The following is a 57,671-nucleotide window of genomic DNA, read 5'->3' as shown; positions in this document are numbered from 1 at the left end:
GTCTTTCGCATCCAGCACCACTTCTTCCGGGCGCAGGACGCTGATCAGTTTGAAGATCAGGCTCAGGCCGATCCCAACAATGGTCGCCAGCGCCATTCCTTTCAGTTCAGCCGCGCCAATATGCACTTTCGCGCCGCTGACGCCGATGATCAAAATCACCGAGGTCAGGATCAGGTTCTGCGCTTTGTTGTAATCGACTTTTGATTCAATCAATACGCGAATACCGGATGCGCCGATCACGCCGTACAACAGCAGCGATACGCCGCCCATTACCGGCAGAGGGATTATCTGAATCGCAGCGGCCAGTTTACCCACGCAGGAGAGCAGAATGGCAAAAATCGCCGCGCCGCCGATAACCCAGGTGCTGTACACGCGGGTGATCGCCATAACACCGATGTTTTCACCGTAGGTGGTGTTCGGCGTAGAACCGAAGAACCCGGAAATCATCGTTGATAACCCGTTGGCAAACATCGAACGATGCAGGCCAGGGTCACGAACCAGATCCTTTTTAACGATGTTCGCCGTCACGACCAGGTGGCCTACGTGTTCGGCAATCACCACCAGCGCCGCTGGCAGGATTGTCAGAATGGCAAACCATTCAAAGCGCGGCGTATAGAACGTCGGCAGCGCGAACCAGTGCGCTTCGGCAATTGGCGCGGTATCCACCACTCCCATTGCAAATGACAGCGCATAGCCTGCCAGCACGCCGATCAGGATCGGGATAATGGCCAGGAAACCCCGGAACAGCACGGAGCCAAAGACCGTCACCGCCAGGGTCACAAGGGAGATGGTAATGGTTTTGGTATCCGGGGATTGCCCTTCAGCAGGCAGCAACCCGGCCATACCCGCAGCCACGCCCGCCAGTTCCAGACCGATAACGGCAACGATTGCGCCCATCGCCGCAGGCGGGAACATCACGTCCAGCCAGCCGGTTCCGGCTTTCTTCACGATAAAAGAGACCAGGCAGAACAGCACGCCGCACATGATAAAACCACCCAGCGCCACTTCATACCCCAGCGGCAACAGCAGCAGAACCGGCGAAATAAAGGCAAAGCTCGACCCTAAATATGCAGGGATTTTACCTTTACAAATAAAGAGATACAGCAACGTACCGATGCCGTTAAACAGCAGAACGGTAGCCGGGTTAATATGAAACAGGACTGGCACCAGCACGGTTGCGCCAAACATGGCGAACAAATGCTGCAAACTAAGCGGGATTGTCTGTAAAAGCGGCGGTCTTTCACTTACCCCGATAGCACGGCGCGTCATAGTGTTTTCCTCTGAGTGTTGTATGTTATGGGTGTTTTATTCAAAAAAAAGCCGACTCTTAAAGTCGGCTCTTTATTATTCATTCACTTACTTCGTACCAAAGATCTTATCGCCGGCATCGCCGAGGCCCGGAATAATGTATCCGTGCTCGTTAAGTCCCTTATCAATCGATGCGGTGTACAGCTCAACATCCGGGTGCGCTTTCTCCAGCGCCGCAATGCCTTCCGGCGCAGCAACCAGCACCAGCACTTTAATGCTGTGGCAGCCTGCATTTTTCAGCAGATCGATCGTCGCAATCATTGAACCACCGGTTGCCAGCATCGGGTCAACCACCAGCGCCATACGCTCATCGATGTTGGATACCAGTTTCTGGAAGTACGGAACGGGCTCCAGCGTTTCTTCGTTACGGTAGATACCCACCACGCTGATACGCGCGCTCGGCACATGCTCCAGGACGCCTTCCATCATGCCCAGACCGGCACGCAGGATAGGAACCACGGTGATTTTTTTACCTTTGATTTGTTCGATTTCAACCGGGCCATTCCAGCCGTCGATGGTTACCGTTTCGGTTTCCAGGTCTGCGGTCGCTTCATAGGTCAGCAGGCTGCCTACTTCCGAGGCGAGTTCACGAAAGCGTTTGGTGCTAATGTCGTTTTCACGCATCAGACCCAGCTTGTGTTTGACGAGTGGGTGTTTGACTTCCACGATCTTCATACTCTTCTCCTTTCCTCAGACGAGTGGCAACCACAAAAAAAATCGCCGGATTATACCGCTTTTCCTCTCTGGCGCAACACAACGTATGCTTGACATGGATCAACCAAAGTGACATACGTCTGGAGAATGAGTATAAAACACGCCCCGCACAGATGGCGGGGCTGAATAACAACATATTGAATCTTAAATATTTTCTCCGTTGTTTTTAATCACATTTTGATACCAGGCAAAAGATTTCTTCGGATGGCGCGCTAACGTCCCGCTGCCGTCATTATTTTTATCGACATAGATAAAGCCATAACGTTTTTTCATCTCGCCCGTCCCCGCCGACACCAAATCAATGCAGCCCCACGGGGTGTAGCCCATCAAATCAACGCCATCTTCCACAACGGCTTTTTTCATTTCACGAATGTGCGCTGCGAGATAGTCGATACGGTACCGATCGTCAACGGAACCATCTGCCTGCTGAATATCTATCGCCCCAAAGCCGTTCTCGACAATAAACAACGGTAGCTGGTAGTGATCCCAGAACCAGTTGAGCGAGTAGCGTAACCCCACAGGATCGATCTGCCAGCCCCAGTCCGACTTCTGCACATACGGATTGGAGACCAGACTTTTCGTTTCGTCGTAATCGAGCTGTGGGTTATCTGCGGTCGCTTTCGTGGCAAAAGACATGTAATAGCTGAAACCGATATAGTCCACACAGCCCTGTAACAGCGCCGCGCGATCTTCATCGGTGATATCCAGCGCAAAGCCCCGACGCGCAAAGTAGTTGAGGATATGCTGCGGATATTTCCCGCGCACATGCACATCCGTAAACCAGTAGCGACGGTGCATCGCGTTCATCGCCATCATCATATCGTCCGGCGCGCAGGTCAGCGGATAGATCGGACACATGGCGATCATGCAGCCAACCTGCAATGCCGGGTTGATCTCCCGCGCCGCTTTCACCGCCAGCGCGCTGGCGACCAGCTCATAGTGCGCCGCCTGATACATCACCGGTTCACGATCTTCGCCCGGCAGGTATTTCAGCCCCGAGTTGGTGAACGGCGCGAAATCTTCGTGATAATTGGCCTGGTTGTTGATCTCATTGAAGGTCATCCAGTATTTCACTTTGTGCTGATAGCGGGTAAATACCACTTTCGCGAAGCGCACGAAGAAATCGATCAGCTTACGGTTACGCCAGCCGCCATATTCCGTGACCAGATGGTAAGGCATTTCAAAATGCGACAGCGTAATCACCGGCTCAATACCGTACTTCAGGCATTCATCAAACAAGGCGTCATAAAACTGCAAACCCGCTTCATTCGGCTGTAATTCATCCCCTTGCGGGAAAATGCGCGTCCAGGCGATAGAGGTGCGAAAACATTTAAAGCCCATCTCAGCAAAGAGCTTAATATCGTCTTTGTAGCGGTGATAGAAATCGATAGCCTCATGGTTAGGGTAATTTTTCCCGGCGATCACACCGTCGGTAATTTCCCGCGGAACGCCATGCGCACCGGCGGTCATCACATCCGCCACGCTAATCCCCTTTCCGCCTTCCTGCCAGCCGCCTTCTAACTGGTGAGCGGCAACGGCGCCGCCCCACATGAAATTCGCTTTAAATCCAGACATACGTTTCCCTCATTGTAATTGCAATGTTAACGCCGCTACGCTGACAACCCGAAGCAAAACAGAAACCGGTTTCAGTACGATACTGTGCATAACTGGCGCAGGTTTCAAGCACGGCAATGAACCCGGTTTCATTTTCGTGGAGCAGTTCAAACAAATGGGTACACAACGGTAAAACGCTGAAAAATTCGGCAGATAAAAACGGATGCAGAGCAGGCTCGCAAACGTTTGCTTTCCCTGTTAGAATTGCGCCGAATTTAATTTTCACCGCAAGTAACGCGTGGGGACCTAAGCAGTGACCGACAAAACCTCTCTTAGCTATAAAGATGCCGGTGTTGATATTGACGCTGGTAATGCTCTGGTTGATCGAATCAAAGGCGTAGTGAAGAAAACTCGCCGCCCGGAAGTCATGGGTGGTTTGGGTGGCTTCGGCGCGCTGTGCGCATTGCCGCAAAAATATCGTGAGCCTGTACTGGTTTCCGGCACTGACGGCGTAGGGACAAAACTGCGTCTGGCGATGGATCTGAAACGCCACGACACCATCGGGATCGACCTGGTGGCGATGTGCGTCAACGATCTGGTCGTTCAGGGCGCGGAGCCGCTGTTCTTCCTGGATTACTACGCGACCGGCAAGCTGGACGTCGATACTGCCGCCAGCGTGATCAACGGTATTGCCGAAGGTTGTCTGCAATCAGGCTGCGCGCTGGTCGGCGGCGAAACCGCTGAAATGCCAGGGATGTATCATGGCGAAGATTACGATGTCGCCGGTTTCTGCGTCGGCGTGGTGGAAAAATCAGAAATTATCGACGGTTCCAAAGTGGCCGATGGCGATGTGCTGATTGCCCTTGGCTCCAGCGGCCCGCACTCCAACGGCTATTCTCTGGTACGCAAGATCGTTGAAGTCAGCGGCTGCGACCCGGAAAACACCGAGCTGGAAGGCAAACCGTTAGCCGATCACCTGCTGGCGCCAACCCGCATTTATGTGAAGTCCATTCTGGAACTGATTGAAAAAGTCGATGTGCACGCCATCGCCCACCTGACCGGCGGCGGTTTCTGGGAAAATATTCCTCGCGTATTGCCGGATAACACCCAGGCGGTGATTGACGAATCTTCCTGGCAATGGCCAGCCGTCTTCAACTGGCTGCAAACCGCAGGCAACGTCAGCCAGCATGAAATGTATCGCACCTTCAACTGCGGCGTCGGGATGGTGATCGCCCTGCCGGAAGCGGAAGTGGATAACGCCCTCGCCCTGCTGAAAGCAAAAGGTGAAAACGCCTGGAAAATCGGTATCATTAAAGCCTCTGATTCCGAACAGCGCGTGGTTATTCAATGATGAATCTTGTGGTGCTTATTTCCGGCAACGGAAGCAATTTGCAGGCGATTATCGATGCCTGCAAAGAGAAAAGAATCAAAGGCACCCTTCGGGCAGTATTCAGCAACAAGGCCGACGCGTTCGGCCTTGAACGCGCGCGTGAGGCCGGAATTCCGGCACATGCGTTAACGGCCGATCAATTCGCCAGCCGTGAAGCGTTTGACCGCGAACTGATGCGTGAAATAGACGCTTACGCCCCCGATCTCGTGGTGCTGGCGGGCTATATGCGCATCCTGAGCCCCGCGTTCGTCGCCCACTATGAGGGGCGTCTACTCAATATTCACCCTTCCCTGCTGCCAAAATACCCGGGGTTGCATACGCACCGTCAGGCGCTGGAAAACGGCGATGAAGAACACGGAACCTCTGTCCATTTTGTTACCGATGAACTCGACGGCGGCCCGGTTATCCTGCAAGCGAAGATTCCGGTCTTTGAAGGCGACAGCGAAGATGAAATTACGGCCCGCGTTCAGACGCAGGAACACGCTATCTATCCGCTGGTCATCAGTTGGTTTGTGGATGGCCGTCTGGAAATGCGTGATAACGCCGCCTGGCTGGATGGCAATCGCCTGCCGCCGCAAGGCTATGCCGCCGAGTAATAACATTCCTTCGCAGGACGGCGCCATCAGGCAATCCAACGTTTCAATGCCGGGTGGCGCGTCAACGCTTTATCCGGCCTACGCCTCAGGAATTCCCCTCATCTCTTTGCTTATCTGACGGTTTATTGTCATATTTTTCTGGCACAGTTGGACATCTGAGCGCAATGCTCGCCATAATAATCAGGCAGTGTCCCGTGAATAAAACGGAGTGTGAGTTGTAATGGGTCAGGAAAAACTATACATCGAGAAAGAGCTAAGTTGGTTAGCGTTCAACGAACGCGTGCTCCAGGAAGCTGCGGATAAATCAAATCCGCTTATTGAACGCATGCGCTTCCTGGGCATCTATTCCAATAACCTTGACGAGTTCTATAAAGTTCGTTTCGCCGAACTGAAACGTCGCATCATAATCAGCGAAGAACAGGGTTCTAATTCTCATTCTCGCCATCTGCTAGGTAAGATCCAGTCCCGGGTACTAAAAGCCGACCAGGAATTCGACAGCCTGTACAACGAATTGCTGCTGGAAATGGCGCGTAATCAGATCTTCTTAATCAACGAACGCCAACTGTCGGCCAACCAGCAAAGCTGGCTGCGGCATTATTTTAAACATTACTTACGCCAACACATCACGCCAATTCTGATCAATCGCGAAACGGATTTAGTTCAGTTTCTGAAAGATGATTACACCTATCTGGCCGTAGAGATTATTCGCGGCGATGCTATCCGCTACGCGCTGCTGGAAATTCCATCCGACAAAGTGCCGCGTTTTGTGAATCTGCCGCCGGAAGCGCCGCGTCGCCGTAAGCCGATGATCCTGCTGGATAACATTTTGCGCTACTGCCTGGACGACATCTTCAAAGGCTTCTTTGACTACGACGCGCTGAATGCCTACTCAATGAAGATGACCCGTGATGCCGAATACGATTTGGTGCACGAGATGGAATCAAGCCTGATGGAGCTGATGTCCTCCAGCCTGAAACAACGCCTGACCGCCGAGCCGGTGCGTTTTGTTTATCAGCGCGATATGCCAAACGCGCTGGTGGAAGTGCTGCGTGAAAAGCTGACCATCTCCCGCTACGACTCCATCGTACCCGGCGGCCGGTATCACAACTTCAAAGACTTCATTAGCTTCCCCAACGTGGGCAAAGCCAATCTGGTGAACAAGCCGCTGCCGCGACTGCGCCATCTCTGGTTTGATAAAGAGAAGTTCCGCAACGGGTTCGACGCCATTCGCGAGCGCGACGTTCTGCTCTATTATCCGTACCACACTTTCGAACATGTGCTGGAATTGCTGCGCCAGGCCTCCTTTGACCCCAGCGTGCTGGCGATCAAAATCAACATCTACCGTGTGGCGAAGGATTCACGCATCATCGACTCGATGATTCACGCCGCCCATAACGGCAAGAAAGTCACCGTGGTGGTGGAATTGCAGGCGCGATTCGATGAAGAGGCGAATATCCACTGGGCGAAGCGGCTGACCGAAGCAGGCGTACATGTGATCTTCTCGGCGCCAGGCCTAAAAATTCACGCCAAACTGTTCCTCATCTCGCGTAAAGAAGGCGATGAGGTGGTGCGTTATGCGCACATCGGCACAGGGAACTTCAACGAAAAAACGGCACGCCTGTACACCGACTATTCCTTACTGACCGCCGATGCGCGTATCACGAACGAAGTCCGTCGCGTGTTCAACTTTATCGAGAACCCTTACCGCCCGGTGACGTTCGACTATTTGCTGGTCTCTCCGCAGAACTCACGACGCCTGCTGTACGAGATGATCGATAAAGAAATCGCCAACGCCCAGCAAGGTCTCCCCTCCGGCATTACGCTGAAGCTGAATAACCTGGTGGACAAGGGGCTGGTCGACCGTCTGTACGCCGCATCCAGCTCGGGTGTGCCGGTCAATCTGCTGGTTCGTGGGATGTGTTCGCTGATTCCAAATCTGGAAGGCATTAGCGACAATATCCGCGTGATCAGTATCGTGGATCGTTATCTCGAACATGACCGGGTTTATATTTTTACCAACGGCGGCGACAAGCAGGTGTATCTTTCCTCCGCTGACTGGATGACGAGAAATATCGATTACCGTATCGAAGTTGCTGCGCCGCTGCTCGACCCGTGTCTTAAGCAACGCGTGCTGGATATTATTGACATCCTGTTTAGCGACACGGTAAAAGCCCGCTACATAGATAAAGAACTGAGTAATCGCTACGTGCCGCGCGGAAATCGTCGCAAGGTGCAGTCGCAACTGGCGATTTACGACTACATCAAATCACTCGAGCAACCTGACTAACGCTATGCCAATACATGACAAGACACCCCGGCCGCAGGAGTTCGCGGCGGTCGACCTCGGTTCGAACAGTTTTCATATGGTCATTGCCCGCGTGGTGGATGGCGCCATGCAGATCATCGGTCGGCTGAAACAGCGCGTACATCTGGCGGATGGTCTCGGCGAAGACAATATGTTAAGTGAAGAAGCGATAGAACGCGGGTTAAGCTGCTTATCGTTATTCGCCGAACGCCTACAGGGATTTTCCCCGTCAAGCGTGTGTATCGTAGGCACCCATACCCTGCGCCAGGCGCTGAACGCCACCGATTTTCTGAAGCGCGCGGAGAAGGTCATCCCCTACCCGATCGAAATCATTTCCGGTAACGAAGAAGCCCGCCTGATTTTTATGGGCGTGGAGCATACGCAGCCGGAAAAAGGCCGCAAGCTGGTGATCGATATCGGCGGGGGTTCGACGGAGTTAGTCATCGGCGAAAACTTCGAGCCAAAACTGGTCGAAAGCCGTCGCATGGGGTGCGTCAGTTTCGCACAAATCTATTTTCCTGGCGGCGCCATCAGCCCGGAAAATTTCCAGCGCGCCCGAATGGCCGCTGCGCAAAAACTGGAGACGTTAACCTGGCAGTTCCGCATTCAGGGCTGGAACGTCGCGCTGGGCGCGTCTGGCACCATCAAAGCCGCCCATGAAGTGCTGCTGGAAATGGGTGAGAAGGACGGCTTCATTACGCCAGAACGGCTGGATAAACTGATGGCTGAAGTGCTCAGGCACCGCTCCTTTGAAGCGCTGAGCCTGCCGGGTCTGTCTGAAGAGCGAAAAGCGGTCTTTGTACCGGGTCTGGCCATTCTGTGCGGCGTTTTTGATGCGCTGGCAATCCGCGAACTCCGCCTTTCCGACGGGGCGCTGCGCGAAGGCGTGCTGTACGAAATGGAAGGCCGCTTCCGTCATCAGGATGTGCGCAGCCGTACGGCCAAAAGCCTGGCGAATCAGTATAACATCGACAGCGATCAGGCCCGGCGCGTGCTGGAAACAACCATGCAGATGTATGAACAGTGGCAGACGCAACAGCCAAAGCTGGCGCATCCACAGCTGGAAGCGTTACTGAAGTGGGCTGCAATGCTGCATGAGGTGGGGCTGAACATCAACCACAGCGGCCTGCACCGCCACTCTGCCTATATTCTGCAAAACAGCGATTTGCCGGGTTTTAACCAGGAACAGCAACTGATGATGGCGACATTAGTCCGTTATCATCGTAAAGCCGTTAAGCTGGATGACTTGCCCCGCTTTACGCTGTTCAAGAAAAAACAATTCCTGCCGTTGATTCAGCTATTGCGCCTGGGCGTTCTGCTGAATAATCAGCGCCAGGCCACCACAACGCCGCCAACGCTACGGCTTAAAACTGACGACAATCACTGGACGTTGCGCTTCCCGCATGACTGGTTTAGCCAAAACGCGCTCGTCCTGCTCGATCTGGAAAAAGAGCAGCAATACTGGGAAGCGGTCACGGGCTGGCGTCTCAAAATCGAAGAAGAGAGTTCGCCCACTATCGCGGCGTAATTTCGCCTCAGGCACCAGACAATGGTGCCTGTACCTCTTCCAGAGTCGCCGCCAGCGGCCTGGGTTCGCCAAGCAAATAGCCCTGAAGGTAATCGATCCCCAACGCGCTCACCGCGCTACGAATTTCTTCGCTTTCCACATATTCCGCCACCACTTGCATATTCTTCATTCGCGCCAGATGGCAAATGGACGCCACAATCTGGTAATCGAGACTGTTAGAGACGATATTGCGAATAAAGCTGCCATCGATCTTGAGAATATTCGCGCTCACATTTTTCAGCCGCGCATAACTGGCATAACCGGTTCCAAAATCATCAATCGCTATCTGGCAACCTAACTGTTGCAACTGTGACAACGTTGCCTGACCCTGTTCGGCATTGGTGAACGCATTGCTTTCGGTCACTTCAAAGATCAGTTGCCACGCTTCAACTTCGTACTGGCTCAGCAGGTTACTGACATCAATCGGAAACTGGGCGCGGCATACCGACGTTGGTGACAGATTGATGGCAAAACGGTGGGCTGGCAGCTTATCCCGGTTTTCCGCCATAAAGCGCAGGGTATTTTCAATCACCCACAGATCGATGCTGGACGACAGGCCAAATTCGTGAGCAACGGGCAGAAAACCATCGGGATTGATCATGCCGCCATTATCGTCTTTCAGTCGCAGCAGTATTTCATGGTAAACATCGCCGCGAATGCCTGAAATCGGCTGCGCCATCAGGCAAAAATGATCGTGCTCCAGCGCATACTGCAAGCGGTTCATCATCGCCACTTTATCTTTCAGGTCCCGCTGCAAATGCATTGCGCCACGCCGCTGCATATTCTCCGGTTTGTTGGTCATCAGAGAAAGATCGGCGATGGTACTTAATTCGCCTAATAACAGATAGATATGGCTGACCGGAGAGCGCACATAGCAGTAGCTGACCCCAACCTGCGGCTGGAGCGGCATATCATCCCACATGAAACGGAATTGCTTGATATGGTTGTCCAGCGCTTCAATGCGCTGTTGATGCGACTCCATATTCAGACGCAGAATCAAATCATGCCCCGACAGCTGATACACGCATTCACCGGGCGCCAGCAAGGTGTTTATCCAGTGGGAGAGCTTTTGCTTGTACTGAATCCGCAGCATAACGCCATAGTTCTTCCCCAGTAATTCCAGGCCGGGCACGCGTAAAAAACAGAGTGCTGACCAGGGCGAATTTTTCAGCACGCGATTTAGCGCCCGCAGGTTAGGCAGATGCACGACGGGATCAAGATACGCGAGCCGACGCGCCCGACCGCTGACGATTCTCTGGCGCGTCGCCAGCACCGCCATATAGCTCACAATAAAAGAGAAAACCAGGTAGCTTGAAGACGTAATAGTGAGTTGTGTGTCATACCCGGAATAATAAGGCATGTAGCTCTGGTAATAATGAATTGCGGTAATGAGAACAGCCGACCATATCAGCGAAATAAATCGATAACCGTAGCGCATCGCTCCCCATAGCATTACCGGCAATAATAATGACAAGGTATAGTTAGTGCTAAATATTGAACTATTTTCATTCAATGGCATGCAAAGCATTGTCATGAGCAATGTCAGCACGAGCAACCAGATAACAACCTCTTTCTTTGTGACTTTCTTATCAAACTGTTGTTTCAGCTGCGCATAATATCCACGCAGATATAGCGGATTGCGGACAGTGCGAATAATAAAATAACACAGCGGAACGCCGATAAGATTTCCCACCAGCAAAGCCTGATAGTTAATCAATGTATTGATATTAAAAGGCATTACGCCCATCATGCTTGATTTGCTCGCATACATTCCCAGGAAGGCGGCAAATTGAAAGAGCACCAGAAATAACGTCGCCGGGCAAAACACCTGCCAGAACATCCGCTGAAACATCAGATGAGCATCGCCATGAGACACCTGATTACGCCGGGGAGTAAACACGCGATACCCGCCCCAGCAGAGCACGACCGGGATAATGAAATGTCCGATAATGGAGAGCGTCTCATACAATCCCACTATCGGATAGCGGTTCCAGAAGATTGCGACCGCAATGCCTGGTAATGCCGCCCAGTCAAAAAATGACATCAGGCTAATGGTGAATGCCAGGGGAAGATAAAAAAGCGTGACATTGCCGGAACCCGTATTGGTATGCGCGTAGGTATTGGCAATGCTTAATATGGGCAACAGCAAAGAGGGTAAAATGAGAGGTAGCACCCACCATTTATCTCTGATTTTGATATAGGTCTGATTTAGTTTCATAGATGCTCAGCAAAAACCCTCGCTTCCTGCAAGGTGCTTCAGACAGGCATCCCACCTGACTTTAAAATAATAATAAAAACAACGTCACAATATGTGTCTTGATTCTAGTTATCAACGGGAAGCAACATTTGATATATATCAATCAATTTCCTTCTCATTAACTAATAATTACGTTTTTTCTGCTTCGTTATCATTAATTTATTATTAATGTAAATACTAAAATTATCTTCCATAACAATAAGAGATAAATCAACTGACGTATTTTTACATAATCGACAATTGACCATTCCTTTACAATGTGCCTTAATGTACCCATCGCCCACTATGCTGGGCATACCCTAAGGAACCTTTTGTGAGTCAGGCAACCAGTATGCGAAAACGACATCGATTTAACAGTCGAATGACCCGTATCGTACTGTTTATCAGTTTTCTCTTCTTCTTCGGACGCTTCGTCTACTCTTCTATCGGTGCCTGGCATCATCATCAGGATAAAAAAGAAGCTCAACAGTCCACTCTCTCAGTCGAGACGCCTGCTCAACGCTAAACTTTTCCTGCTCACATAGACATACTGTTTTCTGGATTGCATATGCATTCGCCGGACAGATAGCGCTGTGCCTCGGTCGGGTAATGGAATGGATTCTGGAAGATGACGTTGTAAGCGGTATCGTCGCCTGATTGTTCAGGCGGCAATCAGACGCCTGAACAACAACTGCTGTATATCCTGCCGATGTGACAAAATCGCATGTGCTGTCACTAATGCGCCGTCTACTGAATACAAAACTCGATAGCCTTCAGCGTGGTTAAACTCCCGGTACTTTGCACAGCCAATTTTCAGCAGTTCAGGGCAAATCTGGCATCCCAGCGGGAACTGGCCAACGGTACTCTCAAACTGCGTCAGTATATCTGCAATAACCGGACGCGGTTCAACATCAACATGGCGCAGAAAACCCGCTATTGTATCGATGCAGTGCTTTACCGTAAGCGTGTACTCAAAGGTCACCAGCTGTTCCATGGAAGTCCCTTAACGTTGAGTGCTCTGCGTTTAATCCGCAAGTCCATCCAGCAATTGGTCTTTTGAGAATACACGCCCTTCAGCTTTATCTTTCTCTGACAGGGTAAGCAGCTTCAGCAACGCAATAGCGTTTTCCCGCTCCTGCTGCTGGTCATAGGATTCTATAACATAAGCAGGGACACCATTTTGCGTGACCAGGATCGGTTCTGACAGATCAAGCGTTGCTGCGTTCTTTTTAACGTAGCTAATTGTCTCTACTTTCATGATACGCCCCACCGAATAGTCATTGGTCACTTTTCGGTTCAAATATAGACCACATTTAGACTAACAACAAGTATTCATCTTTTTCCTGCTGTCGAGGCTTGCTAATGTGGAGCGGCCAGCAAACGCTCTTCGACAATACCGTCACCTGTACCGTCAAAAGATGTGAGGTAGAGTGAATAGACATGAATACATAAAAACAAAAACCCTCTGCAATTACAGAGGGCTAATGATGAATCTGAATAGATATGATGAGCTATGAACTAGCTATACATCATTCCCACTCAATGGTTGCTGGCGGCTTACCGCTGATGTCATACACCACGCGGGAGATGCCGTTGACTTCGTTGATGATGCGGTTAGAGACGCGGCCGAGGAAATCATACGGCAGGTGCGCCCAGTGCGCGGTCATAAAGTCGATGGTTTCTACCGCACGCAGGGAGACAACCCAGTCGTATTTACGGCCATCGCCCATTACGCCAACGGAACGAACCGGCAGGAACACGGTGAACGCCTGGCTCACTTTGTTGTACAGATCCGCTTTGTGCAACTCTTCGATGAAGATAGCATCCGCACGACGCAGCAGGTCGCAGTACTCTTTCTTCACTTCGCCCAGTACGCGAACGCCAAGACCCGGCCCCGGGAACGGATGACGGTACAGCATGTCGTACGGCAGGCCCAGTTCCAGACCAATCTTGCGCACTTCGTCTTTGAACAGCTCTTTCAGCGGCTCAACCAGACCCATCTTCATCTCTTTCGGCAAGCCGCCCACATTGTGGTGAGATTTGATGACGTGCGCTTTACCGGTGGCGGAAGCGGCGGACTCGATAACGTCAGGATAGATAGTGCCCTGCGCCAGCCATTTCACGTCTTCGAGTCTGAACGCTTCTTCGTCAAAGACTTCAACGAATACGCGACCGATGATCTTACGTTTCGCTTCTGGATCGTTTTCGCCTTTCAGCGCGGTCAGGAAACGTTCTTCCGCCGGAACGTGAACAATGTTGAGACCAAAATGATCGCCGAACATGTCCATTACCTGCTCGGCTTCGTTCAGACGCAGCAGGCCGTTATCAACGAATACGCAGGTCAGGTTTTTACCGATGGCACGGTGCAGCAGCATCGCGGTAACGGAAGAGTCAACGCCGCCAGACAGGCCGAGGATCACTTTGTCGTCGCCAACCTGTTCACGAATGCGATTTACCGCATCGTCGATAATCTTCGCCGGAGTCCACAGCGCTTCACACTGGCAGATATCACGCACAAAGCGTTCCAGCATGCGCATACCCTGACGGGTGTGTGTGACTTCCGGGTGGAACTGCACGCCGTAAAAACGTTTTTCCTCGTTAGCCATAATGGCGAACGGGCAGGTTTCGGTGCTGGCAACGGTGACAAAATCAGACGGGATAGCGGTAACTTTATCGCCGTGGCTCATCCACACGTCCAGCAGCGGCTTGCCGTCTGCGGTCAGGGAGTCTTCAATGCCGCGAATCAGCGCGCTGTTGGTTCTCACTTCCACCTGCGCGTAACCGAATTCACGTTCATTGGATGCTTCAACATGGCCGCCCAGTTGCATCGCCATCGTCTGCATGCCGTAGCACACGCCGAATACCGGCACGCCAGCTTCAAACACATACTCCGGCGCGCGTGGGCTGTTTTCTTCAGTGGTGCTTTCCGGGCCGCCGGAAAGAATAATACCGCTTGGGTTGAATTCGCGAATTTGTGCTTCCGTAACATCCCACGCCCACAGTTCGCAGTAAACGCCGAGTTCACGCACGCGACGCGCAACCAGCTGAGTGTACTGAGAACCAAAATCCAGGATGAGAATGCGATGTTTATGAATATTTTCCGTCATTGACGCTAATTCCGAGGCAAGTGAAACAGATTAAATAAATCGCCCGACACGAGGTCGGGCGAAGAAAATCAGGAGCCCAGACGGTAGTTCGGGGACTCTTTGGTGATGGTCACGTCATGAACGTGGCTTTCCTGAATACCCGCACCGCTGATGCGTACAAACTCCGCTTTGGTACGCAGCGCGTCGATAGTACCACAGCCGGTCAGACCCATACAGGAGCGCAGGCCGCCCATCTGCTGGTGAATGATCTCTTTCAGGCGGCCTTTATACGCTACGCGGCCTTCGATACCTTCCGGCACCAGTTTGTCTGCCGCGTTATCGCTCTGGAAGTAACGGTCAGAGGAGCCTTTGGACATCGCGCCCAGAGAACCCATACCACGGTAGGATTTGTAAGAACGGCCCTGGTACAGTTCGATTTCACCCGGGGATTCTTCAGTACCCGCCAGCATGGAACCGACCATTACCGCGCTTGCGCCTGCGGCGATCGCTTTGGCGATATCGCCGGAGAAACGAATACCGCCATCGGCGATAACCGGAATGCCCAGGCCTTCGAGTGCTTCTACTGCATCAGAGACAGCAGTAATTTGTGGAACGCCTACGCCTGTGACGATACGGGTCGTACAGATAGAGCCAGGACCGATACCCACTTTCACCGCGCTGACGCCAGCGTCTGCCAGCGCGCGCGCGCCTGCGCCGGTTGCTACGTTACCGCCGATGATTTGCAGATCCGGGTATTTGGCACGGGTTTCACGAATGCGTTGCAGAACGCCTTCGGAGTGGCCGTGAGAGGAGTCGATCAGCAGTACGTCAACGCCTGCGGCAACCAGCGCGTCAACGCGCTCTTCGTTGCCCGCACCCGCGCCAACTGCCGCGCCAACGCGCAGACGACCCTGCTCATCTTTACAGGCGTTCGGTTTACGTTCCGCTTTCTGGAAATCTTTTACGGTGATCATGCCGATCAGATGGAAGCTGTCATCCACAACCAGCGCTTTCTCAACGCGTTTTTCGTGCATTTTGGCAAAAACCACTTCACGCGCTTCACCTTCGCGCACCGTGACCAGGCGCTCTTTCGGCGTCATATACACGCTGACAGGCTGGCTCAGGTCGGTGACAAAACGCACGTCACGACCGGTAATGATACCGACCAGCTCGTTATCTTCGGTGACAACCGGATAGCCAGCAAAACCGTTACGTTCGGTCAGTTCTTTCACTTCACGCAGCGTGGTGGTTGGCAGAACGGTTTGCGGGTCGGTGACCACGCCGGATTCATGTTTCTTCACGCGGCGAACTTCTTCCGCCTGACGCTCGATAGACATGTTTTTGTGGATAAAACCGATGCCGCCTTCCTGTGCCAGGGCAATTGCAAGGCGCGCTTCCGTCACGGTATCCATTGCTGCGGAGAGCATAGGGATGTTCAGACGAATGGTTTTCGTCAACTGCGTGCTGAGGTCGGCAGTATTCGGCAGAACGGTGGAGTGAGCGGGAACGAGGAGGACGTCGTCAAACGTCAGAGCTTCTTTAGCAATACGTAGCATGGGCAATATCTCTAACCTGGGGGTGGATAAATATTGCCGTGGCATTATACAGAGCGAAACCGATTGCATCCACACTTTTTTGCAAATAATGCTTGCGATCCCCTGTGGGCGGGTTACTATCGACTGAATAACTTGCTGATTTAGAATTTGATCCCGCTCACATGTTATCCTCTCAGACCTCCACAATCTTTACCGTAAGCCGCCTTAATCAGACGGTTCGTCTGCTGCTTGAGCAGGAAATGGGGCAAGTATGGATCAGCGGTGAAATCTCTAATTTCACGCAGCCCGCTTCCGGCCACTGGTACTTTACGCTAAAGGATGACACCGCCCAGGTACGCTGCGCGATGTTCCGTAACAGCAACCGCCGCGTCACTTTTCGCCCGCAGCACGGGCAACAGGTGCTGGTTCGCGCCAATATCACCCTGTATGAGCCGCGCGGCGACTATCAGATCATCATTGAAAGCATGCAGCCTGCGGGTGAAGGTCTGCTCCAGCAGAAGTATGAATTACTGAAAGCAAAATTGCAGGCTGAAGGGCTGTTCGATCAGCAGTATAAACAACCGCTCCCCTCGCCCGCTCACTGCGTCGGGGTGATCACCTCAAAAACCGGTGCCGCTTTACATGACATTCTTCATGTCCTGAAACGCCGCGATCCCTCCCTGCCGGTTATCATCTACCCGACCGCTGTTCAGGGTGATGACGCGCCGGGCCAGATTGTTCGCGCCATTGAACGGGCTAACGCCCGAAATGAATGCGACGTGCTGATCGTCGGGCGCGGCGGCGGTTCACTGGAAGATCTGTGGAGCTTTAACGATGAACGCGTGGCGCGGGCGATTTTCGCCAGCCGCATTCCGGTCGTTAGCGCCGTCGGCCATGAAACCGACGTTACCATCGCCGATTTTGTTGCCGACCTGCGCGCGCCGACGCCTTCCGCAGCCGCCGAGATAGTCAGCCGTAATCAGCAGGAGTTGCTGCGCCAGATTCAGTCCGCGCAACAACGCCTCGGGATGGCGATGGATTACTATCTGGCAAACCGCAACCGCCGTTTTACGCAGCTTTTCCATCGGTTACAGCAGCAACACCCGCAACTGCGCCTGGCACGCCAGCAGACGATGCTTGAAAGATTGCGCCAGCGGATGAACTTCGCGCTGGATAATCAACTCAAGCGCGCGGCCTCGCGCCAGCAACGTGTCCTTCAGCGTTTAAACCAGCAAAACCCGCAGCCGCGAATTTATCGCGCGCAAACGCGTATTCAGCAACTGGAGTATCGTCTGGCCGAGAACGTGCGCGCACGTCTGAGCGCCACACGCGAACGCTTTGGCAATGCGGTAACGCATCTTGAAGCCGTCAGCCCGCTCTCCACGCTGGCGCGCGGTTATAGCGTAACCACGGCGACGGACGGCAAGGTGCTGAAGCAAACCAGACAGGTGAAAGCCGGTGATGTGCTCACCACCCGGCTGTCAGACGGCTGGGTGGAAAGCGAAGTGAAAGGCGTGACGACCGCGAAGAAAACGCGCAGGAAAAAGACGGATTAAAGCGGCACAAACTCCACGCGCTTTTTAGAGATCAGCCCATGATCATTCTGGCAGAAATAATCCACCGCGCCGCAGGCTTTTAACACCTGGAGCGGCTTATGGCACTCCGGGCAGCGCGCTTCAAGTTCAATATCTTTATTGCAGCTGTCGCAATGCGCCGCACCGTTTTGCGGTTCCAGCTCTGTATGGCAATCCGGGCAGGTAATCGACACGGTAACTCCTTTGATATCTTGCGGGCTGAGCATCAAAGCCCATGACCAATAAATCCCTGAACGCCTGTTCCCGTCTCGTTCGTTGAACTGCCGGGGCGTCACTCACGCCCCGGCCAGATCGGATGTTGCATCAGGCGTTAGTGACCGGCTTCTGCTCATTTTTAGTCTGTGTATTTTCCAGCATACGACGAACCGGAACAATAAGCACGATCAGCACCGCAGCGCAAATCAGCAGGGCGACGGAGCAACGCGCAAAGAGGTCCGGCAGCATATCGAGCTGATCGGCCTTCACATGGCCGCCAATCAGGCCCGCAGCCAGGTTACCCAGCGCGCTCGCACAGAACCACAGCCCCATCATCTGACCGCGCATTCTTTCCGGCGCCAGCAGCGTCATGGTCGCCAGACCAATCGGGCTCAGGCACAGCTCGCCCAGCGTCAGCATCAGAATGCTGCCTACCAGCCAGAACGGCGATACGCCCGCCCCGCCGTTATTCAGCACGTTCTGCGCCGCCAGCATCATCAGGCCAAAGCCCGCCGCCGCACACAGAATACCGATAACAAACTTGGTGATGCTGCTCGGGCGAATGTTCATGCTCGCCAGCTTTGGCCATGCCCAGCTGAACACCGGCGCCAGCAGGATGATAAACAGGGCGTTGATCGACTGGAACCATACGGCTGGAATCTCAAAATCGCCGATCATGCGGTTAGTGTAGTCGTTGGCGAACAGGTTGAATGAGGTCGGCTTTTGCTCAAACGCAGACCAGAAGAATGCGGCTGAAACCAGCAGGATAAAGCAGACCAGCAGTCGTGCGCGTTCTTTACGGTTCAGGCCCGCAAAAACAAACAGGTAGATAAAGTAGAGCGCAACAGACGCCGCAATCACGTACACCAGCATGCTGGCTACCGCGACCGGGTTAATCACAATCACGCCCTGAGCGATCAGCGCAACGATAACCACCACGCCTACTGCCAGCGCCAGCAGCCATGCACCCACGCCGTTTCTCTTCACTACCGGGCTGTTCCAGGTGGAGTCCAGCCCCACTTCGCTGTCGTAGCGTTTCATTGCCGGAACGGCAAACACGCGGAAGATGATCAACGCCACCAGCATCCCGATGCCGCCGATACCAAAGCCCCAGTGCCAGCCGTGGCTTTTAATCAGCCAGCCGGAGATCAGCGGTGCAATGAACGACCCCATATTGATGCCCATATAGAACAGCGAGAAACCGCCGTCACGACGCGCATCGCCTTTTTTATACAGCGTCCCCACCATGACCGAGATACAGGTCTTGAACAGGCCAGAACCGAGCACGATAAACATCAGGCCGATAAAGAACAGGTTGTCGCCCATCACGGCAGAGAGCGCAATCGACAGGTGGCCGAGCGCAATCAGAATCGAGCCGTACCAGACTGCTTTCTGCTGGCCGAGCCAGTTATCCGCCAGCCAGCCGCCCGGCAACGCCGCGAGATACATCGTACCGGCAAAGATACCGACAATCGCGGAGGCGTTTTCACGCGCCAGTCCCATGCCCCCGTCATAGACGGTCGCAGCCATAAACAGGATCAGTAACGGACGGATGCCGTAAAACGAGAAACGTTCCCACATCTCGGTGAAGAACAGCGAACCGAGCGGATAAGGATGGCCGAAGAACGTTCGGCTTTCTTTTTGATTAACAGAGGATTGCATAATTCTCCCGAAAAGGTATGTCGTTGTGCTTATAAACACCGCAATGCACGCCGACCAGTTACGTATCTGGCCGATTTTTTTACACGCGGCGAAGGGTTATTTAACCATTTGATAACCTGGAGCCAGTTTTGTCTAGTACCAACCCCTGGACTTTAAGATGAAAATTCGACAATTGTCTACTTTCTTAGATTTAAAGTTGGAAGAAAACGAATAGTCATTGACATCACACAGGGAAACCATCGGCTGGAGCAAAACAAAAAAACCCGCGACAGGCGCGGGTTTTATCAACGTCAGCGACGATTATTTGCTTTTCTTAATGTGCTTAATCAGACGTTTACGCTTACGCATCTGAGTCGGGGTCAGCGTATTGCGCTTATTCGCATACGGGTTTTCCCCTTCTTTAAACTGAATACGGATAGGCGTTCCCATCACGTCCAGCGATTTGCGGAAGTAGTTCATCAGATAGCGCTTGTAAGAGTCCGGCAGGTCTTTCACCTGGTTGCCGTGAATCACCACGATTGGCGGGTTATATCCCCCGGCGTGGGCATATTTCAGCTTCACGCGGCGACCGCGAACCAGCGGCGGCTGGTGATCTTCAACCGCCATAGCCATGATGCGGGTCAGCATGGCGGTGCTGACGCGACGGGTTGAACTGTCATACGCTTCACGTACGGACTCAAACAGGTTGCCCACGCCACTACCATGCAGCGCAGAGATAAAGTGTACGCGCGCAAAGTCGATAAAGCCCAGACGGAAGTCCAGCGTCTCTTTCACCTGCTCTTTCACTTCCTGGGTCAGGCCGTCCCATTTGTTCACGACGATGACAAGTGAGCGCCCACTATTAAGGATAAAGCCCAGCAGCGACAGATCCTGATCGGAAATCCCTTCGCGCGCATCAATAACCAGCATCACCACGTTGGCATCTTCAATCGCCTGCAACGTTTTAATGACGGAGAATTTTTCTACCGCATCGGTGACTTTCCCACGCTTACGTACGCCTGCGGTATCAATCAGCACGTATTCACGCTCGTCGCGTTCCATCGGAATATAGATACTGTCGCGCGTCGTTCCCGGCATGTCATAGACCACTACGCGGTCTTCACCCAGAATACGGTTAGTCAGTGTGGACTTACCTACGTTCGGACGACCGACAATCGCCAGTTTGATTGGCAGATCCTGAGGGTTGAAGTCATCTTCCGGCTCCTCTTCCCCGTTCTCTTCCGCTGCCAGTTTCGCCCAGTATTCAGCGTCTTCATCCACCTCTTCCTGCGGGGCGACGTCGTCCATCCACGGCAGCAGAACATGCTCCAGCAGGCTGAGCACGCCACGACCGTGAGAAGCTGCAATCGGGTGAATTTCACCTAAACCCAGCGCATAGAAGTCGACAACCGCCTGATCGGGATCGAGCCCGTCAGTTTTGTTTGCCACAAGGAACGTGGGTTTTTCGCGGGAGCGCAGATGTTTGGCGATCGCTTCATCCGCTGGCATCAGGCCAGCACGCGCATCCACCATGAACAGCACAACATCAGCCTCTTCAATCGCCAGCAGCGACTGTTCCGCCATGCGGGTTTCCACACCGTCTTCGGTGCCATCAATACCGCCGGTATCAATACAGATAAACTCACGGCCTTCAATCTCCGCACGACCGTACTTACGGTCACGAGTCAGACCCGGGAAATCCGCAACCAGCGCATCTCGGGTGCGAGTTAGACGGTTAAATAACGTGGATTTTCCGACGTTAGGGCGCCCGACAAGCGCGACCACAGGTACCATGTTTAAAGCCTCATTTAAAAAATCATCAAACAACGCGCGCGATTTTTGCGCCGTTGTTAAAAACAGTAAAACGGCCCCTGCACCAGGAGCCGTTTTTCAAAGCGTGCGGCCGTGACGATTAACGCGTAATAGAGTACAGCGTACCGTCTTTCGCCTGGATCAGCAGTTTGCCATCGGCAGAGACCGGTTCGGTCAGGAAGCCGGAGCTATCCACTTTTTGCTGAGCCACAAAACGACCGTCCTCAACGTTAATCCAGTGCATATAGCCTTCGCTATCGCCTACCACCAGATTGCCATTATACAGCGCAGGCGATGTCAGCAGGCGGTGCAGCAGATCGCTTTGCGTCCACAGCGTCACGCCGCCGTCGGTGGTCAATGCCAGAATACGGTCGTTCTGATCCACCAGGTAGATACGATCGCCGTCAACGATGAAATCATTCACCGAGCCCAGCTCACGTTTCCACATAATCTGACCACTGCGCAGATCCAGCGCCGTCAGGTTACCATTATAAGCCAGCGCGTAAACGACGCCATTGACGATAACCGGCGTGGTATCGACATCGCTCAGACGGTCGATTTCAGTCGAACCGGTCGCCTGGGAAATACGCTGTTGCCAAATCATCTGGCCCTGCTGCATCAGCACGGCGCTGACGCGACCGTTATCACCACCCACAATGGCGGCGCCATACGCGGTAGCCGGAGCGGACTCACCGCGCAGCGAAAGCGACGGCATGTCGAGGTTCACGGTCCATTTGATCGCGCCGTCCGCCTCATTCAGCGCCTGCAACTGACCGTTGCTGGTATGAATAAGCACCAGGCCATCGCTGACAACCGGGCGAGATAACGCTTCACCGGCGACTTTCGTCTGCCATGCCGTCGTACCGTCAGCCGCGTTCAACGCATAAACCTGCGCTTTTTCGCTGCCAACATAGACATGGCCGCCGGAGACCGTTACGCCGCCAGACAGCAACGCAGGCGCTCTGGAGAACCAGCCGTCTTTCTCCGCCAGGTTCACGGACCAGACTTCTTTCCCGTCATCCGCGTTTACCGCCTTTACGGTGCCTTTACGGTCAGCCGCGTAGACCACGTTATCGGCATACGCCGGGTGCAGGTTGGAATAGAACTCGCCGATACCGCTACCTACAGACGTACTCCATGCGGTAGACGGCGTAAACTGGTTTTCCACCGTCGGCAACGGGGACATTTTGACAACATCTTCTTCGCCACTAAACAGTGAACAACCGCTCAATAACGTAACAGAAAGCAGTCCTGGCAGAAGTAATTTACGCAATTGCATCGGGTCCCTCTCAGATGGACAAATTATTGATTTTCATCTGCATCATTTCACTCAGCGCCGGGCTGGCATCGCTTTTCACGCCTGCTTCCCATGCGCTGCGCGCGCCTTGTTTATCGCCTTTGCTCAGCAACGCTTCGCCACGCAGATCGGCGACAATCGCAGCCCATCCTTCACCTTTTACGGTATCGAGCGTTTTCAGCGCGGTATCGGCCTGCTTGAGCTGCACCTGAACGCGGGCAAGACGCAGATTAATCACCGCTTTGAGGTTCTCATCGCTGGTGGCCGCCAGTCCTTGCTGTAGCTGGGCTGCGGCTTTCTCAAGTTCATTTTGATCAACAAACTGCTGCGCCAGTTCCATAGAAGCTAACGCGCCGTAGGTATTTTTATTCTCCGTGGCGAATTTCTCCGCAGCGGAGATGCTATCCGGTTTGCCCGCGCTCACCGCGGTCACCGCATTTTGATATGCCAGAGAAGCAGAGCGTGCGGACTCCGTCTGATGACTGGTCCAGTAGCGCCAACCGAGCAGCGCGCCAACCCCTAAAATCACCCCAACAGCCAGCGCTTTGCCATTTTCAGCAAAGAAGCGTTTGATCGCATCAACCTGGTCGTTTTCGTTCTCGTAAATTTCCACGCTGTCCTTCTCCTTAACCCAATAACGTGCGCAAATGTGCGGTCACACTATCCTGTGCGACTGCCGTTTGCTCACCAGAGCGTAAATCCTTCACTACAACGGTGCCGTCAGCCACTTCGGACTCACCCAGCACCAGTGCAACGCGGGCGCCCCATTTATCGGCACGGGCAAACTGTTTCTTAAAGTTGCCGCCGCCGTGGTTAGTCATCAGTTTTACGCCCGGATTTTCATCACGCAGGCGCTCCGCCAGTGTCATCGCCGCAGACTGCGTATCCGCGCCTGAGGCTACCAGGTATATATCGACAACAGGATCGGCATTAAATTCCAGATTAACTGCCTGAACTAACAAAACAAGTCGTTCCAGACCCATCGCAAAGCCCACCGCCGGGGTTGCGCGACCGCCAAGTTGCTCCACCAGACCGTCATAACGACCGCCGGCGCACACTGTGCCCTGAGAACCCAGACTGTTGGTTACCCATTCAAATACGGTACGGTTGTAGTAATCAAGGCCGCGAACCAGACGCTGGTTGACGGTGTAAGCGATACCCGCCGCTTCCAGCAGTTTGCACAGACCGGCAAAGTGCTCGCGGGAGTCGTCATCCAGATAGTCGCCCAGAGCAGGCGCATCGTTGAGCAGCGCCTGAACGTCCGGGTTCTTGGAATCCAGCACGCGCAGCGGGTTGGTATACATGCGGCGTTTGCAGTCTTCGTCCAGCTTCTCTTTATGCTGTTCAAGGTATGCCACCAGCGCATCACGATAGTTGGCGCGCGCGTCAAGCGAACCGATGGAGTTCAGCTCCAGATTCACATGTTCAGCAATACCCAACGCACGCCACCAGCGCGCGGTCAGCAGAATCAGCTCCGCATCAATATCCGGCCCTTGCAGACCGAAGGCTTCGACACCCAACTGATGGAACTGACGATAACGCCCTTTCTGCGGACGCTCATGGCGGAACATCGGCCCGATATACCACAAGCGCTGTTCCTGATTGTACAGGAGACCATGTTCGATACCGGCGCGTACGCAACCCGCCGTCCCTTCAGGACGCAACGTCAGGCTGTCGCCATTACGATCCTCAAAGGTGTACATCTCTTTTTCAACCACGTCAGTGACTTCACCGATAGCGCGTTTGAATAACGGGGTCTGCTCTACAATCGGCAAACGGATTTCACTGTAACCGTAGCTGCCGAGCACGTTTTTGAGTGTGCCTTCAATGCGCTGCCAGATGGCGGTTTCGCCAGGCAGATAATCGTTCATGCCGCGAATGGCTTGAATGTTTTTTGCCACGTTTATTCTCTTTCTGAATATAAAAATGAACCCTCAGCGCTTCCCAAACGATACGGGAGCCATGCGGGTTCAATCATACACGGGAAGCGCGCCGCTTCCCATCGCGTTATTATTTTTCAACCTGCTGCACGTCGATTCGACGCGCTTCGTCCATAATGCTGGCCTTCGCGCGGATACGGGCTTCAAGCTGCGTAATCATATCATCGTTGTCGAGTCTGTCTTTACGCACGCCGTCTTCATACAGGCCGCTTTTCTTGTTGCCGCCCGTTACGCCCAGCGTCGAAACCAGCGCTTCGCCCGGCCCGTTCACCACACAGCCGATGATGGAAACGTCCATTGGCGTGATGATGTCTTCAAGGCGTTGTTCCAGCGCGTTGACCGTGCCGATGACGTCGAACTCCTGACGGGAACAGGTTGGGCAAGCGATAAAGTTGATCCCACGCGCACGAATGCGCAGCGATTTCAGAATATCGAAGCCCACTTTAATTTCTTCTACCGGATCGGCCGCCAGAGAGACGCGCAGCGTATCGCCAATGCCTTCCGACAGCAGTAAACCGAGGCCAATTGCCGATTTCACCGCGCCGCTGCGCGCGCCGCCCGCTTCGGTGATCCCAAGATGCAACGGTTGTTCGATCTGTTTCGCCAACAGACGATAGGATTCTACCGCGAGGAAAACATCCGAGGCTTTCACGCTGACTTTAAACTGATCGAAGTTCAGGCGATCGAGATGATCCACATGGCGCATCGCCGATTCCAGCAGCGCCTGCGGCGTCGGCTCACCGTATTTTTCCTGTAGATCTTTTTCCAGCGATCCGGCGTTTACGCCGATACGGATAGGGATATTTTTATCGCGAGCGCAGTCGACAACGGTACGAATACGCTCTTCGTTACCGATGTTGCCTGGGTTGATTCGCAGGCAATCCACGCCATATTCCGCCACTTTCAGCGCAATGCGATAGTCGAAGTGGATATCAGCAACCAGCGGGACATTAACCTGCTGCTTGATCAGTTTAAACGCCTCTGCGGCATCCATTGTCGGCACGGAGACGCGGACGATATCCGCGCCAACACGCTCCAGCGCTTTAATTTGATTGACCGTCGCTTCCACATCCGTCGTGCGCGTATTGGTCATTGACTGTACGGCGATGGGGGCGCCATCGCCAATCGGCACATTCCCAACGTAAATACGTTTCGATTTTCTACGTTGAATTGGAGCCTGGTTATGCATGAAAAATCTCCCGCGTTGCCCGTCTGTTACTGCGCCGGTGATTGTTCGGCATTAAGGGTCAGACGCGCAACCTGGTTAGTTCTGATAAAACGGCTCAGATCGACAGGTTTTCCTTGATACTGGATCTGTACCGCAGCCGGGGCGCCAATTTTAAGCTTATAAGGCGCCTGACCGGTTAGGTTTAAATTGCCATCTTTACGCTGCATTCCGCTAAACAGTTTTTTCCCTGTCGCATCGGTGACTTCCAGCCAGCAATCGGCGGTAAAGTTCATCACCAGCGCGTTCTGATCGACCGCTGACGTAGCCACGCCCGCCTGATCGGTCGGCAATGACGCCGTATCACCCGTCGCGGCAGGCGCCGTGGTTGCGGTATCCACATTCGCCTGAGAAGGCGCAACGACCGCATTCTGCTGAGCGTCTGCGGCAGGCGCCGTGGTCGTCGCGGACGCATCCGGCGTCTGCGGCACGGCGTTTGTCGCCGTAGAGTCAACAGGCGCAGTTGGCGCTGGCGTCGAATCCTGGCTTGCGGCTTCGCTGGTGTCCAGCGGTACGCTCTGGGCGCTATCGCCGCCAGCATTCAGTTCAGCAGAGGATTGATCGACCATCGTGGTGAGTTCTTCCTGCTGCGCCTTATGGTTTTGCCACCACCAGGCCCCCGTCAGGCCAACCACCACAAACAGCACCAGCCAGGTGAACGTCATCAACCAGCCATCGCGCTTTTTACGACGCTTACCTAAAGAGAAACTCTGCATTGGCGCGACTTTGGAAGGACGAACCGGCGCCTGTTTTTCCAGACCGGGCAGCAGTTCTTCTTCAGGGATGTGCACCAGACGCGCATAAGAGCGGATATACCCGCGCAGAAACGTTGAAGCGAGATCGGCCGGGGCCTTATCTTCTTCAATATCGCGTACCGTGGAAACCTTCAGGCAAAGTCGCTCTGCAACCGCCTGCTGGCTGAGTCCGAGTTGTTCACGGGCATTGCGCAGACGAACGCCGGTGGATTGTGCTTCATTTTGGTCGTGCGTGGCTTCAGTATTCATTCGCTACAGCTGCTGGTACGTAAATTGGGGTTCAGGCGCCGGTGAGACACAATGCCCACCCGCACCGCGAAACATCTGGTCAGTTAACCTTAGTTGGACAGTATAAGACTGTCAGGCTACTTATGACAAAACAGCTTAATCCTTAAGGCTAAACTATTGTTGCACCGCTACATACTGCCCTAAAGTTGACAAAAACGCACCGTTAATATTGACCAGATAAGTACAACTTGAGGCATCATTCAACCAACATTGCGCCACTGTACACAAAACACACAATGGCGCAAGCCGTATCAGACCGCCTTAATGTCGATAGCCTCACCTTGCATACGCTTACGCAGAGTACGTTTGGTACGGTCAATCACATCCCCGGCAAGCTGACCACAAGCGGCATCAATATCGTCGCCGCGTGTTTTACGCACAATGGTCGTGAAACCATAGCTCATCAACACCTTAGAAAAACGATCGATGCGGCTGTTGGAACTCCGGCCATACGGCGCGCCCGGGAACGGGTTCCACGGAATCAGGTTAATCTTACACGGCGTATCTTTCAGCAGTTCCGCCAGCTGATGCGCATGTTCCGTTCCATCGTTGATGTGGTCCAGCATGACGTATTCAATTGTGACGCGTCCCTGATTCGCATTGGATTTCTGCAAATAACGGCGAACCGCGTCGAGGAACGTTTCGATGTTGTACTTTCTGTTGATCGGTACAATTTCATCGCGAATTTCATCGTTCGGCGCATGCAAAGAGATCGCCAGCGCAACGTCAATCATGTCGCCCAGTTTATCCAGAGCCGGAACAACGCCTGACGTCGACAGCGTAACGCGGCGTTTAGACAGACCGAAACCGAAATCATCCAGCATGATTTCCATCGCCGGTACGACGTTGGTCAGGTTCAGCAGCGGTTCACCCATGCCCATCATCACCACGTTGGTGATCGGACGTTGCCCGGTGACTTTCGCCGCGCCGACAATTTTCGCCGCACGCCACACCTGGCCGATAATTTCAGAGACGCGCAGGTTACGGTTAAAGCCCTGCTGCGCAGTCGAGCAGAATTTACACTCCAGCGCGCAACCAACCTGTGAAGAGACGCACAGCGTGGCGCGATCGTCTTCCGGGATGTAGACCGTTTCCACGCGCTGATCGCCAACGGCAATCGCCCATTTGATGGTGCCATCTGAAGAACGCTGTTCTTCCACCACCTCTGGCGCGCGGATTTCCGCCACCTCTTTCAGTTTGCCACGTAACACTTTGTTGATGTCGGTCATCTCATCAAAGTTATCGCTGCAATAGTGGTACATCCACTTCATCACCTGATCGGCGCGGAAGGGTTTTTCACCTAATTCTTTAAAAAACTCCCGCATCTGCTGACGGTTCAGATCCAGCAGGTTAATTTTTCCATTTTTATCAGGAACAACCGGGGTGATGATTTCAGACGTGACAATTTGTTCAGACATATTCTATTCCGGCCTCGTTATTACACGTTATGGCCCCTGGAGGGTTGAAAAAAGAAGCGCCCCAGTGAGCGGTGCTCATCCTGGGGCGCTGCATTGTACAAATTCTATCGCAAGGATGCCACGCCTGCGCGGGACATTAGCGAAAATAATGTGTAAAGGCAGAGCAGCGTCGTAGACCTGATAAGTCGTAGGCCGGATAAGCGTCAGCGCCATCCGGCATTGCGCGACTGCCTGATGGCGACGCAGATGCGTCTTATCAGGCCTACATACTACATCACTGATTTATTAACGAGTGCGCGGGCACACTTCGCCTTCACCAAAGAAATAGGCGATTTCACGCTGAGCGGATTCCAGAGAATCTGAACCGTGGGTGCCGTTTTCGGTGAAGCTGTCCGCGTAGTCGGCACGCAGGGTGCCCGCCAGCGCGTTAGCCGGGTTGGTTGCGCCCAGCAGGTCGCGGTGACGCTGCACGGCATTTTCGCTTTCCAGTACGGAAACCACGATCGGGCCAGAGGTCATGAACTCGACCAGACCGTCGAAGAACGGTTTACCATCGTGCTCGGCATAGAAACCGCGCGCCTGCTCAACGGTCAGGTGCAGCATTTTCGTACCGACAATTTTGAACCCTGCTGCTTCAAAGCGCGCAAAGATGTTGCCAATAACGTTTTTTGCCACCGCATTTGGTTTGATGATGGAAAAAGTACGTTCAATCGCCATGATTACCTCTGTAATGTGTTCTGCTGTTGTATATATGCTTGTACGACCTGGCGCGGATTATAAAGAGCATCCGGGTTATTGCCTATGGATGAAGGTAACATTTTTTTAAAATAAGATGAGTATTAGCAACAAACTATTGCTATCAGGTCTATTGCAGAGTAAATCGCAGCGCAGAAATCTGTCCAGCAGCATCCATAACCAGTAATTGATACTCGCCTTTTTCGGCAAGATGTAACGTAATATTCCGTTCGCGTTCTCCCAACGGCTCACCATTGAGGAACCACCAGCGCGCCCCCGCGCCACCACTGCTCTGAATCGATAAATCCACCCCGGAAGCGCCGGGTAACCGTTTCACTATCGCGCCATCACGCACGCCCGTTAACTGTAGAGGTAAAGGCGCATCCTGCCCCAGCGGCGGGCAGGCCGTCGAAGCCGTCGGTAGTCGCGCAGCGCGGCGTTCAGCAGCGGGCAACCAGGGCTCCAGCGGCAACGGCCAGACAATCAACGTCTGCTCCCGCGCCTGGGCGCAATCGGCGGCGACGCGTTTTCCGTCATTATCCAGCCAGACAGGAAAACGAATGCCGCTAATCCCTTCCTGTTCAGGTAACAGCAGCGTCGGTGGTTGGCTGTTTTCCAGCAGCCAGGTCGCCAGTCGACGGCGGCAGTTACTGTCTCCCGCCGAAAGCGCCTGTCCGCCCGGCCAGCAGATAACGCCCCGGCTCACCGACGCCGGACGCGGATCTTCAGGCTGCGTCGCGGCGCGCGCCATCAGCATATTATTCACCTGATTAAGCAGCGGCACCGCGCTGGCAAAACCAAACTGTCCGGCAACGGGCGTGCCGTCGGGCCTGCCCGTCCAGATGCCAGTCACGTAGCGGGAGCTAATGCCTATCGCCCACGCGTCGCGATAGCCATAGCTGGTGCCAGTTTTCCAGGCGAGCGGCACTACGCGCGGCAGGGCGCTATCCGGCAACGGCTGCGCTTCATCGGCCATCACCCGCCGGATGATCCACGCCGCGCCCGGCGACATCAGCGGACGCTCCTGCAACGAATCCCCTGGCTGCAAGCGCAATGTTGCCGCCTTGCCATGACGGGCGAACGCACTGTATGCCACCACCATCTCGTCAAGCCTTGCGCCCGCGCCGCCCAGAATCAGGGAAAGATTAGGGGCCGCGCCCGCAGGCAGATACAGCGGCAGGCCAACGTTACGCAGTTTTGCCGCAAAACGTTTTGGGCCATATGCTTCCAGCACCTGTACCGCAGGCAAATTTAACGAACGCACCAGCGCTTCGCTCATGCTGACGGGGCCATGAAACCCGCTGTCAAAGTTTCCCGGACGATAATCGCCGGTACGGCGCGGCACATCCTGTAACAGCGAGGCGGGATGGATCAACCCGTCATCCAGCGCCAGCCCATAGACAAAGGGTTTAAGCACCGATCCCGGCGATCGGATCGCAGTGACCATATCCACATGACCAAAACGACTGTCATCATTCATATCCACCGATCCAACCCAACCACGCACGCTCATATCGGTATGATCGACAACGATCATCGCCAGCGAACTGCGCGCCGGAAGCCGTCCCTTCCAGTTTTGCGCCAGCTCTTCAAGCTGACGCTGCAACCCGGCATCCAGCGTAGTGACGATTTTGTTACTGTTGCTTTTGCCCAGCATCATGCGTGAGAACAGCGGCGCCAGTTGCGGCATTTGTCGGGGCGCCAGCCAGACGGGTTCTTCGCGGGCCTCCTGAACATGCCGGGCCGACCATACGCCCTGCGCCGCCATCCGCTCCAGCACTTTATTGCGCGCCGCTTGCGCGCGATCCGGCCAGCGATCGGGACGCAAGCGGCTCGGCGCCTGCGGTAAAACCGCCAGCAACGCCGCTTCCGAATAGCTCAGTTGCGTCGGTGGTTTACCCAGATAAGCCCAACTGGCGGCGCCGATGCCCTGCAACGTTCCGCCAAACGGCGCACGGTTCAGATACAGCGTCAGAATATCACGCTTGGACAGGTGCCACTCCAGCTGGAGCGCGCGCCAGAGCTGGCGAAATTTACCGCCAAAGGTTCGCGGATGCGGGTCCAGCAGTCGCGCCACCTGCATGGTCAACGTACTGCCGCCGGAAATCACGCGTCCTGACGACAGATCCTGCCAGGCGGCACGCAGTACCGAAAACGGATTCACGCCCGGATGCTGCCAGAACCAGCGGTCCTCGTAATTGATTAACGCGTCAAGATAGCGGGGAGAAACGTCTTCAATCGTCACGGGATAGCGCCAGATCCCCTCCGCATCGGCAAAGCGCCACAGCGGTGTGCCGTCATGCGCCACCACCACCCGTGCCGGATTGACCTCGTGCAGCGGCAGCGGCCAGATTTTGTCCGCCGCCCAGACTGCCAGAATCATCAGAAATGGAGCGATGGCCAGCCAGCGCCAGCCACCGCGTAGACTGCGCAGGACGATCATTTATGGCGTGACAATCAAAAGCCCCTCGGTTGATCCCGTCGCCCGCCACTGTGGAACATACATTGACTCCACCTGCGGGACAGGAACCTGATAGGTTCCCGGCGTCACCGCGCGCGCCAGATACACCAGCGTCACCGGCTGCCCCTGGTTAACCGCCACCGCCGCGACAAAGCGATCGTCACGGAATTCCATATGCTGAATATCCGCCTGCTGCATCTGATTTAACAGATTTTGCACTTCACTGCCGCTGTCCTGCAGGCTGGCGCTGCTGTTTGCCAGGTTCTGGTTTTCCAGCTCCAGACCGGCAGGCAGCAGGTCGACCACCAGCGCGTCTGGCACATTTTGACTCGCTTTCACTTCGAGCCAGACCAGCACCAGTTCACCGCTGCGCAGGGAACTGAGCGATTTACTCTGACCATCGGTTCCCAGAATCTGGCGCTCGATGTGCAACACATTGCTGGCAGGTACGGGCGCCGTTTGCGGGTATCCGCTGCTGTCCAGACGCAGCCACAGCGGTTGGTCGCCGCTGTTAGTCACCTGCAACGCAGAAAGCCGATCGGCATCCAGATTACGCGTTTGCGCTTTATCGCCCGTCAACGGCTGGTCAGCGAGCGAAGTCTGCGCCTGCCATGTCCCCGGCAGATCCTGTAGCGTGCGCGCAGCAAGGAACAGCGCATTACTCTCCTGCGTCGAAAGCCAGCGCTGACCAAATGCCTGTTCAGAAAGCGTCGTCAGCAGCGTATTTTGCGCCTCGGGTTGCAGTTTATTTTCTTCCAGCAGCGACAGCATGAGCGCGTTATCACGCAACGGGCTACCGTAATCCGCCATCCATTGCTGCGCGTCACGGCGCGGCGTGTTCAGCGCCAGCGTCAGCGCCTGTTCACTGCGGCCGGCATCGCCCATATTTTTCAGCGCAATGCCCAGTTGCAGAAGCGGCAAGCCCGACGCGGCCTGACTCCGGCGTTCCCAGATTTCACGCAGCGCGCCAAGCGGCGCTTTTTGCTGACGCGCCAGCACCAGTCCCGCATACGCCTGAACGGCAAATTTGCTGGCCTGGGTATCGTCGCTATAGCGCACCGACATCATGCCCGGATCCTGCAAATAGCGCAGCAGGCGTTCATTTCCCCGGTTAATCGCATCGGCCGGAACGCTGTACCCTTGCTCGCCAGCGCGCACGAGGAAATCCATCGCGTATGCGGTAAGCCAGTATTCTTCCGGCCCGTTGTTATCCCACAGGGCAAAACCGCCGTTATCACGCTGCATTTGCAGCATCCGGGAGATCCCCGTGTCGACTGCCGCACGGCGTTTTTCATCAGTATCGCCCGCGATCCCCAACGCCTTCAGTTGCGCCGCGTTGGTATAGAGCGACGGGAACAGGCCGCTGGCGGTTTGCTCCAGACAACCATACGGATAAGCCTTCAGCTCCCGAATATAGCGCGCCAGGTTCAGCGGCGGTTTGCCGCTAAGCAACAGCTGCCCCTGCAACGTTACCGGCGAGAAGTTCTCCAGATTTTGGGCGGGCGCATGCCAGGTTTCCCCCGCCTGAAGCACCGTTCCGCTATTTACCGTCTGCGCAGGCCAGGCCGGACGGACGGCAATTTTCCACTGCTTATGTTGAGCGGGAAGCGTCTCGCCAGGCAGGTTCAGGCCGGTCAGCGTGGCCTGCAATTCTCCCTCGCCAAACCCTTCTTTTGCGCGTACCGGGATAAACAAGGTCGTACGCACGCCCGGCGCCAGGTTTACCGGAGCAGGTTGCTGACTCACCAGTTCCAGTAACCCACTGGCGGCGAGTTCAATCGTCAACGTCTGCGGTTTGTCTGTCAGGTTAGTGACATCCAGCGTCAGGCGCGAAGTATCGCCGCCCGCCATAAAGCGCGGCTGATTCAGCTCCGCAATCACCGGAGCGGCAACAATCACCTTGCTTTCACTGCTGCCGAAGTCCTCTGCCGTCCATGCCTGGGCCATAACGCGTAACTCACCGTTAAAATCACCAATCGGCAACGTAACGGAACCTTCGCCCTGCTCATTGAGCGTGACCGGCAGCGCCTGCTGCGCCACGATGTTGACATGGTTGACCGGCGGTTTGCCGCCGCGTTTGAGTTCATCGCCATCGCCGCCAAAACGCAGCGTCGCCAGACGTCCCTGCCCTTCAATCACCTGACCGTAGATATCATAAATATCCGCGCCATAGCGTTTTTGCCCGAAGAATGCCTGCCACGGATCTGGCGTAACGTAATCGGTGATATTCAACACTCCGCTGTCCACCGCAGAGAGCAGTACGTTGATCTGTTTTGGCGTTTCGCCATGTTTAGCGCTGGCTTTGACGTTCACCGTCAGCGGCTGGTTTGGACGCATTTTAGCCGGGCTTTCCAGCGTCAGATCCAGACGACGATTTTCATCCCCCAACGGCAGGTGCAGCAGCCCAACCGCGCGTTTCGGCGTCGCTGAACGCGACTTATCGCCCGGACGCACAACCAGCGCGCTCAGGTAGAGATCGTGTCGATTCCAGGCTTTATCAACGGGAATCGACAGGTCGAGGCCCTCGGCAGGTACATCTATTTCCTGCCACCAGAGCGGGCCGTCGCTTGATTCCACCATCGCGTAGCCTTTACCCGCCACCGGCGCGGCGACATGCAGTTTGATGGTATCCCCAGGACGATAGGTGGGTTTATCCAGCTTCAGGGTGACGCGATCCGGGCGCGCCGCGCCGCTGCCGTCGCTGTTATCCTGCCAGCTGTAACCTGCCCAGAAGCGCACGCTGCTGATCGCATCGTTCGGGGCTTTCACTTCGAGACGATACGATCCCCAGTCAACCGGGAAGCTCACCTTGCCCGTTTCATCAGCGCTGAGATCCAGCGTCTGCTCCCCTTCAACCAGATCTTTTTGATCAAACTGCGACTGCCAGCCTTCGCTTTCCGACCAGTTCCAGTAGTAATCGCGCCGTTCACGGATCAAACGAACCTGCAAACCCGAAGCGGCTTTTTTATTGCCTTGCGCATCGGCGTAGACAATATCAAAGGCGGCGTTACCGCCCTCATCCACGATGGGTTGGTTAACCGTGGCGTCAGTACGATAGTCATACACCGCTTTAGAAGCGAATTGCGGACGAATACCCGGCAAGGTATCGGTAGGCCAGATAGCCTGTTCCGCACGGCGAGTGACCGGGCGACCACCTGATTCCAGCAGGCTTGCCTGTAGGATCACCTGTAACGGCGAATGCGCTTCCTGCCACTGGCTGTTGGCGGAGACGTCGCCACGGCCATTTTCATCCAGCGTAAGCTGGACTTCGTCCAGACTGCGGGAAAGGTTTTCTTCCGCAATATCGCCAAACTGGAAGCCCGGCAGCGCCTGTACCGCTTCACGCTGCGGGCGCAGGAAGAGTTGCCCCTGTAACGTGTTGCCATTGGCAGGCGCTCCGTACAGGTAGTAACCAACAACGGAGAACGTCACCTCTTCCGACGGGGCTAACGGCGTTTTCTGCGCGCTGAGATTAAGCGCCATTCGCTCCGGCATAAAATCTTCGACATGGAAATCCCACATCCGGGGCTGGTTATCGCCCGCGTTCGCTCGGATGTGCCACATACCGGTTGGCGCACCGCTATCCAGCGGATACGTAAAGCGGTATAACCCGTTTTCAGGCTGGCTGACAACGGTGCGCAGTACCTGACCGTCCGGCTTTACCACTTCCAGTTTGACGGGCTGATCGGGCAAGGTTTTACCGTCGCTGTCGCGCAGCAGTCCGTTGAGGATCACCGTTTCCCCAGGACGATACAGATCGCGCGGGCCGAACATAAAGAACTGCTTGCTGTAGCCCGGCGCGCCCGCAATCGCGAACTCCGCCAGATCCAGCGCGGGCAGTTTCAGATCCAGCAGCGTGGTTTGTCCGTCTTTTCGCGCCAGCAACAGCGCCGCCTGCTGACTATTTTCCAGCTGTACATGCCCCTGCGCATCGCTGGCGGCTTGCGCCAGCGTCTGACCTTTCTCATCAAGCAGAGCAACCTCAACCCCCTGCTGCGCAGCGCCGTTTTCCAGACTCTGCGTAAAGATATCAAGACGATTGTGATAACGGTGGGCGGAAACGCCAATGTCGCTGAGGGTAAAGAGCGTGGCAGGATTACTGTAGTTGTAATGTCCGGCCTGATTCATTACCGCAATGTATACGCCCGCCTGTTGCAGGGGCTTAATGTCACTCAGCGGCAGCAGGCGTTTTTCACGCGTATTACGCGCAGGATTGAGATCAAAACGCCCGGTATAGACCAGATCCGCCATTTTGAGCAGGTTGTCAGATTCCCAGTTCGAAAGAGCATTGCGGTATTCCCACTGGCTGACGAATGCCGCCAGCGACTCAGGCTTCACGCGAAAGAAGTTTACATCCACCTCGTTCACGTTCAGCGCCATGACCGGCAAACCTTCCACCACTTTTCCCGGCAGCAGCGAGCCACGGCTGGCAAAGCCGACGCTCGGCTGAACGTCCCGCGTGGTAATGGTTTTTTCATACGCGCGGCCAAAAGCGGTTTTATTCAGCGCCGTTAAATCACGCTCAACGGACACCACCAGATCGCGGTTGGGTTCCAGGTGGCGCAAGCGCAGCTCTTTCAGATTCGGCGACAGCTCCCAGGCGCCATCAACCTTGCCGCTTTTTTTATCGACCACATGCACGGTGCGGGCAAAATCTTGTTCAGGATCTAACGGAATGGAGAACGTCAGCACCAGCGTCGCCGCGCCGTCCAACTGGACTTCGGAGGCGTCCAGCAGCGTCAGTTCTTTACCTTCGCTCTGTTGCGCCAGCTTTTGCAGTTGTGCCGGATCTTTCGTCGGAGCGGATTGCGCGGCGGGCGTCTCATCGTTTTTCACCGCCGTTGGCGCGTTATCGTTGTTATCGCACCCCGCCAACGCCAGCATAAGCATGCAAGCGGCTACGCGTATGTGTTTCATTCTTTCATCCCTGGCCACAGTGGCCCGTTAGCAACGTAGAGTAACTATTATGCGTGAGATTTCCCGTTGTGAAAGCCAGTATTCGTTATATAAGTTCTGATTTTTTCATCAGAAATGTGGTTTCACCAGACAAATCAGCCTCTTTTACTTGTCCCTTTGCGGTAAACGTCCGACAATTTGGCATTATTATGGCAAAAGATGGAGACGCCTATGTCCACCTCCTGGTTTGTCGCCGCCGACTGGCTGGCAGAGCATATCGACGATCCGCAAATTCAAATTATCGACGCCCGCATGGCGCCTCCCGGACAGGAAGACAGGGATGTTGCGGGTGAATATCGTTCAGGCCACATCCCCGGAGCACTCTTTTTCGATATTGAAGCGCTCTCCGATCACACCTCGCCGCTGCCGCACATGATGCCGCGCCCGGAAGCCTTCGCCGTGGCGATGCGTGAACTGGGCGTACACCAGGACAGACATCTGGTGGTCTACGATGAAGGCAACCTGTTTTCCGCCCCGCGCGCGTGGTGGATGCTGCGAACGTTTGGCGTAGAAAACGTCTCAATTCTTGCCGGTGGTCTGGCAGGCTGGCAGCGCGATGAGCTGCCGCTTCAGGAAGGCGAAGTGGAACTCCCGGAAGGGGAATTTGACGTTAAATTCACGGCGGAGAAGGTTGTGCGTCTGACCGATGTACTCCTGGCGAGCCATGAAAGAACCGCGCAAATCGTTGATGCCCGCCCGGCGCCACGGTTTAATGCCGAAGCCGATGAACCGCGTCCGGGTCTGAAGCGTGGCCATATTCCCGGCGCGTTGAACGTGCCCTGGACAGAGCTGGTGCGTGAAGGGGAATTAAAAACGACCGATGAACTGGACGTCATTTTCTTCAGTCACGGCGTCAGTTTTGACAGACCGATTATCGCCAGCTGCGGTTCAGGTGTCACCGCGGCGGTCGTGGTGCTGGCGCTCGCCACGCTGGATGTGCCTAATGTCGCGTTGTATGACGGTGCATGGAGCGAATGGGGCGCGCGTAATGATTTACCGGTAGAGCCGGCCTAACGTTTTGTAATGTGCCGGATGGCGCTTGCGCTTATCCGGCCTACAGTGCGGGTTGTCCCGGATGACGTTAACGCCATCCGGCTACCGGGATCAGATAATCCGATTCTGTTTGAAATCGCGCAGGAATCCGCCCCAGCGGCGCTCGTAGAACGGCGCGATGTGCTCGGTAATAAAGTGGCTGATGCCCTGCTCACCTTTTTTCACCTGACAGATATCAATCGGTTCATCGCCGGGCAAGGTATCAGTCGCCACGCTGCCCGCCGCATGAATGATCTCTTCGATGTCGCCATCCGCTTCGATGCCAATCAACAGATTCGGCTGAGCGTCATTGCTCTCTTTAATGGTGCAAAGAAAGGCGCGCTTAACCAGTTTGATGGTTTTAAACAGCGTGGTCAGGGAGTCGATCATCTGCGCAGGTGGTTCTGCCACCTCAGACAGAATCAGCGATTCACCGCCTTCCAGCACTTCCTGTGTACTCAGCGGATTGCCCTCTTCACCGATCAGATGGCTGATCTCACGCGGCATAAACTCTTTGCCGGTAGGCAGTTTTGCGTTCAGGAAGAGCGTTTCGCCGAGCGTCATTTCAAATAACGTGCGCACTGGCATCACCACGAATGCCTGCTCGTCTTCTACCGCCTGCTGCAAGGCTTCCAGAGAGGTAAAAAACGGGATGACCGTCGTGCCATCTTCTTTTTCCCAGTGCTGCAAATCCAGCGCGCTATCGTCAACAATCGCTTCGCCTTCAGCCGCTGTGCCTGGCACCCAGACGGTGGACTCCAGTAAGGTACGGAAAAATGCCGGACGATGCGCGGGTTCAGTCGCCGCCTTCTCCAGCAGGGTTTCTAATTCGTTTTTTGTTTCGGACATAAGGATCACAATAGAGATGCGTGTAGGGCGGGCAAGCGAAGCGCCCCCGCCGTTATCTTGCCGGATGGCGCTAACGCTTATCCGGCCTACATAATTATGCTGTTAACAGGTTAGCGATGGTGCGCACACCCAAACCGGTCGCCCCTGCCGACCACTGCTCAACCGGCGCTTTACGGTAGGTTGCAGAGCAGTCAATGTGCAGCCAGCCCTGCTGGTAGTTTTCGACAAAATGCGACAGGAAGCCCGCTGCGGTGCTCGCCCCGGCAGGATACGCCGCGCTACCGGTATTGTTCAGTTCCGCAAAGTTAGAAGGCAACTGATTGCGGTGGAACTCCGCCAGCGGCAGACGCCAGAACGGTTCGTTTTCTTCTGCCGCACTCGCCAGCAGACGCCCCGCCAGCGCGTCATCAAAACTGAACAACGCGTGGTAGTCGTTACCCAGCGCGGTTTTCGCGGCGCCGGTCAGCGTCGCCGCATCGATGATCAGCTCTGGTTTTTGCGCACTGGCGTCGATCAGGCCATCCGCCAGCACCAGGCGCCCTTCCGCATCCGTGTTCATCACTTCCACGTTCTTACCGTTGCGATAATGAATAATATCGCCCAGTTTAAACGCGTTGCCGCTGATCAGGTTATCCGCGCAGCACAGGTACAGCTTCACGCGTTTGTTCAGACCACGGGTAATCGCAAATGCCAGCGCGCCCGTTACCGTTGCCGCACCGCCCATATCGGACTTCATCGAGTCCATAAATGCGCTTTGCTTGATGCTGTAACCGCCGGAGTCAAAGGTAATGCCTTTGCCCACCAGACAGGCGTAAACCGGCGCGTCTTTATCGCCGGTTGGGTTGTAATCCAGCGCCAGCAGCACCGGCGCGCGATCGGAACCCCGGCCAACGGTATGCAGCCCCATGTAGTTTTGCTCGCGCAGATCTTCGCCTTTGGTAATGCGGTAAGAGACATGATCGCACGCGACGCTGCACAGCAGATCAACGGCACGCTGCGCCAGCTGTTCCGGCCCCAGCTCTTCCGCCGGCGCGTTAATGGTGTCGCGTACCCAGTCAATGATCGTCAGACGGTTGTCCAGTTCCTTCCGCTTCTCATCGTCAAGATCTGGCCACTCGACCTTGCGGCTGCCTTTCGGCCCTTTGTAACCCTGCCAGAATGCCCAGCTACGCTCCACATCCCAGCCAGCGCCGGTCAGTTGTACGTGTTTAATGCCCAGGCCGTCGATTTTACGCGCCGCGCGCTGGATTAAACCGGAGTCATCTTTACCGTTCAGGTGCAGGGTAATGCCGTCGTTATTGATGCTGTATGTGGCTTTGTCTCCCCAGCGAGCGTCAGCCGGTTGGGTGGAGAGCGTAATTTTCATCGCTTCAGTCATTGTTCTTTTCCTTCTTCGCGCATACAGGAAAACGGGCCACCCGTGGGCAGCCCGTTTATTTATTCAGCTTCGTCCAGCCAGACCAGCAGGATAGCCTCAAGGATCTTTTCATTTGATGCCTGCGGGTCATCATCAAAATCCTCAAGATCGCAAATCCATTGATGCAGGTCGGTGAAACGAACGGTCTTAGGATCGAGATCGGGGAACGCGTCGTACAGCGCCTCGCCGATTTCGCGGCTATCAGTCCACTTCAGTCCCATACTACCCTCTGTTAATGCTCGCGTGCATGGTTGATTGTGTAACGTGGGATTTCGACCACCAAATCTTCATCGGTGACGCGCGCCTGACAGCCTAAACGGCTCTCCGGCTCCAGACCCCAGGCTTTATCCAACATATCGTCTTCGTCTTCCGTGCTTTCCGGCAGGGAATCGAAACCTTCACGCACGATGCAGTGGCAGGTCGTGCAGGCACAGGATTTTTCACAGGCGTGTTCAATCTCGATACCGTTACGCAGGGCAACGTCAAGAATGGTTTCGCCGGTCTCAGCTTCCAGAACTGCGCCATCGGGACAGAGATCCTGATGAGGCAGAATAACAATCTTTGGCATATTAAACCTCGTCCACGGAATGGCCTTGCAGCGCGCGACGAACAGATTTGTCCATGCGACGAGCGGCGAATTCCTGGGTTTGTTTGTCTACGTTTTTAATGGCTTGTTCTATCGCGTCACCATCATCGCTCTGCGCAACCTCGCTCAAGTGCGCGGCGGCATCATCAATGACCTGACGTTCTGCGGCGCTTAGCAGCGCGGCATCAGCAGCGAGCGCGCCGGTCAGGCTTTCCAGCACGCGCGCCGCTTCCACTTTTTGCTCTGCCAGCATACGGGCTTTTACATCCTGCTCGGCAAAGCTCATTGAATCCTGAATCATGGTGGCGATTTCGCTGTCCGTCAGACCGTAAGACGGTTTGACCTGGATAGACGCCTCAACGCCGGTGGATTTCTCCATCGCGGTGACGCTCAGCAGGCCATCGGCATCCACCTGGAAGGTGACGCGGATATGCGCCCCGCCCGCTGGCATCGCCGGGAGCCCGCGCAGCGCGAAGCGCGCCAGCGAACGGCAATCCTGCACCAGCTCGCGCTCGCCCTGCATGACATGGATCGACATCGCGGTCTGACCATCTTTAAAAGTGGTAAAGTCCTGCGCGCGCGCCACCGGAATGGTGGTGTTACGCGGGATCACTTTCTCCACCAGGCCACCCATAGTTTCCAGCCCCAGCGACAGCGGAATCACGTCCAGCAGCAGCATTTCGCTGTCCGGCTTGTTGCCGACGAGGATATCCGCCTGAATCGCCGCGCCAATGGCGACGACCTTATCCGGGTCGATTGCCGTCAGCGGCGGACGACCAAAAAATTCGCCCACGCGTTCGCGCACCAGCGGCACACGAGTGGAGCCGCCGACCATCACCACTTCCAGCACCTCCTGCGCCTCAACGCCCGCATCTTTCAATGCGCGGCGACAGGCCATCAGAGTACGTTTAACTAAAGCGGCGATAAGGTCATTAAACTGTTCACGGGTGATGTCGCCCTGCCAGCCCGCCACATTGACGCTAACGGAATCGGCATCACTCAGCGCGATTTTTGCCGCGATGGCGGCATCCAGCAGTTCACGCTGGACGCGGTTATCGCTGCGATCGGCAATGCCCGCCTGCTCACGGATGTAATCGGCCAGCAGATGGTCGAAGTCGTCGCCGCCGAGCGCGGAATCACCGCCGGTCGCCAGCACTTCAAACACGCCGCGACTCAGGCGCAAAATAGAGATATCGAAGGTGCCGCCGCCGAGGTCGTAAACCGCGATAACGCCTTCTTTGCCGGAGTCCAGACCGTAGGCGATCGCCGCCGCCGTAGGTTCATTGAGCAGACGCAAGACGTGCAGCCCCGCCAGACGCGCCGCGTCTTTCGTTCCCTGGCGCTGTGCATCGTCAAAGTAAGCGGGCACGGTAATGACCACACCATCCAGCTCGCCCGACAACGCTTCCGTCGCCCGCGCCGCCAGCGCTTTCAGGATATCGGCAGAAATACGTACCGGGTTGAGCAGACCTGCCGCCGTTTCAATCATCGGCAGACCATTTTCACTGGCCTGGAACTGATACGGCAGATGGGGATAGCGCGTCTGAATATCCGCCAGCGAGCGGCCCATCATGCGTTTTACCGAGCTGATGGTGTTAGCCGTGTCCTGCGCCGCGTTCGCGCGCGCCGCGTAACCGACCGTGTGGCCCTGCTGCTGATAGTGAACGACTGACGGCAACAGATGGCGACCGTCGTGATCGGCCAGCGTTTCTGCCTGGCCGCTGCGAACGGTCGCAACCAATGAGTTGGTAGTACCTAAATCGATGCCTGCCGCCAGACGACGCTGGTGCGGCGCAGCGCTCAGACCAGGCTCACTAATTTGTAATAAGGCCATATTCGCTTCCGGGAATTAAAAATCGAGCAGCTTTTCTTCGAGTTGTTCGGCGCTGCTTCGCAGTTTATCGAGAAAACGCAGTTTACGCACGGTGTCCGCCGCCACGTCCCACGTCTCGTTGTCCAACTGTTCCACCATCAGCTGATGGCGGGCATCAAACATTGTTTTCACGCGCTTGATGAAACTTTCCAGTCGCGCTTCGTCCTTTGCCTGTTCTATTTCATCAAGCTCTTCACGCAGTTCCAGCTGTTCCATCAAAAACGCGGTATCGCGCACCGTATGCTGCTCGCTGGCCAGATCAAAGCCGTGTAGTGACAGTAAATATTCGGCGCGCGTCAAAGGGTGACGCAGCGTTTGCCAGGCCTGATTAATGGTCGCGGAGTGTTGTACGGCGGCGAGTTGCTCAGCCTGTGTACCGCTGGCGAATTTATCAGGGTGATACTGACGTTGAAGATCCTGAAAACGGAGGCTCAGCGCCTGGGTATCGAGTTGATAGTGGGCTGGCAAGCCAAAGAGGGTGAAGTAGTCCATAACATTCTCAGGGCATCGACTCTCTGATGTTTCAGGGAGTCAGGTAAAACAAACCCCACGCGCAGGTGACCACGGTGGGGTTATCGGTAAGCACGTTACACGTTGAAGCTTTCGCCGCAACCACACTCGTCTTTTACGTTCGGGTTGGTGAATTTAAACCCTTCGTTCAGACCTTCTTTTACGAAGTCTAACTGCGTACCGTCCAGAAATTGCAGGCTCTTACCGTCGATCACGACTTTTACGCCTTTGTCTTCAAACACGGTGTCTTCTGCCGCCGGTTCATCAACAAATTCCAGTACATAAGCCATACCTGAACAGCCGGAAGTTCTCACCCCCAGGCGCAGGCCAAACCCTTTACCACGGTTTGCCAGAAAGGTATTTACTCGCGCTGCAGCACTGTCGCTAAGTGTAATCGACATAACAACCTCAACTCTTCTTATTTTGCTTCACGTTTGCTTTTGTAATCCGCAATAGCGGCTTTAATTGCGTCTTCTGCCAGAATGGAGCAGTGAATTTTCACCGGAGGCAGTTCAAGCTCGTCTGCGATATCGGTATTTTTAATCGCCTGCGCTTCGTCCAGAGACTTCCCTTTCACCCATTCGGTGACCAGGGAGCTGGACGCGATAGCGGAACCGCAACCGTAAGTCTTGAAACGCGCGTCTTCAATGATACCTTCATTGTTGACTTTAATCTGCAACTTCATCACGTCGCCGCAAGCCGGTGCACCCACCATGCCGCTGCCTACGTTTTCGTCGCTGTTGTCAAAGGAACCCACGTTACGTGGATTCTCGTAATGATCGATTACTTTTTCGCTGTAAGCCATTATAAATTCTCCTGATTCCGATACCGATTAATGATGAGCCCATTCGATGCTGTTCAAATCCACGCCCTGTTTGAACATTTCCCACAGCGGGGAAAGGTCACGCAGACGACCGATGGATTTGCGCACCAGCTCAATGGTGTAGTCGATCTCTTCTTCAGTAGTGAAACGACCTAAAGAGAAACGGATAGAGCTATGCGCCAGCTCGTCATTCATGCCCAGTGCGCGTAGCACATAGGACGGTTCCAGACTTGCGGACGTACAGGCGGAACCTGAAGATACCGCCAGATCTTTCAGCGCCATAATCAGGGATTCGCCTTCAACGTAGTTAAAGCTGACGTTGAGAATGTTCGGCGCGCCCTGTTCCAGGTCACCGTTCAGGTAAACTTCTTCGATATCGTTGATGCCGTTCCACAGACGGTTACGCAGCGTGCGCAGACGCGCCATCTCGGTTTCCATCTCTTCTTTCGCGATACGGTAAGCTTCGCCCATACCGACGATCTGGTGTACAGGCAGCGTACCGGAACGCATACCGCGCTCGTGACCGCCGCCGTGCATCTGCGCTTCGATACGAATACGCGGTTTACGACGCACATACAGCGCGCCAATCCCTTTCGGGCCATAGATTTTGTGGCCGGAGAAGGACATCAGGTCCACTTTCAGCTGGCTCAGGTCGATAGGCAGTTTGCCCACGCTCTGGGTGGCGTCAACGTGGTAGATAATGCCACGCGCACGGCACATTTCGCCGATGGTCGCGATATCCTGCACCACGCCGATTTCGTTGTTGACGTGCATGATGGACACAAGAATGGTGTCATCGCGCATCGCCGCTTCGAGTTCTTTCAGATCGATAATGCCGTTGCTCTGCGGCGCCAGGTAAGTAACCTCAAACCCTTCGCGCTCAAGCTGACGGCAGGTATCCAGCACGGCTTTATGCTCGGTTTTGCTGGTGATGATGTGCTTGCCTTTTTTCTGATAAAAGTTGGCCGCACCTTTAATCGCCAGGTTGTCGGATTCAGTCGCACCGGAGGTAAAGACGATTTCACGGGGATCGGCGCCAACCAGTTCTGCGATCTGGTTGCGGGCGATATCTACCGCTTCTTCAGCTTGCCAGCCGAAACGGTGTGAACGAGAGGCCGGGTTACCAAAGGTTCCGTCCAGGGTCAAAAACTGCATCATTTTCTCGGCAACACGCGGGTCCACCGGCGTGGTTGCGGAGTAATCGAGATAGATCGGTAATTTCATTGCTCTATAAACTCCGTACATCGCTTCAATGCAAGGAATCAGGCAACCGGCTGGATGTACGACCGAGTACACGGGGCGAGTAAACGCCCCGGCCTGATTCTGAAATCTATTATAATTTTTTACCCTAACTGTTTTGCGGTGCAGCAAGGCGGCAAGCTTGTGAAACCCAGGCGCTTACATAAGTAAGTGACCGGGATGAACAAGCGCGGCCAACGCAGCAGCGCCCCGAAACAGGGCGGGTAAATTACGCGCGCAGTTTGACGTCGATTGCGTCTTGCGTGCGGGTGCTACGTGGCGCGTCATGGGTGTGCTGACGATCAGACACATCCAGAACTTCCTGGTTATTCACCAGTTCGCCTAAGGTAATGTTGTTGAGGAAACCGGTCAGACGGTCACTCAAATCACGCCACAGCGCATGCGTCAGGCATTTATCGCCGCCCTGACAGCCGCCTTTGCCCTGACAACGGGTCGCATCTACCGACTCGTCAACAGCGCTAATTACTTCGCCAACCGCGATGCTACCTGCGTCTTTACCCAACAGATAACCACCGCCTGGGCCACGTACGCTGGAAACCAGACCATTTTTACGCAAACGTGAAAACAGCTGTTCCAGATAAGAAAGGGAAATTCCCTGACGTTCAGAAATATCAGCCAACGGTACCGGGCCCGCTTCGGAGTTGAGCGCAACGTCCAACATTGCGGTCACGGCATAACGCCCTTTAGATGTCAGTCTCATGTCTTACTTAACCTCAAACTCGCCCCTGCCCGGGGTTTTTTATTGTAAAATGGGGGTATTGCATAGCAGGGTCAAGTCTGACATTCCCGACTAAATCAGTCAACTATTTACTTGACTAATTTAGTCAGGTATTTAACCTTCAGTGCCGTTTCTGTTTGCCGGATGGCGCTTCGCTTATCCGGCCTACAATATTCGGCCTGCAAATCGTGCAGCCATCCGGCATCAACACGCTTACTTGCCTTTATTCTGCTGCTCAATAGAAGCAAGAATGCCGCGCAGGATGTTCAGTTCCTGGCTTTCCGGGCGCGCACGCGTAAACAGACGACGCAGTTTGTTCATGACCTGCCCCGGATGGCCTTCACGGATAAAGCCGGTTGAAAGCAGCGTCTGCTCCAGATGGCCGTAAAAACGTTCCAGGTCGTCCACCAGCGGATATGGCGTCTCTTCATGTTCCGCCGTCTCGTCGTTTTCCTGCGTTGCCAGCCAGGCCATACGCACTTCGTAGGCGATCACCTGTACCGCCATCGCCAGGTTGAGCGAGCTGTATTCCGGGTTTGCGGCAATCGCCACATGGTAATGGCATTTTTGCAGTTCGTCGTTGGTCAGACCAACGCGCTCGCGGCCAAAGACCAGCGCAACCGGCGTATTCACGGCTTCCGCCACGCTTTTCAGACCGCATTCGCGCGGGTCCAGCATCGGCCACGGCAGCGTGCGGGAACGCGCACTGGTGCCGACCACCAGGCTACACCCTGCCAGCGCGTCATCGAGCGTATCGACGATCTGCGCATTGCCGATCACATCGCTGGCGCCAGCCGCCAGCGCGATAGCCTGGGAATCCGGCTTGACCAACGGATTTACCAGCCACAGGTTTGTTAAACCCATTGTTTTCATGGCGCGGGCAACAGAACCCATATTGCCGGTGTGAGAGGTTTCCACCAGCACAATTCGAATATTTTGCAGCATTGTCTTTCTTCGGCTAAAGATTATTCGGGCATATTATCATAAAACGGAGACATATTCCGAACTCGCTGCTATACTCTGCGCCGTTTTCCCGTTCTTTAACATCCAGTGAGAGAGATCGATGCATCCGATGCTGACCATCGCCGTGCGCGCAGCGCGCAAGGCGGGTAATGTAATTGCCAAACACTACGAAACGCCTGACTCAGTAGAAACCAGCCAGAAAGGCAGCAATGATTTTGTGACCAACGTCGATAAAGCCGCCGAAGCGATTATTATCGAAACGATCCGCAAATCTTACCCACAGCACACCATCATTACCGAAGAAAGCGGTGAACATGAAGGTACCGATCAGGATGTTCAATGGGTTATCGATCCACTGGATGGCACCACCAACTTTATCAAACGTCTGCCGCACTTCGCGGTATCTATCGCCGTACGCATCAAAGGCCGTACTGAAGTCGCGGTAGTTTACGATCCTATGCGTAACGAACTGTTCACCGCCACTCGCGGTCAGGGCGCACAGCTGAACGGTTACCGTCTGCGCGGCAGCACCGCGCGCGACCTGGATGGCACCATCCTGGCGACCGGTTTCCCGTTCAAAGCCAAACAGTATGCGACCACCTACATTAATATCGTTAGCAAACTGTTCACCGAATGCGCTGACTTCCGTCGCACCGGTTCTGCTGCGCTGGATCTGGCGTATGTGGCTGCGGGTCGCGTTGACGGTTTCTTTGAGATCGGTCTGCGTCCGTGGGATTTCGCCGGCGGCGAACTGCTGGTGCGTGAAGCGGGCGGTATCGTCAGCGACTTTACCGGCGGCCATAACTACATGACGACCGGTAACATCGTGGCCGGTAACCCACGCGTGGTTAAAGCGATGCTGGCAAGCATGCGTGACGAATTGAGCGATGCGCTGAAGCGTTAATCGTTTGATGCCGGATGACGGCTAGCGCCTTATCAGGCCTACCAGGGGAGTTTCCCGTAGGCCTGATAAGCGAAGCGCCATCAGGCATTCATCCTACAACTGTGCTAAAACGGTCTTAATCCCCTGCCCACCGGCACCGCACTCATCCACATCACCACCGCCGCCACAACCAAAATCACGCCACCGGCTAACGCCAGCGTTGTCCATCCCACTTGCCGCCACAATACCGGCGTTTTATTGCCGCTTAATTTTACCGCCAGTGCGCGGAAACTGTGAACCAGCAACGCCAGAGAGGTAATGGTCAGCGAGGTTCCCGCCGCCATCGCCAGCGCCGACGCCATTCCCCAACTAAAGACGCCAATAACTTTACTGAACAGCAGCACCATAATCGCGCCGGAACAGGGGCGCATCCCCATCGACAGAATAATCATCAGCCGCGCGCGCCAGTCATCGCCATTCCTGAGTTGCTCTGGGTTCGGCAGATGCTGATGCCCACAGCCGCAATGTTCGTGGTGAACATGATGCGGCGTAAATGAGATAAATTTCGGCTTGCGCAGCAGCGCGCGAAGCGTCTTTAGCGCCCGCCAGCAAAGCAATATTCCCAGCACGCCGACTAACGCATAACTGCCCTTCTCCAGCCAGAAGCTGCTCAGATGTAACTGCCTCGCCGGAAGCTGCAATACCGTCAGCACCACAACCACCAGCGCAATGGCCACCAGCCCCTGCAACAACGATGAGGCCAGCGTCAGGCCGATGCTTGATTTCAGCTTTGATGGATGCGTCGCCAGCCATGTGGTAATCACCACTTTTCCATGACCCGGCCCCAGCGCATGGAGTACGCCATACAGAAAGCTAAACAACAGCAGCGAACCGCCCGCCTGTGTCGGATTCGCCGCCACCGCTTTTAATAAGGCGCTCATCTGCTGATTCACTTCCCGCTGCCAGACAATGCTTTTCACCATCACCTGCGGCCAGGCCTGCCATAACCACAGCCCACCCGCGATGGCCAGCAACAGAAATACCGCCAGCGGCCACAGCGGCAGCCAGCGTCGGGAGCGCGGGCGTTGTTGGGAGATTACTGACATTGCACCGTTACCTTCTGCGCGAACTGTTTACCCAAATCCATATCCTCCGGCGGCGCGTCTTCTTTATCCAGCGACTGCGCAAAACTGAGCGTCTCTTCACTCGGCGTCGGCGTATGCACGCTTATGCTGCATTGTGTGCTTAACGCCTGCGGCAATGAGGCGTCCCGATCGTTGGCGTAGCTCATATCCACATAGTATGTGGGATCGAAGGTCGAGAAAGTATAAGTCTGGCCGCTCAGCGGCTGCGGTTCAGCCAACGGCAGGACAAACGTCAACACCGCCTGGTGCGCTTCCCGTTCCATTCCGTATTCCGTCGGGCGATTTTTAAACTTAACCTTTTGTCCGTTGTGCCACACTTCGGTGAAGTAGTGCTGGCCGAGCACGTTCGCCATCACTTCCGCCGCCAGCTTTTTCCAGATCTCCGAACCGGGCTTCGCGTCTCCCGCGTCGTAAAGCAGGTCGGCGGAGGTGATTTCATCCATCGTCCAGCGCATTTTTAGCGCCACAAACCGATCGTTTTCACTCACCAGTTGCGTCTGCAATCGAATAAAGCTATGAGGGTGCGCCTGCGCTGTGAAAGATAAAACAGCGAGAAAGAGTGTTAAAGCGCTGCGTTTAACTAATTGCATCTGTTCCTCACGTTAAAAATTCTGTGATGCTCGCCAGCATTCCTGGCGTAAAGCCCTCTTATAACCATTTCCACGCACAAACTTTAGCTATCCTTATCAAACAAACTAACGGGAGACCAGACAGATGATGCCAACGCTTACTTCGCCGTCTGTACTTTCTGCTCCCCAGCGCCGCTGCCGGGTTTTACTGACGCTTTTCCAGCCGGGGCAAATCGCCACCACGGAAACATTCAGCGCGCTCAATGGCGTCGATGATGAAATTGCCCGTGAGGATATCACCGAAACAGGCCTGGAGATCCAGCGCTATCATCGACTCGCCATCACAACGGGTCAGAACGGACGCTACCGAATCGAGGGGGCTGCGCTCAACCAACGTTTGTGCCTTTTACACTGGCTCAGACGCGGCTTACGCATATGCCCGACTTTCATTACGCAACAGTTTACGCCGGCATTAAAAACCGAGCTTAAACGGAGAGGGATCGCGCGTACGTTGTATGACGATACCAATCTGCATGCGCTGATCAACCTTTGCTCGCGGCGGCTGCAAAAACCGTTTGAATGCCGGGATGTGCAGTTTCTGCGGCTGTTTTTACAATATTGCCTGCTACAGCATCATGCGGGCATCGCACCGGCGTTTAATCCGCTACAGAAACAGTGGGCGCAGTCCTGCGCCGAATACCCGCTCGCGCTGGAGATTGGCCGTCACTGGCAGCGCCGCGTCATGCAAAACGCGCCGCCCGACGAAACGCTGTTTATGGCTTTACTGTTTTCCATGATTCGCATCCCCGACCCTATCCACGACAACCATCAGCAGGATCGCCGCCTGCGCCTGGCTGTCGCCCGACTGGTGTTGCGCTTTCGGGAAATGGGGCAGGTACGCTTCAGCGACGAACAAGGACTTAACGACCAACTCTATGTGCACCTTGCCCAGGCGCTGAGCCGAAGTTTATTCGCCATTGGTATTGATAACACGCTGCCGGAAGAGTTCAGTCGCCTCTACCCTCGGCTGGTGCGCACCACGCGTGACGCCCTCGCCGGGTTTGAAAGCGAATACGGTGTGCGTTTCTCTGATGAAGAGACAGGGCTGGTCGCGGTGATTTTTGGCGCATGGCTGATGCAGGAGAACGACCTGCACGAAAAGCAGATCGTGTTACTGACAGGCAATAACGGCGAACTGGAGGCACATATTGAGCAGCAATTACGAGAACTGACGCTCCTGCCGCTCAATATTAAGCATGTGCCGACGCAGACCTTCCAGAAAGACGGTTCGCCGCGCGGCGTGGCGCTGATTGTCACCCCGTATGCCACACCGCTGCCGCTCTTTTCGCCGCCGTTGATTCATGCAGACCTGTCGCTTACCGCACACCAACAGCAGCAGATCCGCAAAATACTGGAATCATGATGACGCGGCGACGTTAGGCCGTAAGAAAATAGCAGGCAACGCCACCAATGCCATCACCCAGAATAAGCCGTTCCCTAAATGCTGATACAGGAATCCGGCGAATACAGTCATGATGGCAATGCTGCCGCCCATCGCCACGGCAGAATAGACCGCCTGTAGACGAATCACTTCGCTTCCCTGGCGAGCGGCGATGTAACGCATCGCGGCCAGATGGCAAACGGTAAAAGTGCCGCAATGCAGAATCTGGATCGCTATCAACCACGGCAGCGCGGTGCTCCAGCCCATTAATCCCCAGCGAATGACGCCGCATACGGCGGAGAGCAATAGCAGATCGCGAGCGCTAAAACGGCGGAACAGTTTGTTGCTCAGCGCAAAAATAACCACTTCCGCCACCACGCCCAGCGACCACAAATACCCCACTGCCGAGGCGGAATAGCCCGCCCCCTGCCAGTAAATCGCGCTGAAGCCGTAATAAGCGGCATGCGCGCCTTGCAGCAGGCACACGCAGGCGAGAAAGCGCCAGCTCTGAACAACGAGCGTACGCCAGGCAGGCCAGCCCGCGCTCTCCTGATGACGGCTTTCCCCCTGCGGTAATACGCTCGGTCGCAGCAGCATACCTAGCAGCATCGAGGCCACCCCAAGCGTCAATAGCCCCAGAATCGCCTGATAATCAAAGAGGCTCACCAGCTTCCCGGTCAACGCCGAGCCGATCACAAACGCAATGGACCCCCACAAACGCACCCGGCCATAGTCCATCGTTAACTGTTTTTGCCAGGTATTGGCCAGCGCATCGGTGAGCGGCACCAGCGGCGAGAAGAAGAGGTTAAAACCGATCATCACCACCATCAGCCACGCAACGTGCGTCCCTGCCCAGAATGCGAGGGCAAACACCAGCGTCAGCAGCGCCAGAAGGCGTAACGCAGAAATCAAGCGGGAAGGATCGCTCACCCGTGGCGCAATCAACAGGCTACCGAGGAAACGCGCCACCAGCCCCGCCCCCAGCAGGAGACCGATGGTTTCCGGCGTCAGTCCCAGGCCTTTAAGCCAGACGCTCCAGAATGGCAGAAAAATACCGTAGCTAAAGAAGTAGGTAAAATAACCGAGCGCCAGCCAGCGCGTGGAGTGCAAAACCATGATTCCCTCCCGTATGGAGGCGATAGTCTGGCGATAAATGCAGGCTGGCGCAAGAGAGCATTAACAGGCGAATAACATCTTTTTTGGCCTAAACAACAGCGATTTGCATCGCGAAATGGCACTGGTCTCCCTGAGCTAAAGCCTGGAGTCCCGGTTGCCCCGGCATGTTGTGGGCATTTACCGGATGCGACTGCGGTTCCAGACACAAGAATGACTCCCCTTGCATTCTGAATAGCATAAGCCAGGGCGTTTGCGATAAAAGCGTGACCTTCATCACATCACGCTGCACAATCGCCCGCCCGCTCCAGCCGGAATACCCTACGTTAAGCCACGCATCCTCGCCATATTGCGCGCCGGAAAAATCCGCCTGCCGGGGAATATCGCTTTGCCATTCCTGCGGCAGATGCTGCTTACCTTCCGGCCAGTAACCGCTGGCGGCAAACTGCACGGTACTGTGACGATCAAAAGCAAAGTACGGGTGGAATCCGCAACCATAAAGCATCGGTCGTTCTCCCCGGTGCGTTATCGTCAGCGAGGCATGAAGCACAGCGGCGTCCAGCTGATAGTGAAGATCTGCGACATAATCATAACCGCACGCCATTTGACGACCTGAACGCAGATGACAGGCGTCCTCATGAACGGCAATCGTATCCCAGCGCCTGAGCCAGCCGTCACCGTGCAGAAAGAAAACGGCATCCTCCTCATGCCGGGGAAGATTCACCACCTCTCCCCGGAACAAAAAACGGTTTTCGGCAATGCGATTAGCGACCGGCAGCATGGGGAACAGGCCGCATTCGCCGGGTTTTACGCCGCATCCTTCACGTAAAACGGCCTGCTGATGTGCTAATGAAAATAAACTCAACAATCTGCCGCCCTGTGGATCAACACGCATCCGCAGATGCGTGTTTTGTAATGTCAGCGTATCGTCCATTACCGTGCGCTTCGCTGTTGAGCTGACGGGCTGGATTTCACATGCCGCGTCGCCAGTTGCTCTTCCAGCGCCTCCAGCGTCACGCCTTTCGTTTCAGGCACATTGCGCAGCACGTAGAAATACCCCATCGCGCAGATAACGCCGTAAAGCAGGAAACTGCCCGCCGCTCCCAGCCCCGCATTAAGCAGCGGGAACGTGTAGGTCAGCAGGAAGCAGGCAATCCAGAGCGCCAGCGTCCCCAGCGACATCGCCAGACCACGGACGCGGTTCGGGAAGATTTCCGACAACAGAACCCAGGTGACAGGCGCCAGCGTCAGGGCGTAAATCGCAATAGCCGCCAGCACCAGCACCAGAACCGGCCAGCCCATAATCCCCATCCCGTAAGCGGCGGCAATCAGTACATAAATCACCGTGAGTCCTGAAGCGCCAAACAGCATCAGTTTTCGGCGACCAATTTTATCGACCAGCGGCAGCGCTGCGAGGGTGAAGACGAGGTTAATGATCCCTGTGGCGACAATGGATTTTAACGTTCCGTTGATATCAAACCCTGCGGAAGCGAAGATCTCCTGCGCATAGTTGAAGATCACATTGATCCCGCACCATTGCTGGAAGACGGCCAGCACCATGCCGATGATGACAATCGGTTTAATCTGCGGCTGCAACAGCGTTGACCAGGCCACTTTGTGGTTGTCTTTCAGCAGAGTATGTTCTATTTCCCGCAACGTCTGCCCGGCATACTCCGCTGAGCCAATCCGTTGCAGCATGGCGCGGGCGCGTTCAGGTTTGCCCGCTTTGACCAGCCAGCGCGGTGATTCCGGCACAAAGAACATCAGAACCAGAAACGCCAGCGCAGGCACCAGTTCCGCGCCGAACATCCAGCGCCAGCCCATCTGCCCATTCCAGCTTTCAACAATCGCCTGCCGGGTCGCGTCGGTCGCCACCGGTTCAGCAATCATCAGGTTAATGAGCTGAGCCGCCAGCACGCCGATCACGATCGTGAGTTGGTTGACCGCCACAAAACGTCCACGCTTCTCCGCCGGGCTGACTTCCGCGATGTACAGCGGGCTAAGGGCGGACGCCAGGCCGATTCCTACGCCGCCAACGATACGGTAAATCACAAACATATCGAAATTGCTGGCGACAGCGGTTCCCCAGGACGATGCGCTGAATAGGATCGCGGCCAGAATCAGCGGCATTTTTCGCCCAAATTTATCAGCGCACCAGCCGGACATCAGTGCACCAAAGATACAGCCGACCAGCGCTGAACTCATCGCCCAGCCGGACTGCGCGGGATCGGTAATTGAAAAATAGGCTTCGTAGAACGGTTTGGCGCCGCCAATCACCACCCAGTCATAGCCAAACAGCAAGCCGCCGCAGGCGGCAACCAGACAGATAGTCCAGACATAACCGATTCTTAAATGTGTCTGCGTGTTATTCATTATGATTCCTCTTTCAGGGAAACGCAGGGAACAGCAGGTTTCAGGTGGAGTCGCCTCCACCTGTTCAGGGTCTATTGAAATAACGGTACGTTGAGCGCATGGCGCAGCAGCTGCGCCTTGTCATGCGTCGGATTGCGTTGCAGGAGCGCGTTTAGCGCCTGCTGGCACGCCGGGATATCGCCCAGCCCCAGATGGCCCAGCGCGGTAATGAACAGGCAGTGCTGCTGGTGTTTCTCCTGCGCGGGTGTATCCAGCACGACCAGATCCGGTAACGATACGGCGAAGAAATCGACGTCGGGAACCTTGTCACGCTGCGTCTCCACCCATTGCAGGAAACTCTGGAAAAGAAGGTTCGCTTCAGTGCAGTCACCTGACGCTTTCAGCGCCATCCCCTGCCAGAAGAGATAATCCACCGGCTGGTCATTGTAGTAACGTCCCGCGTCCAGCGAGCTGCCTCCGCGAGTCGCGCGGGTGAAATAGCGCTGCGCCTCATCATGATGACCTTGCTGGCGCGCGCAATAGCCCAGCAAATACCAGATGTCATTATCCGTTTGTCCCGGTAAACGCCCCTCGCCGAGATTGTGCGGATAGTGCAACGCCTGCTGAAGCAAAACGGTGGCGTTTTGCGGCTCGCCACGGCGAATAGCTTCCAGCGCCTGATGGATCTGATTCAGTAAATATTGCCCGGTGGCTTTGCCCTCCCCGCCTTCCCAGGGGTGAAAAACACGTTCGCGCAACACCCCGGCGGCCGCTTCGTAGCGACCGAGGCTATTCCATACGCTAAGCAATTCCACGGTCAGATCGTCGCGATGGAAAACAATCTCTTTGCTGGCCTCCAGCTGTTGTAAACGCGCCCCGGCTGGCGCTGCCATCAGTTTGTTCAGATAATCCAGCTCAAACAGGAAGCGGGCATTCTTCGGCTCCAGCGCGACCGCCTGAGACAGGTATTTCAGCGCTTTCTGCGCATCGTGCTGTTTGTTCCAGGCGTAAATCCCCAGCAGCCGATGCACCGGCGCGAAATTCGGTTCCTGCTCCAACGTAAACTGCCAGCAATTCACCGCCTCTTCATAACAACGTTTGCTGTACCAGAAACAACCCAGCAGATAGCGAGCGAAGGCGCAATCCGACAGCGTTTGCAGCATTTGCACTTCGTCGAGCGTGTTGGGAAAACGAACGCGGTTGTGCAAACAGTCGCGAGCCTGCGCAATAAACGGTTGCGGATCATCACTCAGCGATGCGCGCCACAGCATGGGCAGCGTCTCCTGGCTGTCGAGCAGCGTCAGCACCGCGCGGGCGGCCTCTTTTTGCCCACAAGAGACCAGCCAGCCCGCCAGCTCGCAGGCGTTGGTGCCACGGCGCCCGGTAATGGCGATAAGCGCCTCTTGCGTCGCCTCATCCTGACGGATAGCCCAGCACGCATAATGCAGGGTGTAACTCAGCGGGTACTCAATAAGCTGCTGTGAAATATACGCCAGCGCTTCGGTTGTGCGCCCGAGTCCGGCCAGAACCAATGCTTTCAGCCCCATCGCCAGATTATTGCTGCCATTAAAGCGCAAACTCAGATTCACTTTCTCCAGCGCATCGGCGTAATCATTCCGCTTCATGGCGATTCGCGCCAGCGACCAGAAAGCCGCGTCACGACAGTTGCCGCTCCAGCTGGCTTTGTAGTAGTGCTCACGGGCGAGGTCGTCCTTGCCCTGGCGTTCCAGCGCGGCGGCCAGCAGCATACTCGCCTCCCCATCACGCGGATTTTTATTGAGCTTATGCGCCCGCTGTAAGGCGGACTGCGCACAGCGCTCTGCCTGCGCCCAGTCCGCACGATTCAGCGCCAGCGTGCCCAGCGCGACATTGTTGCGATAGTCATGCGGGTCCACGTCCAGCGCTCGCTGGTAATACTCTTCTGCATAGCGGCTGGCATGGTTGTACTGCTCCAGATGCTGACCAATAAAATAGAGCTCATCAGTACAGGACAGCGCCTCTGGTAGTTCGGGCGCGCAGGCCGCTTTCGGCAACGGCAAGTCCTCCGCGATATGCTCCTCATACGCCAGCAGCGTGACGCCATCACGACGGGCAACGGTCATTTTCACCCGCGCGTGGCCCGCGTCAGAAAGATCGGCGCGCCAGCTTTGACCGGGTTCCAGCGTGAGTGTTTTTTCAAAGAACGGTTGCCCCTGGGCACAAAGCGTTACCTGAACGTCATGTAGCGGCGCAACGGCATAAACGCCGGATGAAAGCTGGTTCCCTTCTCGCTCAAGGCGCAGCGCAAGCTGCGTACTGGCATTTTGCACCATGCCCAGTTCACTGTAGGGCAGGAAATTCTGCACGAAGACTTTCTCTTCATACGGCGCAAGCCAGGTAAAATCAGGCTGGTTGTCGGTGAAGACCCCGGTCATGAGTTCAATGTACGGGCCGTTGTCATCGGTCAGGTTGCGATCCCAGGCCACGCCAAAATCACCGTATCCCCACGTCCACTGTTTTTTACCCGGCGAAATATGGTGGTCGGCCACATGCAGCAGTCCCCCTCGTTCGCCATGATGCCAGGCGCCGACAAAATCATAATCTGACTTTTCAGCCATATAAGAGGTCGGCACCGGTACATTTTTATAACGCGAGATATCCACGCCGGCGGAGTAGTCCACTTTGTAATAAGTGCCCGTCGCGATCGGAAAGGCGGAGACATCCCGTTTACCGTGGTCATATACGGCAGTAACGTCCGGCGGGAAGACGCTCTGGTGGTCGTCTCCGCCTTTCACCGCCGGGTTCGCCCACCACAAAAAATGGCGCGGCGTAGCGTTGCCGTTAAAGACTTTTCCGGTGATTTCAATTAATGCCCGATCGGGGTACAGCGTAAATCCGGTCATCACCTGCAAGCCGCGCATAGGTTCCACTTCCCCCATCCACACGGTTTGTTCTCCGTGTTCGCCCTGCTGACAGGTAAAATCCACCGGCATAAATGTGGTTGGACGGTGATGCTGCGGCCAGTTAAATTCAATCCCACCAGAGATCCACGGCCCCAGCAGCCCGACCAGCGCGGGTTTCACCACTTCGTTGTAGTAAACAAAATCACGCTGCTGCACTTTGTCATACGCGCGATGAATACGTCCGCCCAGCTCCGGCAACAGCATGATGCGAATAAAATCATTCTCCATCCAGACTGCCTGATACTCGCGCATTTCACGTTCACCGGTCAGCGTATCGATGACGCCATAAGGATAAACCGCGCCTGAAGACCCCTGATAAACCCGCTTTTCCAGGAACATCGGGTTCGGATCTTCTTCGCCGGTTGTCCACGTAGGGAGTGAGAGTGTTTCCTGCCAGACCTTAACTGAACCGTACATGTCATTCTCCACTAAACAAACAAAAGTAAAATTTCACCTTGCTGCTATTCTGGGGCAGATAACTGGCGTTAAAATACGCAATGCTCACGCAATATAGTTAAGGTAGTTAAGTGTATGCAGCGTACAGGGTTCAATAACGCCCGGGTCAGGCAAGCCAACAAGCAGATCT

General features: G+C 55.1%; 48 protein-coding genes and 1 pseudogene (2 of these 49 only partly in view). 10 read left to right on the top strand and 39 right to left on the bottom strand.

Annotated features, from left to right (window positions below; all coding sequences use genetic code 11):
• From uraA to CKO_RS01310, 4 genes are all read right to left on the bottom strand, one after another.
• Nucleotides 1-1,269 carry the 5' portion of a uracil permease gene (uraA, locus tag CKO_RS01325; protein WP_012131287.1) on the bottom strand. Its footprint begins 21 nt before the window's first position, so the window shows 1,269 of its 1,290 coding nt (coding positions 1-1,269); its start codon is at nt 1,267-1,269; its stop codon lies beyond the left edge, outside the window.
• An 87-nt stretch (nt 1,270-1,356) separates the two neighbouring features.
• Nucleotides 1,357-1,983, bottom strand: coding sequence for a uracil phosphoribosyltransferase (upp, locus tag CKO_RS01320; RefSeq protein ID WP_012131286.1), 627 nt, complete (start codon nt 1,981-1,983; stop codon nt 1,357-1,359).
• 183 nt (nt 1,984-2,166) lie between these two features.
• Complete coding sequence (locus tag CKO_RS01315) at nt 2,167-3,597, bottom strand: 6-phospho-beta-glucosidase (RefSeq protein ID WP_012131285.1); 1,431 nt, start codon at nt 3,595-3,597, stop codon at nt 2,167-2,169.
• Nucleotides 3,584-3,862: a hypothetical protein gene (locus CKO_RS01310; RefSeq protein ID WP_024130123.1), complete on the bottom strand. Its 279-nt coding sequence runs from the start codon at nt 3,860-3,862 to the stop codon at nt 3,584-3,586. The genes CKO_RS01315 and CKO_RS01310 overlap by 14 nt, the downstream gene beginning before the upstream one ends.
• A gap of 27 nt (nt 3,863-3,889) precedes the next feature.
• Between CKO_RS01310 and purM the strand changes: the two genes are divergently transcribed.
• From purM to ppx, 4 genes are all read left to right on the top strand, one after another.
• A complete protein-coding gene (gene purM / locus CKO_RS01305) occupies nt 3,890-4,927 on the top strand; it encodes a phosphoribosylformylglycinamidine cyclo-ligase (RefSeq protein WP_024130122.1) in 1,038 nt (345 codons plus the stop codon).
• Nucleotides 4,927-5,562 carry a phosphoribosylglycinamide formyltransferase gene (purN, locus tag CKO_RS01300; protein ID WP_024130121.1) on the top strand — a complete coding sequence of 212 codons (636 nt, stop codon included), beginning with the start codon at nt 4,927-4,929 and terminating at the stop codon, nt 5,560-5,562. The genes purM and purN overlap by 1 nt, the downstream gene beginning before the upstream one ends.
• 220 nt (nt 5,563-5,782) lie before the next feature.
• A complete protein-coding gene (gene ppk1, locus CKO_RS01295; protein ID WP_012131280.1) occupies nt 5,783-7,849 on the top strand; it encodes a polyphosphate kinase 1 in 2,067 nt (688 codons plus the stop codon).
• 4 nt (nt 7,850-7,853) lie between these two features.
• Nucleotides 7,854-9,395 carry an exopolyphosphatase gene (ppx, locus tag CKO_RS01290; RefSeq protein WP_012131279.1) on the top strand — a complete coding sequence of 514 codons (1,542 nt, stop codon included), beginning with the start codon at nt 7,854-7,856 and terminating at the stop codon, nt 9,393-9,395.
• Between the two features lie 7 nt (nt 9,396-9,402).
• Here ppx and CKO_RS01285 read toward each other — a convergent pair whose 3' ends face one another.
• Nucleotides 9,403-11,652 carry a sensor domain-containing phosphodiesterase gene (locus CKO_RS01285; protein ID WP_012131278.1) on the bottom strand — a complete coding sequence of 750 codons (2,250 nt, stop codon included), beginning with the start codon at nt 11,650-11,652 and terminating at the stop codon, nt 9,403-9,405.
• A 164-nt stretch (nt 11,653-11,816) separates the two neighbouring features.
• Nucleotides 11,817-11,885 (bottom strand): annotated as a pseudogene (locus tag CKO_RS23755) (hypothetical protein); the annotation flags it as partial.
• 119 nt (nt 11,886-12,004) lie between these two features.
• Here CKO_RS23755 and CKO_RS01275 point away from each other — a divergent pair.
• Nucleotides 12,005-12,196, top strand: coding sequence for a YfgG family protein (locus CKO_RS01275; RefSeq protein WP_012131276.1), 192 nt, complete (start codon nt 12,005-12,007; stop codon nt 12,194-12,196).
• 135 nt (nt 12,197-12,331) lie between these two features.
• On the opposite strand, the gene CKO_RS01270 is transcribed toward CKO_RS01275, so the two are convergent.
• The 4 genes from CKO_RS01270 to guaB all read right to left on the bottom strand — a co-directional run bounded on the left by CKO_RS01270 (nt 12,332) and on the right by guaB (nt 16,312).
• Nucleotides 12,332-12,664, bottom strand: a complete 333-nt coding sequence (locus CKO_RS01270; RefSeq protein WP_012131275.1) for a type II toxin-antitoxin system RelE/ParE family toxin — start codon at nt 12,662-12,664, stop codon at nt 12,332-12,334.
• 30 nt (nt 12,665-12,694) lie between these two features.
• On the bottom strand, nt 12,695-12,928 hold the full coding sequence (locus CKO_RS01265; RefSeq protein WP_004853132.1) for a type II toxin-antitoxin system Phd/YefM family antitoxin: 234 nt from the start codon (nt 12,926-12,928) through the stop codon (nt 12,695-12,697).
• A gap of 271 nt (nt 12,929-13,199) precedes the next feature.
• Complete coding sequence (gene guaA, locus CKO_RS01260; protein ID WP_012131274.1) at nt 13,200-14,777, bottom strand: glutamine-hydrolyzing GMP synthase; 1,578 nt, start codon at nt 14,775-14,777, stop codon at nt 13,200-13,202.
• A gap of 68 nt (nt 14,778-14,845) precedes the next feature.
• Nucleotides 14,846-16,312 carry an IMP dehydrogenase gene (gene guaB / locus CKO_RS01255; RefSeq protein WP_012131273.1) on the bottom strand — a complete coding sequence of 489 codons (1,467 nt, stop codon included), beginning with the start codon at nt 16,310-16,312 and terminating at the stop codon, nt 14,846-14,848.
• Nucleotides 16,313-16,473: 161 nt separating this feature from the next.
• Between guaB and xseA the strand changes: the two genes are divergently transcribed.
• Nucleotides 16,474-17,847, top strand: a complete 1,374-nt coding sequence (gene xseA, locus CKO_RS01250) for an exodeoxyribonuclease VII large subunit (RefSeq protein WP_012131272.1) — start codon at nt 16,474-16,476, stop codon at nt 17,845-17,847.
• Here xseA and CKO_RS01245 read toward each other — a convergent pair.
• From CKO_RS01245 to CKO_RS01190, 12 genes are all read right to left on the bottom strand, one after another.
• Nucleotides 17,844-18,059, bottom strand: coding sequence for a zinc ribbon domain-containing protein (locus CKO_RS01245; protein WP_024130120.1), 216 nt, complete (start codon nt 18,057-18,059; stop codon nt 17,844-17,846). The genes xseA and CKO_RS01245 overlap by 4 nt on opposite strands.
• A gap of 130 nt (nt 18,060-18,189) precedes the next feature.
• Nucleotides 18,190-19,743 carry a peptide MFS transporter gene (locus CKO_RS01240; protein WP_012131270.1) on the bottom strand — a complete coding sequence of 518 codons (1,554 nt, stop codon included), beginning with the start codon at nt 19,741-19,743 and terminating at the stop codon, nt 18,190-18,192.
• Nucleotides 19,744-20,043: 300 nt separating this feature from the next.
• The gene (gene der / locus CKO_RS01235) at nt 20,044-21,516 is read right to left on the bottom strand and encodes a ribosome biogenesis GTPase Der (RefSeq protein ID WP_012131269.1); all 1,473 of its coding nucleotides are present in this window, start codon (nt 21,514-21,516) and stop codon (nt 20,044-20,046) included.
• Between the two features lie 118 nt (nt 21,517-21,634).
• Nucleotides 21,635-22,813 carry an outer membrane protein assembly factor BamB gene (gene bamB / locus CKO_RS01230; protein ID WP_012131268.1) on the bottom strand — a complete coding sequence of 393 codons (1,179 nt, stop codon included), beginning with the start codon at nt 22,811-22,813 and terminating at the stop codon, nt 21,635-21,637.
• Nucleotides 22,814-22,823: 10 nt separating this feature from the next.
• Nucleotides 22,824-23,444, bottom strand: a complete 621-nt coding sequence (locus CKO_RS01225; protein ID WP_012131267.1) for a YfgM family protein — start codon at nt 23,442-23,444, stop codon at nt 22,824-22,826.
• 13 nt (nt 23,445-23,457) lie between these two features.
• Nucleotides 23,458-24,732: a histidine--tRNA ligase gene (gene hisS / locus CKO_RS01220; protein WP_024130119.1), complete on the bottom strand. Its 1,275-nt coding sequence runs from the start codon at nt 24,730-24,732 to the stop codon at nt 23,458-23,460.
• Nucleotides 24,733-24,841: 109 nt separating this feature from the next.
• Nucleotides 24,842-25,960, bottom strand: coding sequence for a flavodoxin-dependent (E)-4-hydroxy-3-methylbut-2-enyl-diphosphate synthase (gene ispG, locus CKO_RS01215; RefSeq protein WP_012131265.1), 1,119 nt, complete (start codon nt 25,958-25,960; stop codon nt 24,842-24,844).
• A gap of 26 nt (nt 25,961-25,986) precedes the next feature.
• Entirely contained in the window at nt 25,987-27,000 is a 1,014-nt protein-coding gene (gene rodZ / locus CKO_RS01210; protein ID WP_012131264.1) for a cytoskeleton protein RodZ, read from the bottom strand.
• A gap of 290 nt (nt 27,001-27,290) precedes the next feature.
• Nucleotides 27,291-28,457, bottom strand: a complete 1,167-nt coding sequence (gene rlmN / locus CKO_RS01205; protein ID WP_012131263.1) for a dual-specificity RNA methyltransferase RlmN — start codon at nt 28,455-28,457, stop codon at nt 27,291-27,293.
• A gap of 285 nt (nt 28,458-28,742) precedes the next feature.
• Complete coding sequence (ndk, locus tag CKO_RS01200) at nt 28,743-29,174, bottom strand: nucleoside-diphosphate kinase (protein WP_012131261.1); 432 nt, start codon at nt 29,172-29,174, stop codon at nt 28,743-28,745.
• A 148-nt stretch (nt 29,175-29,322) separates the two neighbouring features.
• A complete protein-coding gene (pbpC, locus tag CKO_RS01195; protein WP_012131259.1) occupies nt 29,323-31,635 on the bottom strand; it encodes a peptidoglycan glycosyltransferase PbpC in 2,313 nt (770 codons plus the stop codon).
• On the bottom strand, nt 31,636-36,570 hold the full coding sequence (locus CKO_RS01190; RefSeq protein WP_012131257.1) for an alpha-2-macroglobulin family protein: 4,935 nt from the start codon (nt 36,568-36,570) through the stop codon (nt 31,636-31,638).
• A 210-nt stretch (nt 36,571-36,780) separates the two neighbouring features.
• On the opposite strand from CKO_RS01190, the gene sseA reads away from it, so the two are divergent.
• Nucleotides 36,781-37,623, top strand: a complete 843-nt coding sequence (gene sseA, locus CKO_RS01185; RefSeq protein WP_024130118.1) for a 3-mercaptopyruvate sulfurtransferase — start codon at nt 36,781-36,783, stop codon at nt 37,621-37,623.
• A 90-nt stretch (nt 37,624-37,713) separates the two neighbouring features.
• On the opposite strand, the gene sseB is transcribed toward sseA, so the two are convergent.
• The 11 genes from sseB to trmJ all read right to left on the bottom strand — a co-directional run bounded on the left by sseB (nt 37,714) and on the right by trmJ (nt 46,622).
• Nucleotides 37,714-38,490 carry an enhanced serine sensitivity protein SseB gene (gene sseB, locus CKO_RS01180; protein WP_012131255.1) on the bottom strand — a complete coding sequence of 259 codons (777 nt, stop codon included), beginning with the start codon at nt 38,488-38,490 and terminating at the stop codon, nt 37,714-37,716.
• Nucleotides 38,491-38,584: 94 nt separating this feature from the next.
• Nucleotides 38,585-39,868, bottom strand: coding sequence for an aminopeptidase PepB (pepB, locus tag CKO_RS01175; RefSeq protein ID WP_012131254.1), 1,284 nt, complete (start codon nt 39,866-39,868; stop codon nt 38,585-38,587).
• A 59-nt stretch (nt 39,869-39,927) separates the two neighbouring features.
• Entirely contained in the window at nt 39,928-40,128 is a 201-nt protein-coding gene (gene iscX / locus CKO_RS01170; protein WP_012131252.1) for a Fe-S cluster assembly protein IscX, read from the bottom strand.
• Between the two features lie 11 nt (nt 40,129-40,139).
• Nucleotides 40,140-40,475, bottom strand: coding sequence for an ISC system 2Fe-2S type ferredoxin (gene fdx / locus CKO_RS01165; RefSeq protein ID WP_012131251.1), 336 nt, complete (start codon nt 40,473-40,475; stop codon nt 40,140-40,142).
• A gap of 1 nt (nt 40,476) precedes the next feature.
• On the bottom strand, nt 40,477-42,327 hold the full coding sequence (gene hscA, locus CKO_RS01160; protein ID WP_012131250.1) for a Fe-S protein assembly chaperone HscA: 1,851 nt from the start codon (nt 42,325-42,327) through the stop codon (nt 40,477-40,479).
• A gap of 15 nt (nt 42,328-42,342) precedes the next feature.
• Nucleotides 42,343-42,858, bottom strand: coding sequence for a co-chaperone HscB (hscB, locus tag CKO_RS01155; RefSeq protein WP_012131249.1), 516 nt, complete (start codon nt 42,856-42,858; stop codon nt 42,343-42,345).
• Nucleotides 42,859-42,953: 95 nt separating this feature from the next.
• Nucleotides 42,954-43,277, bottom strand: a complete 324-nt coding sequence (gene iscA / locus CKO_RS01150; RefSeq protein ID WP_004104506.1) for an iron-sulfur cluster assembly protein IscA — start codon at nt 43,275-43,277, stop codon at nt 42,954-42,956.
• 17 nt (nt 43,278-43,294) lie between these two features.
• A complete protein-coding gene (gene iscU / locus CKO_RS01145) occupies nt 43,295-43,681 on the bottom strand; it encodes a Fe-S cluster assembly scaffold IscU (RefSeq protein WP_002913991.1) in 387 nt (128 codons plus the stop codon).
• 27 nt (nt 43,682-43,708) lie between these two features.
• Nucleotides 43,709-44,923 (bottom strand): cysteine desulfurase, encoded by a 1,215-nt coding sequence (gene iscS, locus CKO_RS01140; RefSeq protein WP_024130117.1) that lies wholly within the window; start codon nt 44,921-44,923, stop codon nt 43,709-43,711.
• 244 nt (nt 44,924-45,167) lie between these two features.
• Nucleotides 45,168-45,659 (bottom strand): Fe-S cluster assembly transcriptional regulator IscR, encoded by a 492-nt coding sequence (gene iscR / locus CKO_RS01135; RefSeq protein ID WP_012131246.1) that lies wholly within the window; start codon nt 45,657-45,659, stop codon nt 45,168-45,170.
• 231 nt (nt 45,660-45,890) lie between these two features.
• The gene (trmJ, locus tag CKO_RS01130; protein WP_012131245.1) at nt 45,891-46,622 is read right to left on the bottom strand and encodes a tRNA (cytosine(32)/uridine(32)-2'-O)-methyltransferase TrmJ; all 732 of its coding nucleotides are present in this window, start codon (nt 46,620-46,622) and stop codon (nt 45,891-45,893) included.
• A 118-nt stretch (nt 46,623-46,740) separates the two neighbouring features.
• On the opposite strand from trmJ, the gene suhB reads away from it, so the two are divergent.
• The gene (suhB, locus tag CKO_RS01125; RefSeq protein WP_024130116.1) at nt 46,741-47,544 is read left to right on the top strand and encodes an inositol-1-monophosphatase; all 804 of its coding nucleotides are present in this window, start codon (nt 46,741-46,743) and stop codon (nt 47,542-47,544) included.
• A 104-nt stretch (nt 47,545-47,648) separates the two neighbouring features.
• On the opposite strand, the gene CKO_RS01120 is transcribed toward suhB, so the two are convergent.
• Together CKO_RS01120 and CKO_RS01115 are read right to left on the bottom strand one after the other, a co-directional pair.
• On the bottom strand, nt 47,649-48,629 hold the full coding sequence (locus CKO_RS01120; RefSeq protein WP_012131243.1) for a nickel/cobalt transporter: 981 nt from the start codon (nt 48,627-48,629) through the stop codon (nt 47,649-47,651).
• On the bottom strand, nt 48,620-49,258 hold the full coding sequence (locus CKO_RS01115) for a DUF1007 family protein (protein ID WP_012131242.1): 639 nt from the start codon (nt 49,256-49,258) through the stop codon (nt 48,620-48,622). Before CKO_RS01115 ends, CKO_RS01120 begins: the two co-directional genes overlap by 10 nt.
• 124 nt (nt 49,259-49,382) lie before the next feature.
• Between CKO_RS01115 and csiE the strand changes: the two genes are divergently transcribed.
• Entirely contained in the window at nt 49,383-50,660 is a 1,278-nt protein-coding gene (gene csiE / locus CKO_RS01110; RefSeq protein ID WP_012131241.1) for a stationary phase inducible protein CsiE, read from the top strand.
• Here the strand turns inward: csiE and CKO_RS01105 are convergent.
• The 4 genes from CKO_RS01105 to CKO_RS01090 all read right to left on the bottom strand — a co-directional run bounded on the left by CKO_RS01105 (nt 50,655) and on the right by CKO_RS01090 (nt 57,502).
• On the bottom strand, nt 50,655-51,794 hold the full coding sequence (locus CKO_RS01105; protein WP_012131239.1) for a 3-phenylpropionate MFS transporter: 1,140 nt from the start codon (nt 51,792-51,794) through the stop codon (nt 50,655-50,657). The genes csiE and CKO_RS01105 overlap by 6 nt on opposite strands.
• An 88-nt stretch (nt 51,795-51,882) precedes the next feature.
• On the bottom strand, nt 51,883-52,725 hold the full coding sequence (locus tag CKO_RS01100; RefSeq protein ID WP_012131237.1) for an aldose 1-epimerase: 843 nt from the start codon (nt 52,723-52,725) through the stop codon (nt 51,883-51,885).
• Nucleotides 52,725-54,164: a sugar porter family MFS transporter gene (locus CKO_RS01095; protein ID WP_012131236.1), complete on the bottom strand. Its 1,440-nt coding sequence runs from the start codon at nt 54,162-54,164 to the stop codon at nt 52,725-52,727. The genes CKO_RS01100 and CKO_RS01095 overlap by 1 nt, the downstream gene beginning before the upstream one ends.
• A 71-nt stretch (nt 54,165-54,235) precedes the next feature.
• The gene (locus CKO_RS01090) at nt 54,236-57,502 is read right to left on the bottom strand and encodes a DUF5107 domain-containing protein (RefSeq protein ID WP_012131235.1); all 3,267 of its coding nucleotides are present in this window, start codon (nt 57,500-57,502) and stop codon (nt 54,236-54,238) included.
• 114 nt (nt 57,503-57,616) lie between these two features.
• Here CKO_RS01090 and CKO_RS01085 point away from each other — a divergent pair, with 114 nt between their 5' ends.
• Nucleotides 57,617-57,671, top strand: partial view of an ROK family transcriptional regulator gene (locus CKO_RS01085; RefSeq protein WP_012131234.1) — the 5' portion only. 1,139 nt of this gene lie beyond the right edge of the window; only the first 55 of its 1,194 coding nucleotides appear in the window; it begins with the start codon at nt 57,617-57,619; its stop codon lies off the right edge, out of view.

The sequence above is a fragment of the Citrobacter koseri ATCC BAA-895 genome, from assembly GCF_000018045.1.
Taxonomy (GTDB): Bacteria; Pseudomonadota; Gammaproteobacteria; order Enterobacterales; family Enterobacteriaceae; genus Citrobacter_B; species Citrobacter_B koseri.
Note: the sequence above shows the minus strand (reverse complement) of the source record. Positions and strands in the feature narration are given on the sequence as shown.

Coding starts and splice junctions, on each gene's coding strand:
- CKO_RS01315 (WP_012131285.1), bottom strand. CDS start 3,597: ATGTCTGGATTTAAAGCGAATTTCATGTGGGGCGGCGCCGTTGCCGCT.
- trmJ (WP_012131245.1), bottom strand. CDS start 46,622: ATGCTGCAAAATATTCGAATTGTGCTGGTGGAAACCTCTCACACCGGC.
- CKO_RS01120 (WP_012131243.1), bottom strand. CDS start 48,629: ATGTCAGTAATCTCCCAACAACGCCCGCGCTCCCGACGCTGGCTGCCG.
- iscS (WP_024130117.1), bottom strand. CDS start 44,923: ATGAAATTACCGATCTATCTCGATTACTCCGCAACCACGCCGGTGGAC.
- hscA (WP_012131250.1), bottom strand. CDS start 42,327: ATGGCCTTATTACAAATTAGTGAGCCTGGTCTGAGCGCTGCGCCGCAC.
- purN (WP_024130121.1), top strand. CDS start 4,927: ATGAATCTTGTGGTGCTTATTTCCGGCAACGGAAGCAATTTGCAGGCG.
- guaB (WP_012131273.1), bottom strand. CDS start 16,312: ATGCTACGTATTGCTAAAGAAGCTCTGACGTTTGACGACGTCCTCCTC.
- pepB (WP_012131254.1), bottom strand. CDS start 39,868: ATGACTGAAGCGATGAAAATTACGCTCTCCACCCAACCGGCTGACGCT.
- sseA (WP_024130118.1), top strand. CDS start 36,781: ATGTCCACCTCCTGGTTTGTCGCCGCCGACTGGCTGGCAGAGCATATC.
- ppk1 (WP_012131280.1), top strand. CDS start 5,783: ATGGGTCAGGAAAAACTATACATCGAGAAAGAGCTAAGTTGGTTAGCG.
- xseA (WP_012131272.1), top strand. CDS start 16,474: ATGTTATCCTCTCAGACCTCCACAATCTTTACCGTAAGCCGCCTTAAT.
- der (WP_012131269.1), bottom strand. CDS start 21,516: ATGGTACCTGTGGTCGCGCTTGTCGGGCGCCCTAACGTCGGAAAATCC.
- suhB (WP_024130116.1), top strand. CDS start 46,741: ATGCATCCGATGCTGACCATCGCCGTGCGCGCAGCGCGCAAGGCGGGT.
- iscA (WP_004104506.1), bottom strand. CDS start 43,277: ATGTCGATTACACTTAGCGACAGTGCTGCAGCGCGAGTAAATACCTTT.
- ndk (WP_012131261.1), bottom strand. CDS start 29,174: ATGGCGATTGAACGTACTTTTTCCATCATCAAACCAAATGCGGTGGCA.
- csiE (WP_012131241.1), top strand. CDS start 49,383: ATGATGCCAACGCTTACTTCGCCGTCTGTACTTTCTGCTCCCCAGCGC.
- CKO_RS01090 (WP_012131235.1), bottom strand. CDS start 57,502: ATGTACGGTTCAGTTAAGGTCTGGCAGGAAACACTCTCACTCCCTACG.
- bamB (WP_012131268.1), bottom strand. CDS start 22,813: ATGCAATTGCGTAAATTACTTCTGCCAGGACTGCTTTCTGTTACGTTA.
- sseB (WP_012131255.1), bottom strand. CDS start 38,490: ATGTCCGAAACAAAAAACGAATTAGAAACCCTGCTGGAGAAGGCGGCG.
- CKO_RS01100 (WP_012131237.1), bottom strand. CDS start 52,725: ATGGACGATACGCTGACATTACAAAACACGCATCTGCGGATGCGTGTT.
- ispG (WP_012131265.1), bottom strand. CDS start 25,960: ATGCATAACCAGGCTCCAATTCAACGTAGAAAATCGAAACGTATTTAC.
- pbpC (WP_012131259.1), bottom strand. CDS start 31,635: ATGATCGTCCTGCGCAGTCTACGCGGTGGCTGGCGCTGGCTGGCCATC.
- iscR (WP_012131246.1), bottom strand. CDS start 45,659: ATGAGACTGACATCTAAAGGGCGTTATGCCGTGACCGCAATGTTGGAC.
- fdx (WP_012131251.1), bottom strand. CDS start 40,475: ATGCCAAAGATTGTTATTCTGCCTCATCAGGATCTCTGTCCCGATGGC.
- CKO_RS01285 (WP_012131278.1), bottom strand. CDS start 11,652: ATGAAACTAAATCAGACCTATATCAAAATCAGAGATAAATGGTGGGTG.
- iscU (WP_002913991.1), bottom strand. CDS start 43,681: ATGGCTTACAGCGAAAAAGTAATCGATCATTACGAGAATCCACGTAAC.
- guaA (WP_012131274.1), bottom strand. CDS start 14,777: ATGACGGAAAATATTCATAAACATCGCATTCTCATCCTGGATTTTGGT.
- CKO_RS01105 (WP_012131239.1), bottom strand. CDS start 51,794: ATGGTTTTGCACTCCACGCGCTGGCTGGCGCTCGGTTATTTTACCTAC.
- CKO_RS01190 (WP_012131257.1), bottom strand. CDS start 36,570: ATGAAACACATACGCGTAGCCGCTTGCATGCTTATGCTGGCGTTGGCG.
- CKO_RS01240 (WP_012131270.1), bottom strand. CDS start 19,743: ATGCAATCCTCTGTTAATCAAAAAGAAAGCCGAACGTTCTTCGGCCAT.
- rodZ (WP_012131264.1), bottom strand. CDS start 27,000: ATGAATACTGAAGCCACGCACGACCAAAATGAAGCACAATCCACCGGC.
- CKO_RS01265 (WP_004853132.1), bottom strand. CDS start 12,928: ATGAAAGTAGAGACAATTAGCTACGTTAAAAAGAACGCAGCAACGCTT.
- CKO_RS01115 (WP_012131242.1), bottom strand. CDS start 49,258: ATGCAATTAGTTAAACGCAGCGCTTTAACACTCTTTCTCGCTGTTTTA.
- rlmN (WP_012131263.1), bottom strand. CDS start 28,457: ATGTCTGAACAAATTGTCACGTCTGAAATCATCACCCCGGTTGTTCCT.
- CKO_RS01095 (WP_012131236.1), bottom strand. CDS start 54,164: ATGAATAACACGCAGACACATTTAAGAATCGGTTATGTCTGGACTATC.
- upp (WP_012131286.1), bottom strand. CDS start 1,983: ATGAAGATCGTGGAAGTCAAACACCCACTCGTCAAACACAAGCTGGGT.
- ppx (WP_012131279.1), top strand. CDS start 7,854: ATGCCAATACATGACAAGACACCCCGGCCGCAGGAGTTCGCGGCGGTC.
- CKO_RS01270 (WP_012131275.1), bottom strand. CDS start 12,664: ATGGAACAGCTGGTGACCTTTGAGTACACGCTTACGGTAAAGCACTGC.
- iscX (WP_012131252.1), bottom strand. CDS start 40,128: ATGGGACTGAAGTGGACTGATAGCCGCGAAATCGGCGAGGCGCTGTAC.
- hscB (WP_012131249.1), bottom strand. CDS start 42,858: ATGGACTACTTCACCCTCTTTGGCTTGCCAGCCCACTATCAACTCGAT.